Origin of the sequence: Nostoc sp. FACHB-133, assembly GCF_014698055.1 — a bacterium.
Classification (GTDB): Bacteria; Cyanobacteriota; Cyanobacteriia; order Cyanobacteriales; family Nostocaceae; genus Nostoc.
Map to the genome: position 1 here is coordinate 1 of NZ_JACJSH010000005.1, position 57,671 is coordinate 57,671.

The 57,671-nt window shown below is 41.7% G+C and carries 52 protein-coding genes and 1 tRNA gene (1 of these 53 running past the window's edge); 18 read left to right on the forward strand and 35 right to left on the reverse strand.

All coding sequences use genetic code 11. The features are described 5' to 3' along the window. Window positions 1-423 precede the first annotated feature (423 nt). Entirely contained in the window at window positions 424-2,730 is a 2,307-nt protein-coding gene (locus tag H6G86_RS05775; protein ID WP_190933527.1) for an IMS domain-containing protein, read from the reverse strand. A gap of 938 nt (window positions 2,731-3,668) precedes the next feature. On the opposite strand from H6G86_RS05775, the gene pdhA reads away from it, so the two are divergent. The 4 genes from pdhA (at window position 3,669) to H6G86_RS05795 (ending at window position 6,096) form a co-directional block, all read left to right on the forward strand. Further along, complete coding sequence (gene pdhA / locus H6G86_RS05780) at window positions 3,669-4,703, forward strand: pyruvate dehydrogenase (acetyl-transferring) E1 component subunit alpha (RefSeq protein WP_190933528.1); 1,035 nt, start codon at window positions 3,669-3,671, stop codon at window positions 4,701-4,703. 100 nt (window positions 4,704-4,803) lie between these two features. Next, entirely contained in the window at window positions 4,804-5,673 is an 870-nt protein-coding gene (locus H6G86_RS05785; protein WP_190933529.1) for an aldose epimerase family protein, read from the forward strand. 61 nt (window positions 5,674-5,734) lie between these two features. Next, window positions 5,735-5,806: transfer RNA gene (locus H6G86_RS05790), tRNA-Lys, on the forward strand. 62 nt (window positions 5,807-5,868) lie between these two features. Continuing rightward, window positions 5,869-6,096 (forward strand): hypothetical protein, encoded by a 228-nt coding sequence (locus H6G86_RS05795; RefSeq protein WP_190933530.1) that lies wholly within the window; start codon window positions 5,869-5,871, stop codon window positions 6,094-6,096. Between the two features lie 58 nt (window positions 6,097-6,154). Here H6G86_RS05795 and H6G86_RS05800 read toward each other — a convergent pair whose 3' ends face one another. After that, on the reverse strand, window positions 6,155-7,090 hold the full coding sequence (locus H6G86_RS05800; RefSeq protein WP_190933531.1) for an SDR family NAD(P)-dependent oxidoreductase: 936 nt from the start codon (window positions 7,088-7,090) through the stop codon (window positions 6,155-6,157). Between the two features lie 58 nt (window positions 7,091-7,148). Then, window positions 7,149-7,808 carry a TetR/AcrR family transcriptional regulator gene (locus H6G86_RS05805; protein ID WP_242064706.1) on the reverse strand — a complete coding sequence of 220 codons (660 nt, stop codon included), beginning with the start codon at window positions 7,806-7,808 and terminating at the stop codon, window positions 7,149-7,151. A gap of 475 nt (window positions 7,809-8,283) precedes the next feature. On the opposite strand from H6G86_RS05805, the gene fba reads away from it, so the two are divergent. After that, the gene (gene fba, locus H6G86_RS05810; protein WP_100898838.1) at window positions 8,284-9,363 is read left to right on the forward strand and encodes a class II fructose-bisphosphate aldolase; all 1,080 of its coding nucleotides are present in this window, start codon (window positions 8,284-8,286) and stop codon (window positions 9,361-9,363) included. Between the two features lie 213 nt (window positions 9,364-9,576). On the opposite strand, the gene H6G86_RS05815 is transcribed toward fba, so the two are convergent. Further along, a complete protein-coding gene (locus H6G86_RS05815; protein ID WP_190933532.1) occupies window positions 9,577-10,389 on the reverse strand; it encodes a carbon-nitrogen hydrolase family protein in 813 nt (270 codons plus the stop codon). A gap of 211 nt (window positions 10,390-10,600) precedes the next feature. On the opposite strand from H6G86_RS05815, the gene H6G86_RS05820 reads away from it, so the two are divergent. Beyond that, window positions 10,601-11,194 (forward strand): MarC family protein, encoded by a 594-nt coding sequence (locus tag H6G86_RS05820; RefSeq protein ID WP_190933533.1) that lies wholly within the window; start codon window positions 10,601-10,603, stop codon window positions 11,192-11,194. Between the two features lie 148 nt (window positions 11,195-11,342). Here H6G86_RS05820 and trxA read toward each other — a convergent pair whose 3' ends face one another. The 6 genes from trxA to H6G86_RS05850 all read right to left on the reverse strand — a co-directional run bounded on the left by trxA (window position 11,343) and on the right by H6G86_RS05850 (window position 18,825). After that, window positions 11,343-11,666, reverse strand: coding sequence for a thioredoxin (gene trxA / locus H6G86_RS05825; RefSeq protein ID WP_012411836.1), 324 nt, complete (start codon window positions 11,664-11,666; stop codon window positions 11,343-11,345). 351 nt (window positions 11,667-12,017) lie between these two features. Next, complete coding sequence (locus tag H6G86_RS05830; protein ID WP_190933534.1) at window positions 12,018-13,181, reverse strand: GuaB3 family IMP dehydrogenase-related protein; 1,164 nt, start codon at window positions 13,179-13,181, stop codon at window positions 12,018-12,020. A gap of 337 nt (window positions 13,182-13,518) precedes the next feature. Next, window positions 13,519-14,049, reverse strand: coding sequence for a YdcF family protein (locus H6G86_RS05835; RefSeq protein ID WP_012411838.1), 531 nt, complete (start codon window positions 14,047-14,049; stop codon window positions 13,519-13,521). Window positions 14,050-14,476: 427 nt separating this feature from the next. Further along, complete coding sequence (gene sbcD, locus H6G86_RS05840; RefSeq protein WP_190933535.1) at window positions 14,477-15,730, reverse strand: exonuclease subunit SbcD; 1,254 nt, start codon at window positions 15,728-15,730, stop codon at window positions 14,477-14,479. Window positions 15,731-15,804: 74 nt separating this feature from the next. Beyond that, window positions 15,805-16,530, reverse strand: a complete 726-nt coding sequence (cysH, locus tag H6G86_RS05845) for a phosphoadenosine phosphosulfate reductase (protein WP_190933536.1) — start codon at window positions 16,528-16,530, stop codon at window positions 15,805-15,807. A 705-nt stretch (window positions 16,531-17,235) separates the two neighbouring features. Beyond that, window positions 17,236-18,825 carry a DHA2 family efflux MFS transporter permease subunit gene (locus H6G86_RS05850; RefSeq protein WP_190933537.1) on the reverse strand — a complete coding sequence of 530 codons (1,590 nt, stop codon included), beginning with the start codon at window positions 18,823-18,825 and terminating at the stop codon, window positions 17,236-17,238. A 252-nt stretch (window positions 18,826-19,077) separates the two neighbouring features. Here H6G86_RS05850 and H6G86_RS05855 point away from each other — a divergent pair, with 252 nt between their 5' ends. Next, window positions 19,078-19,683: a TetR/AcrR family transcriptional regulator gene (locus H6G86_RS05855; protein WP_190933538.1), complete on the forward strand. Its 606-nt coding sequence runs from the start codon at window positions 19,078-19,080 to the stop codon at window positions 19,681-19,683. A 149-nt stretch (window positions 19,684-19,832) separates the two neighbouring features. Here the strand turns inward: H6G86_RS05855 and patD are convergent, their stop codons facing one another. Further along, a complete protein-coding gene (gene patD, locus H6G86_RS05860) occupies window positions 19,833-20,186 on the reverse strand; it encodes a heterocyst frequency control protein PatD (RefSeq protein ID WP_190933539.1) in 354 nt (117 codons plus the stop codon). 218 nt (window positions 20,187-20,404) lie between these two features. Between patD and H6G86_RS05865 the strand changes: the two genes are divergently transcribed. Next, on the forward strand, window positions 20,405-22,678 hold the full coding sequence (locus H6G86_RS05865) for a RelA/SpoT family protein (protein WP_190933540.1): 2,274 nt from the start codon (window positions 20,405-20,407) through the stop codon (window positions 22,676-22,678). Between the two features lie 138 nt (window positions 22,679-22,816). Here H6G86_RS05865 and H6G86_RS05870 read toward each other — a convergent pair whose 3' ends face one another. Beyond that, on the reverse strand, window positions 22,817-23,857 hold the full coding sequence (locus tag H6G86_RS05870) for a hemolysin family protein (RefSeq protein ID WP_190933541.1): 1,041 nt from the start codon (window positions 23,855-23,857) through the stop codon (window positions 22,817-22,819). Between the two features lie 666 nt (window positions 23,858-24,523). Here H6G86_RS05870 and H6G86_RS05875 point away from each other — a divergent pair. Continuing rightward, the gene (locus H6G86_RS05875) at window positions 24,524-25,570 is read left to right on the forward strand and encodes a D-alanine--D-alanine ligase family protein (protein WP_190933542.1); all 1,047 of its coding nucleotides are present in this window, start codon (window positions 24,524-24,526) and stop codon (window positions 25,568-25,570) included. Window positions 25,571-25,572: 2 nt separating this feature from the next. On the opposite strand, the gene H6G86_RS05880 is transcribed toward H6G86_RS05875, so the two are convergent. The 4 genes from H6G86_RS05880 to H6G86_RS05895 all read right to left on the reverse strand — a co-directional run bounded on the left by H6G86_RS05880 (window position 25,573) and on the right by H6G86_RS05895 (window position 29,328). After that, entirely contained in the window at window positions 25,573-25,716 is a 144-nt protein-coding gene (locus H6G86_RS05880) for a hypothetical protein (protein WP_190933543.1), read from the reverse strand. Between the two features lie 20 nt (window positions 25,717-25,736). Then, window positions 25,737-27,122 (reverse strand): ATP-grasp domain-containing protein, encoded by a 1,386-nt coding sequence (locus H6G86_RS05885; protein WP_190933544.1) that lies wholly within the window; start codon window positions 27,120-27,122, stop codon window positions 25,737-25,739. Between the two features lie 135 nt (window positions 27,123-27,257). After that, a complete protein-coding gene (locus H6G86_RS05890; RefSeq protein WP_190933545.1) occupies window positions 27,258-28,091 on the reverse strand; it encodes an O-methyltransferase in 834 nt (277 codons plus the stop codon). A gap of 4 nt (window positions 28,092-28,095) precedes the next feature. Next, window positions 28,096-29,328: a sedoheptulose 7-phosphate cyclase gene (locus tag H6G86_RS05895; protein WP_012411849.1), complete on the reverse strand. Its 1,233-nt coding sequence runs from the start codon at window positions 29,326-29,328 to the stop codon at window positions 28,096-28,098. Window positions 29,329-30,254: 926 nt separating this feature from the next. On the opposite strand from H6G86_RS05895, the gene H6G86_RS05900 reads away from it, so the two are divergent. From H6G86_RS05900 to H6G86_RS05915, 4 genes are all read left to right on the forward strand, one after another. Then, the gene (locus tag H6G86_RS05900) at window positions 30,255-30,971 is read left to right on the forward strand and encodes a class I SAM-dependent methyltransferase (protein WP_190933546.1); all 717 of its coding nucleotides are present in this window, start codon (window positions 30,255-30,257) and stop codon (window positions 30,969-30,971) included. 414 nt (window positions 30,972-31,385) lie between these two features. Next, entirely contained in the window at window positions 31,386-32,465 is a 1,080-nt protein-coding gene (locus H6G86_RS05905; RefSeq protein ID WP_190933547.1) for a M4 family metallopeptidase, read from the forward strand. A gap of 175 nt (window positions 32,466-32,640) precedes the next feature. Beyond that, a complete protein-coding gene (locus H6G86_RS05910) occupies window positions 32,641-32,940 on the forward strand; it encodes a protealysin inhibitor emfourin (RefSeq protein ID WP_190933548.1) in 300 nt (99 codons plus the stop codon). 84 nt (window positions 32,941-33,024) lie between these two features. Next, window positions 33,025-33,927: a DUF4437 domain-containing protein gene (locus H6G86_RS05915; protein WP_313930566.1), complete on the forward strand. Its 903-nt coding sequence runs from the start codon at window positions 33,025-33,027 to the stop codon at window positions 33,925-33,927. A 30-nt stretch (window positions 33,928-33,957) separates the two neighbouring features. Here the strand turns inward: H6G86_RS05915 and H6G86_RS05920 are convergent, their stop codons facing one another. After that, the gene (locus tag H6G86_RS05920; RefSeq protein ID WP_190933549.1) at window positions 33,958-35,442 is read right to left on the reverse strand and encodes an amidohydrolase family protein; all 1,485 of its coding nucleotides are present in this window, start codon (window positions 35,440-35,442) and stop codon (window positions 33,958-33,960) included. Between the two features lie 119 nt (window positions 35,443-35,561). Between H6G86_RS05920 and H6G86_RS05925 the strand changes: the two genes are divergently transcribed. After that, complete coding sequence (locus H6G86_RS05925; RefSeq protein WP_190933669.1) at window positions 35,562-36,356, forward strand: aspartyl/asparaginyl beta-hydroxylase domain-containing protein; 795 nt, start codon at window positions 35,562-35,564, stop codon at window positions 36,354-36,356. Between the two features lie 47 nt (window positions 36,357-36,403). On the opposite strand, the gene H6G86_RS05930 is transcribed toward H6G86_RS05925, so the two are convergent. After that, the gene (locus H6G86_RS05930) at window positions 36,404-37,147 is read right to left on the reverse strand and encodes a maleate cis-trans isomerase family protein (RefSeq protein WP_190933550.1); all 744 of its coding nucleotides are present in this window, start codon (window positions 37,145-37,147) and stop codon (window positions 36,404-36,406) included. Between the two features lie 172 nt (window positions 37,148-37,319). Next, entirely contained in the window at window positions 37,320-38,234 is a 915-nt protein-coding gene (locus H6G86_RS05935; protein ID WP_190933551.1) for a DUF4437 domain-containing protein, read from the reverse strand. Window positions 38,235-38,480: 246 nt separating this feature from the next. Between H6G86_RS05935 and H6G86_RS05940 the strand changes: the two genes are divergently transcribed. Next, on the forward strand, window positions 38,481-38,879 hold the full coding sequence (locus tag H6G86_RS05940; protein WP_190933552.1) for a nuclear transport factor 2 family protein: 399 nt from the start codon (window positions 38,481-38,483) through the stop codon (window positions 38,877-38,879). Window positions 38,880-38,908: 29 nt separating this feature from the next. Here H6G86_RS05940 and H6G86_RS05945 read toward each other — a convergent pair whose 3' ends face one another. The 6 genes from H6G86_RS05945 to H6G86_RS05970 form a co-directional block, all read right to left on the reverse strand. Beyond that, entirely contained in the window at window positions 38,909-39,385 is a 477-nt protein-coding gene (locus tag H6G86_RS05945) for a hypothetical protein (protein ID WP_190933553.1), read from the reverse strand. A gap of 134 nt (window positions 39,386-39,519) precedes the next feature. Next, complete coding sequence (locus H6G86_RS05950) at window positions 39,520-41,913, reverse strand: hybrid sensor histidine kinase/response regulator (protein WP_190933554.1); 2,394 nt, start codon at window positions 41,911-41,913, stop codon at window positions 39,520-39,522. Between the two features lie 762 nt (window positions 41,914-42,675). Continuing rightward, a complete protein-coding gene (hpsU, locus tag H6G86_RS05955; RefSeq protein WP_114083470.1) occupies window positions 42,676-43,257 on the reverse strand; it encodes a hormogonium polysaccharide biosynthesis acetyltransferase HpsU in 582 nt (193 codons plus the stop codon). Window positions 43,258-43,281: 24 nt separating this feature from the next. After that, window positions 43,282-44,238, reverse strand: a complete 957-nt coding sequence (locus H6G86_RS05960; RefSeq protein ID WP_190933555.1) for a glycosyltransferase family 2 protein — start codon at window positions 44,236-44,238, stop codon at window positions 43,282-43,284. 23 nt (window positions 44,239-44,261) lie between these two features. Next, window positions 44,262-45,194, reverse strand: coding sequence for a glycosyltransferase family 2 protein (locus tag H6G86_RS05965; RefSeq protein WP_190933556.1), 933 nt, complete (start codon window positions 45,192-45,194; stop codon window positions 44,262-44,264). A gap of 134 nt (window positions 45,195-45,328) precedes the next feature. After that, window positions 45,329-46,138, reverse strand: coding sequence for a hypothetical protein (locus H6G86_RS05970; RefSeq protein ID WP_190933557.1), 810 nt, complete (start codon window positions 46,136-46,138; stop codon window positions 45,329-45,331). Between the two features lie 380 nt (window positions 46,139-46,518). Between H6G86_RS05970 and cobU the strand changes: the two genes are divergently transcribed. Both cobU and H6G86_RS05980 read left to right on the forward strand, forming a co-directional pair. Then, window positions 46,519-47,094: a bifunctional adenosylcobinamide kinase/adenosylcobinamide-phosphate guanylyltransferase gene (gene cobU, locus H6G86_RS05975; protein WP_190933558.1), complete on the forward strand. Its 576-nt coding sequence runs from the start codon at window positions 46,519-46,521 to the stop codon at window positions 47,092-47,094. Window positions 47,095-47,139: 45 nt separating this feature from the next. Further along, the gene (locus H6G86_RS05980; protein WP_179073184.1) at window positions 47,140-47,559 is read left to right on the forward strand and encodes a hypothetical protein; all 420 of its coding nucleotides are present in this window, start codon (window positions 47,140-47,142) and stop codon (window positions 47,557-47,559) included. A gap of 620 nt (window positions 47,560-48,179) precedes the next feature. On the opposite strand, the gene H6G86_RS05985 is transcribed toward H6G86_RS05980, so the two are convergent. From H6G86_RS05985 to nuoH, 8 genes are all read right to left on the reverse strand, one after another. Beyond that, window positions 48,180-48,899, reverse strand: a complete 720-nt coding sequence (locus tag H6G86_RS05985) for a DUF4079 domain-containing protein (RefSeq protein ID WP_190933559.1) — start codon at window positions 48,897-48,899, stop codon at window positions 48,180-48,182. Between the two features lie 197 nt (window positions 48,900-49,096). Then, complete coding sequence (locus H6G86_RS05990) at window positions 49,097-50,755, reverse strand: glycosyltransferase family 39 protein (protein ID WP_190933560.1); 1,659 nt, start codon at window positions 50,753-50,755, stop codon at window positions 49,097-49,099. Window positions 50,756-50,918: 163 nt separating this feature from the next. Further along, the gene (locus tag H6G86_RS05995) at window positions 50,919-51,713 is read right to left on the reverse strand and encodes a GNAT family N-acetyltransferase (RefSeq protein ID WP_190933561.1); all 795 of its coding nucleotides are present in this window, start codon (window positions 51,711-51,713) and stop codon (window positions 50,919-50,921) included. 416 nt (window positions 51,714-52,129) lie between these two features. Then, window positions 52,130-53,050: an NAD(+) kinase gene (locus H6G86_RS06000; RefSeq protein WP_012411870.1), complete on the reverse strand. Its 921-nt coding sequence runs from the start codon at window positions 53,048-53,050 to the stop codon at window positions 52,130-52,132. Window positions 53,051-53,056: 6 nt separating this feature from the next. After that, entirely contained in the window at window positions 53,057-53,362 is a 306-nt protein-coding gene (gene nuoK / locus H6G86_RS06005; protein WP_006199065.1) for an NADH-quinone oxidoreductase subunit NuoK, read from the reverse strand. Window positions 53,363-53,421: 59 nt separating this feature from the next. After that, window positions 53,422-54,036 carry an NADH-quinone oxidoreductase subunit J gene (locus tag H6G86_RS06010; RefSeq protein WP_190933562.1) on the reverse strand — a complete coding sequence of 205 codons (615 nt, stop codon included), beginning with the start codon at window positions 54,034-54,036 and terminating at the stop codon, window positions 53,422-53,424. Window positions 54,037-54,158: 122 nt separating this feature from the next. Then, on the reverse strand, window positions 54,159-54,743 hold the full coding sequence (gene ndhI / locus H6G86_RS06015; protein ID WP_099102630.1) for an NAD(P)H-quinone oxidoreductase subunit I: 585 nt from the start codon (window positions 54,741-54,743) through the stop codon (window positions 54,159-54,161). A gap of 161 nt (window positions 54,744-54,904) precedes the next feature. Then, a complete protein-coding gene (gene nuoH, locus H6G86_RS06020; protein WP_069070629.1) occupies window positions 54,905-56,023 on the reverse strand; it encodes an NADH-quinone oxidoreductase subunit NuoH in 1,119 nt (372 codons plus the stop codon). 126 nt (window positions 56,024-56,149) lie between these two features. On the opposite strand from nuoH, the gene H6G86_RS06025 reads away from it, so the two are divergent. Further along, a complete protein-coding gene (locus H6G86_RS06025; RefSeq protein WP_190933563.1) occupies window positions 56,150-56,443 on the forward strand; it encodes a hypothetical protein in 294 nt (97 codons plus the stop codon). On the opposite strand, the gene H6G86_RS06030 is transcribed toward H6G86_RS06025, so the two are convergent. Both H6G86_RS06030 and sixA read right to left on the reverse strand, forming a co-directional pair. Continuing rightward, window positions 56,419-57,555, reverse strand: coding sequence for a citrate synthase (locus tag H6G86_RS06030; protein ID WP_190933564.1), 1,137 nt, complete (start codon window positions 57,553-57,555; stop codon window positions 56,419-56,421). The two genes, H6G86_RS06025 and H6G86_RS06030, sit on opposite strands and share 25 nt — an antisense overlap. 108 nt (window positions 57,556-57,663) lie before the next feature. Continuing rightward, window positions 57,664-57,671: the final stretch of a phosphohistidine phosphatase SixA gene (sixA, locus tag H6G86_RS06035; protein ID WP_190933565.1), read on the reverse strand. The gene runs 487 nt beyond the window's last position; 8 of the gene's 495 nt are visible here — the last part of the coding sequence; its start codon lies off the right edge, out of view — the gene reads right to left on this strand; it ends in the stop codon at window positions 57,664-57,666.

Genomic DNA, 57,671 nt, shown 5'->3' on the forward strand with positions numbered 1-57,671 from the left:
CGAGTTCTGTCAAAGAGATTGTTGTAGTGACCCATGCTACGAAGCGGTCTTTCTTGACCAAGGTTGGGACGGTCTACTACTATTTCTAAGATACAAGGTTGGGTGAAGCGGAGCGCAACCCAACATTCTGATACAAGGTTGGGTGCAGCGATCGCGTAACCCAAGATGAATAAGGTGGTAATGTTGGGTTGTGTTTCACTCCACCCAACTTACATAAATATATCTTTTAAAAAACTCTTGATTTCAACATAGATGAGGTTTAATACACTATTTTAGTCTTGCCACACCACTACAATACCTAATTTTTTTCATAAATCAAATCGGATTCCTATAGGATTATCTCAGTGATAACTATGAGAAAAATATTTCCTAATTCAATTGAATGATACAGCTTGGTACAGATAATTGGCGAAAAATTCCAACTTATCTGGTGAATTGATTCACAACAGATGTACTCTGAATACGCCATTTACCTCGTTCTCGAATCAAATCATACCGAACTCTCAATTTATCGTTAGAAGAGTTTTTAAACTGACCATTTTCATATAACTGCGTCACTTCATTGACCGTAGCTTCTACTGCGGCACGATCTGCAAATAAACCAATTTTCTCAACCGATTCTATCTTCAAACTATGGTCGAACTTGCGGTAGCGATTGTCTAACCTATTCTGTTGAGCAATCAGTCGCCATTGAGATAAAGCTGAACCAGTTAAAATTTGCTCTAAATTATTAATCTCATGATTTGACCCTAAAGCTGCGGCTTTGGTAGATAACCAAGTGTAAATAACTTTTTCTGCCTCTGCACTTGTTAAAGGGCCTTCTCCTAATTCTGGTTTTCTATTTGGATCGGGAATAGGTAGCGGTGGTTGGTTTATTTGTACAAACAACTGTAGATCAGGCAAAGAAGGTTGAGGAAAAAACAGATTTTTTAACCATCCAAAAGTTGTTGTAGCTAATACCCAAAAAACTAATATGCTCACCAAAGAAATAAACACTCTCCATACCAGCCGTGTTTTACCTTCTATGGTGTTCGCAAAAGTTCGCCGCCGTCGGGGACGACGAGAATGAGGACGATTATCTGGTATACGCTCTCGGCTAGCAGATGGAGTGGGTTTTCTCCGTCTACGCTTTTGGTTATGACCAGATGCAGCACTCTTAGCTGAACCGTTCAAATGCTGATTAGTACCTCTGCTCATTCTTTCAGCAGCAGGAACCTCTGATTTTACACTTCCCGATGAATTCCACATAGGTGGTGAGAAGTTTGGATATTCAGACGTTTCTTTTGTTGGTGTTTCTGGCAAATCCGGGTTAGGTAGTCTGCCGTGATTAAATGACGCTGAAGTCTTAGTTGAATTGTTATGAAAATGACTATTTTTTGCCTTGGTCTGGGGAAAATACTGGGGGTTAATTACAGCCCATTCATTAGTTGTTTCGGCATCAGTTGGCAGTGCTTCTAAATAAGCTTGCACCTGTTGGTTAGCAAAATAATCTTTTAAAAAAGCTTGCTGGTTTGCTAAATCTCGAAAATGGGGAAAGACTTCGTGTTGCAGCCACTGTTCTGCATATAAACACAGCCCTGGTAACAAATCTGGAGAGTCTTGAGATTTTTCCCGAATAAAAGCTAAAGCTTCGTACTCCTGACTAAGTTCTAAAACCCGAGTTGCTTCTTCAGTTTGTCCCAATAGTAAGGCACATAGCGACTGTTCTAAATGTACATCTTGGCGCTTGCCCAGACGCACGAGCATTTGCCTTGCTTGACGAATTAAAGCAGGTTGCCGTTGAGCAAATCCTCGCGCTATCAAGGCATAAACAGCTAAGTAAGTGGCAACAGCAGAAGAACGTTTGCTTTGAGCTTCAAATAACTTGTGCTGTTCTGCAACTGTTAAGTGGTTGCGTAACTGCTGGATAAATCGCAGAAAGTCATCTATGTTTAAACCCGATTCATCATTGTTCGTGCCATCAATGCCGCCACGATCTTCTAAGAGATTTTGCAATAATTCTAAGCCTTGGCTTCGTTCGGCAGTCTTTTCTTGAGGTAATGCGAGCAACTCCAAAATTCGATATGGCCGCAATTTGTAAAGATCAGCCTGAATTTCTGCCTGAATACTGGAGAACAAACCTTCCCGTACTAGCAGTTCTTGACCAGTTTCTAGGGATATGGCGGCATTTTCGTAGTGACCTTGCTGCCACTGTTCCCGACCCAATTCTAGGCAGGCAAGAGCAACAGTGAGAACGACATCTGGGTGTTCAGCACTTTCATAAATTTCTTCGTCTGCTAAGTTATTGCTCTTTCCTGCACTTGTAGCACTATTTTTATTTACTAAGTACGGACGACCTAGTTTCAGTACAAGTTCGTATTCCCCCAACTCTTGCAAAATTAATAAAGCGCCAACTAATTCGTCTTGGGTAATTTCGATACCAAGACTCTGGGTATCACTACCTCTTTTGGTGCTTTCTGTACGATTTTCTTGTGCTACTGCGGCAGCAGCAAGATTATCAGGGTCATAGGCGTGGGCAAGATAAAGCTGATCGTAGGTACTGCGTTGTTTTGGATCTGATAAAACCACGTAAGCTTCTTCTATGAGTTGTTTACGAGAAGAAATTGCTGCCTGAGAATACTCACGTCGTGGCAATTGTACAATGCGATCGCTGTATGCCTGTCGCAATTGTTCTTCACTTGCCGCTAACGGTAGTCCTAAAATTCGGTAGTAATCTAGCGGAATTCGCACAGCCTACTTCCCCTGCACCGTGATCAACATAATTCACCTAGAGCTTTCCAGGCCTGTAAAACCGTGCCATAAAAATGCCGTATAGAATTTACTCTACAAGTGTATATTGCAACAACTCGTTTTGTAACTTCCCGAAATTTTGAGTCACATTCTAGTACTAATTTTTTGCTTTCGCCTAGAAAGCCTCAATTGTTTGTCTTAATTCTTAGTATTTTTGTTTAACACGACTATTATCAGCCTTCGATACCACAAACCACAACTACCGCTTTTAATCACGGCATAAATGTTGTGGTTGCAAGAATCTATTGATAATTGATTTTTTTGGGACTTTCCCAGTATGAAGTAACAAAAATACTTATTATTGGGGATTGACCCTGATAACAGGAGAACAAAAATAATATCATAATTAACCTTTAATTACAATTACCTATTTGGGTATATGGACTTTTGCTTCATTTTTTCTAAATTGTTAATGGATATGCAGAAAGCAGTCTATCTTGATTGCTAGTCTATGAAGGGGAATATTTAGGAGTGCTGAGTTTTGAGGGCTGAGTTCTGAGTAAGATGTAGTACTTGTGAATCTTTTCCTAAGTACTCACTAGTCGTAACTGATTTGATGCCTAATCGGTCTAATTTTACTTTTTACTCAGCACGGGCTAAACCTTAGCTTTCCGCTAACGGTACTCAGCACTGTTTTGGTGAGAGAGAAAAACCCAAAGCGGTAAATATTGCCGTTAGAGTCAAATCCTCACGGGGCATCAGCTGAAAAGTTAAAAATCAAAAATTAAAAATTCAGCTATTCCCTAAGACCCTTTTTTGGTGCATAAATAAAGTTTGTTGAGTCTTACAAACGCTAGCCTGTTAAAAGCCGAGGTGTTATCAGACCAACTTATTTAAGACCGTAACTTTAAGTTGTACAACAGGGATACTCAAAAATAATGGTTCAAGAGCGTACTTTACCCACATTTAATCCTGCTACTACGCAAATTACTAAAGAAGAAGGGTTATGGTTGTATGAGGATATGGTTTTAGGGCGCTTGTTTGAAGACAAGTGCGCTGAAATGTACTACAGGGGCAAAATGTTTGGTTTTGTCCATTTGTACAACGGTCAAGAAGCTGTTTGTACAGGTGTTGTACAGTCAATGCGACCGGGTGAAGATTACGTTTGTAGTACTTACCGCGACCACGTTCATGCTCTGAGTGCGGGAGTACCAGCAAGAGAGGTAATGGCAGAATTATTTGGCAAAGCCACAGGTTGCAGCAAAGGGCGCGGTGGTTCCATGCACATGTTTTCTGCGGAACATCGTTTGCTGGGTGGCTATGCTTTTGTGGCTGAGGGAATTCCTGTAGCAGCTGGAGCGGCTTTTCAAAGCAAATACCGCCGCGAAGTACTGGGAGATAAAAATGCTGACCAAGTGACAGCTTGCTTTTTTGGTGACGGTGCAGCTAACAATGGTCAGTTTTTCGAGACGCTAAATATGGCAGCCCTCTGGAAACTGCCAATTCTTTTTGTAGTCGAAAATAATAAGTGGGCCATTGGGATGTCTCACGAGCGGGCAACTTCCCAGCCAGAGATTTATAAAAAAGCCAGTGCGTTTAACATGGTAGGCGTGGAAGTCGATGGCATGGATGTTCTAGCAGTCCGAGCCGTGGCTCAAGAAGCCGTCGCCCGTGCCCGTGCAGGTGAAGGCCCAACATTAATTGAGGCGCTTACCTACCGCTTCCGTGGTCACTCCTTGGCTGACCCAGATGAAATGCGGAGCAAAGCTGAGAAAGAATTTTGGTTTGCCCGTGACCCAATTAAGAAGCTGGCTGCTTATTTGCTGGAACAAAATCTAGCGAATGAGTCAGAAATCAAAGCTATTGATCGTAAAATTCAGGATGTAATCGACGAGGCAGTTAAATTCGCCGAAAACAGCCCCGAACCAGACCCCAGCGAGTTATATCGTTTCGTGTTTGCAGAAGACGAATAAACAGTGCTGAGTTATGAGTGCTGAGTGCTGAGTATTTTTTATTCTGCTCAGGACTCAGCACTAGGTACTCAGTACTACACCTTACTCAGGACTAAAATTTGTGTTTAGCATTGCAGTTCAACAGCAACAGTACAAGACGTACATTCTTTCTGATGAAGCCGCTAGTTCTCAATTGGAAGTCGTACCAGAACGCGGTGGTATCATCACCCGTTGGCGCATTCAAGGACAAGAAATTTTCTACTTAGACACTGAACGCTTTACTCATCCTGATTTGAGTGTCAGAGGTGGAAACCCAATTTTGTTTCCTATTTGTGGCAATCTCCCAGACAATACTTACACTCACAACGGACAAAAATATACTCTAAAACAACACGGTTTTGCCCGTGAATTGCCGTGGAAAGCAACAGAACAGGAAACTGGAGATAAAGCTAGTCTCACTGTCGTTCTTGATAGCAATGAGCAAACCAAGGCAGTTTATCCTTTTGATTTTCAGCTGGCTTTCACCTACGAACTTCAGGGTAATACCCTAGAAGTCCGCCAGCAGTATAAAAACTTGTCATCCACACCAATGCCCTTTTCGGCTGGTTTCCATCCCTACTTTTTGTGTGGTGATAAAACTCAGCTAGAGCTGGAAATTCCCTCTAAGCAGTATCAAGACAATCAAACTAAGGAATTTCACTCTTTTGACGGCAATTTTGACTTTAGCCGTGATGAAATTGATTTTGCTTTTGGACGGCTAACGAGTAAATCAGCCACTGCGATAGATCGTAGCCGGAAGTTAAAACTTACCTTGGATTATGATGATTTCTCTACCTACCTGGTATTTTGGACAGTCAAAGGCAAAGAATTCTACTGTCTAGAACCGTGGAGTGCCACCCGTAACTCTCTTAATACTGGTGATAACCTGACTGTGTTAGCACCAGGAGCTAGCCACACAGCATCTGTAAGGTTGACAGCTAATTTTTTCTAAACCCCTTTACAAATCTACAGATGTATATGCTATGATTGCAAAGTTGCGAAATGCAGCGAAAGGGTCGCTAACTCAACGGTAGAGTACTCGGCTTTTAACCGATTAGTTCCGGGTTCGAATCCCGGGCGACCCATATAAAGTTTTAAGTCATACTCGCCTCTGCTTTCATATCAAAAGCAGAGGCGATTTTTATCGATGAAGGCAGGAGGCAGGAGGAAAACTGCCCGACGCTCATGGAGCGGACTCACTCATAGCGTTGCTATACCGTACCACTTCCCTACAGGACGCTACGCGAACGTGGAAGCAAGCTGCGCGGAGCGTCTACATGAATTGCCCCTACAACGTTTAGTTTGTGTAAGTCCTATTTGTAAATCCGATCGCTCTGGAGAACAAAAATTTTCGGTTAAGCGATCGCTATCTTAGCCAAGGAAGTGCGATCGCCCATTATAAAATCTGTTAGTTAGCAGATGTATGAATTTGGTCATTTGCCCGCAATTTGGGTCTTTTTATTAAATTCAAATTTCACATTGGTGAGTTTTTCTGATACTTCCCATAGTTTTTTAGCGATCGCTTGGTCTTTAGATAATTCATTTGATTCGACTTTTATTGGATAGCCACGTATCTCCATAAACCCATTGGGGCCGAAATATTCTGCGCCTTTTAAGCCTGCTTCGGTTGCCGCCCGCAAAGTTGGTAATGCACCCATTGTGATGTCTTGAGCAAGGATGCCGTTGAGATATTTCACAACGGCACCCGCAGTTCTCTGCAATTCGGTTGCTGTCCAGCCCGGATGCGAGGCGGTTACAAGTGTGTCGATACCGTTATCTTTGAGTTTTCGGTCGAGTTCGTAGGTAAAAAAGATGTTGGCAAGTTTGCTGTCGCCGTAGGCTTTCCATTTGGCATAACTTCTCTTTTCCCAATTCAAATCATCAAAATCTATTTTGCCTATACTATGTGCGCCGCTCGAAACATTGACAATTCGTGAGCCTTCGGTGTCGATCAAACGTTCCAAAAGCTGTCCCGTCAAAGCAAAATGTCCGAGATGATTAGTGCCGAACTGCAATTCAAAACCGTCCGTCGTTTTTGAATACGGCGGAATCATCACACCCGCATTATTAATCAGTAAATCCAGACGCACATAATTTTTCTGAAAGTTTTCAGCGAAATTTTTAACTGATGCTAAATTCGCCAAATCAAGTTCCATCACCTTTACGTCGGCATCTTGATTCTGTTGAAGAATTTTTGCCAATGCCTTGTTTCCTTTGTCCAAATTGCGAACCGCAATGATTACAGACGCTTGTTTATTAGCTAAAACCCGCGCCGTTTCATAACCGATGCCACTGCTCGAACCCGTTACAATTGCTACTCTTCCTTTTTGACTCAGAATATTTTCCGCGTTCCATTTTTCATTTTTCATTGTATTTACTCCTGTTTAATTAATCGAATGTTCGTTTAATTAATTCTCAAAAAAAGAATTAATTCGTTACTGCATCCCACGCAATTTTATAGGTGGTTTCTAACATTTTTTCATCCAAAATCAAAGCACCACTAAAATGCTCTTTTATCAATCCAGTCAGAGGTGCAAAGGTAAAAGCGGTAAAAATTTCAAGGGAAATATCCTTAAAAACTTTCTCCTCTTTACCGCGATTGAACAAATCTAGCATCGGCTTGAAATAGCTTGAGCTTTCATCTTTGCAAATGCGGTCAACCATCGGAGAATTAGCAAATTGCTCCGTAAAAGCAAATCTGACCGGATTTTTAATCGCGTATTGATAATAATTATTCCAGATCATTTTAAAGGCTTTCTCCACCGATAGGTTCTGGTTAACACCTTTCAAAATTTCTGCACTCATTTCCTGTTTCACGAACAAATATATTTTATTGAGAAGATTTTCTTTGTTTTCAAAATAGACATATATTGTCGCGGGCGAAACATTCGCGGTTTTTGCAATCTTCGACATCGAAGTATCAGCAAAACCATTTGCAGTAATCAGTTCGATTGCCGCATCACAGATTGCTTGATTTTTTTTGTCGTCTTTGTGCCTCATAATTTCTATAATAAACGAACATTCGGTTATAGTCCAGTGAATAACTTTGATGATACCAATGCCTGCGGTGGTAGCAGAGCTTGTCATACCACTTCCCTACGGAACGCTACGCGCAGGGTCTCGTAGAGAAGCGCGGGCTACGCCTACACGATCTACGCTATATTTATTTAACCTGAGTGTCCAACAAAGACTCACGTTAATTTATGTAAACCATGCATAGTTTGATACCAAATGCAATAGTTAGGGAAAAACACCCTGATAGCATTTGTCAGAAGTTAGTGTGTTTAAGTTGAAGCGATCGCTTTGAGATGACCATTTGGGATACTAGGCTACCAGAGCTACTAGCTGTAGGGTAACTAAATCTACAGCGATACAGAGCAACGATGGTTCATAGTACAGGAGTATAGAACATAGTTATAGTAACGATGGCATAAACTTTTTCAACATAGATACACGACACTAGTTATAATTTCCTATAAGTTGAAAAAACTCTTAAGATTTAGCGTAATAAATACGCTTCTCTCAGACCGACTAGCTGACAACCACATTAGGAGGACTATCTATGGCGCTTGTACCACTGCGGCTGCTGTTGGATCACGCAGCTGAAAACGGTTACGGCATCCCAGCTTTCAACGTTAACAATTTGGAGCAGATTCAGGCAATCCTGAAGGCTGCTGTAGAGACAGATAGCCCCGTCATTTTACAAGCTTCACGCGGCGCTCGTAATTATGCTGGCGAAAACTTCCTCCGCCACCTGATTTTGGCAGCGGTAGAAACCTATCCTCACATTCCCATTGTCATGCACCAAGATCATGGGAATGCTCCTGCTACCTGCTACTCAGCAATTAAGAACAACTTCACCAGCGTGATGATGGATGGTTCTTTAGAAGCTGATGCTAAAACTCCTGCTAGCTTCGAGTACAACGTCAATGTTACTCGTGAAGTTGTAAATGTAGCTCATGCTTTGGGTGTCAGTGTTGAAGGTGAACTCGGTTGTTTGGGTTCTCTAGAAACTGGTGCTGGTGAAGCTGAAGATGGTCACGGGTTTGAAGGTACACTCGACCACTCACAACTGTTAACCGACCCCGATGAAGCTGTTGACTTCGTAGAAGCAACCCAAGTAGATGCTTTGGCTGTTGCCATTGGCACAAGCCACGGTGCTTACAAATTTACCCGCAAGCCGACTGGTGAAATTTTGGCCATCAGCCGCATTGAAGAAATTCACCGCCGTCTGCCTAACACCCACTTGGTAATGCACGGTTCATCCTCTGTACCTGAAGATTTACTTGCACTGATTAACCAGTATGGTGGTGCAATTCCTGAAACCTACGGTGTACCTGTAGAAGAAATCCAAAAAGGTATTAAGAGTGGTGTACGTAAAGTAAACATCGACACCGATAACCGTTTGGCTATTACTGCTGCTGTACGTGAAGCTTTGGCTAAAAAACCAGAGGAGTTTGACCCCCGTCACTTCCTCAAGCCTTCTATTACATACATGCAGAAGGTGTGTGCTGAACGCTATCAACAATTTGGCACAGCTGGCAATGCAAGCAAGATTAAGCAAATTTCTTTGGAAGATTTTGCTGCTAAGTATGCTAAAGGTGAACTCAATGTTGTTACCAAAGCTGCTGCTAAAGTTTAATTCTGACAACCAATAAATAGGTGCATAGTAGTGCTATGCTCCTAAAAAATTGAAGATTCTAATATTGACAAAAACCGGGTAATTACCCGGTTTTTTATTTTATTTGTAAGGGTTGGGAATGGGGAATGGGGAATGGGGAATCGGGAATCGGGCATTGGTCAAGAATCAATAGTTGGCTTCTCCCCCTGCTCCCCTGCTCCCCACTCCCAGTCCCTAAAATACCCGATGTTGCAAAGAAGGCATTTGACGACGGACTTGTTCTAACCTAGTTGGCTTGATTTCTGCGATCGCAATTCCCGGTTTTTCTCCAGCATCGGCTAAAATTACACCCCAAGGGTCGATAATAACGGCGTGCCCGTGGGTTAGACGGCGACCGTAGTTATTCCCCGTTTGGGCAGGAGCAATGACATAGGCGGTATTTTCGATGGCTCTGGCTTGTAGTAGTACTTGCCAGTGGTCTTTGCCAGTAAAGGCGGTAAAGGCGGCGGGAATAAAGATAACATCGGCTCCCTTATCTGCCAAATGACGATACAGTTCAGGGAACCGGACATCATAACAAATAGAAAGCCCTAAATTACCGAGTTTTTCTGAGAAATACACGGGTGGTAGTTCCGTACCAGCCACAACAGTGCTGGATTCCCGATAGGTGTTGCCGTCGGGGACATCAACATCAAATAAGTGTACTTTGTAGTAGCGGGCAAGTTCTTGACCGCTTGGATCGATAAGTAGAGTGGTGTTATAAACTTTGCCTGTATTGTCTACAGGAAGTGGAAAGCTGCCGCCCAAGATCGTAATTTGAAAGCGTTGGGCCATTTTTTTGAGAAATTTTTCACTTTCAAGAGCGATCGCATCGCCTTGCGCGAGTTTATCTTTTTCTTCGCCCATATAGGAAAAGTTTTCTGGCAAGCCAACCAATTCAGCGCCTTGACGCACGGCAAGCTCTATTAATTCTTCTGCCTGAGCCAAATTTTTGTGTAGATCGGGCACACTTGTCAATTGAATAGCGGCGGCTAAATAAGACTTCATAGATTCAACAACGAACAGTTGATTTATGGAAGATAGATTATCAAAATATATCGCTACTTCAACATATATGGAACTTAATTAGAAATACTTCAGCCAAGATTTTCTTTAACAGACTTATTTTATTGCTGATTTTAATCTTCCTCTAGGTTCTGGCAAACTGAGTAAGATTGGCATTAATTTATGATCAAACCCTGATATAAAGTTATCTGCTGTGGATATTTCTATTCTCGTTCAAACATTTATCGCTGTGTTTGTCCTAGCAGATGCTGTGGGCAATATACCAATTGTTTTAGTTTTGACCAAGGGCATGATGCCAGACCAAAGAAACAAAGTTATAGATAAAGTAATTATCGTTGCGATCGCAGTTCTTTTGCTATTTGCTTTTGCTGGGCAAATAATTTTAAATTATTTGGAAATTAGTATCGGCTCTTTGCGAGTAGCAGGAGGTGTATTGTTGCTGTTAATTGCTTTACAAATGCTGCGGGGAAAATTAGATCAGCCAATTATTGAAGAAGGACGCAATGTCGCAATTACTCCACTAGCTTTACTACTACTAGAGGAGCCAGGGACTTTGACAATGGTAATGTTGCTGATGTCGAAATCACAAAGTCCACATATTGCTGTGGCGGTGGGTATCTTCGGGGCGATGTTTATCACTTGGTTGATTTTGCGTTTAGCAAATATGATTGACCAGTGGATTGGTGCAGAAGGTGGAGTGATTGTGACTCAGCTTTTGGGTTTTCTGTTGGCGGCGCTAGCAGTGGAAATTGGTAGTACGGAAATTAGAGAATTATTTTTGAGCTAGAAAACTCTTAAAAATATTCTTAGATTGTATACAAATGTAAACAAGTTTGAAAAACGAGAAATTCCCGCCTCTCAAACTTGTTTGTAAAAATTAACCTAAAGCTAGAACAACATTGATAACTCAAAGGGATTTTGTTACCAATTGAGTTTCAAAGATACTTTTCTAAAGTGGAAGCTAATGTACTTTTAGGTACAGCACCTACCACCATATCTACTTTTTGTCCATCTTTAAAAATCATTAATGTAGGAATACTGCGGATGCCGTACTGACTAGCAACTTGAGGATTTTCATCCGTGTTGACTTTGACGACCTTGATTTGACCTTTGTACTGTTCGGAGATTTCATCGACAACAGGAGCTACCATACGGCATGGTCCGCACCAGGGTGCCCAAAAGTCAACTAAAACTGGTACATCGCTGTCGAGTACTTCTTGCTTGAAACTAGAATCGGTAACTTGTGCGGCTGTTGACATGCCTAAAACCTTCGCCAATAATATCTGAACTTGGTGAAAATTCTACCATAGCAAAAACCTCAGCTTGGGAGTCTAAGGATGTACATTTGCAAAGAAGCTCTCGAATTTATTTACAAACATAAGGAACCGCCCGAACAGTAGTCCGGGCGGAGTGTGGTGTGAGGAGTGAACGGAAACATTCGTCTCCGCTATCTCTATTGTAGGCGACATATCGAATTTTTCCAGCAATTGTTTAGGGGGCTGGAAAAATTTATTGAAGAATTTGGGAGTGGAAAGTGAGAGTAGAGAGCAAGGGAGGCAGGGGGAGCAGGGGAAGAAAATAACCCATGCCCTATGCCCCATGCCCCAATTTTATTTCCCCATACCTAATTGTTGAGCTTTTTGGTAAACTTTACCCTCGGTTAATAGGGAAGGGGCAATTACAACTTCCACTTGCTGCATTTCTTTAATATTTTTGGCTCCTAAAGTGCCCATACTCGTCTTTAAGGCACCTAAAAGATTGTGAGTGCCATCATCTAGTCCGGCTGGGCCAATGAGTATTTGCTCTAGGCTACCGGTGGTGGCAACGCGAATGCGGGTGCCACGAGGCAACACTGGGCTAGGAGTCGCCATACCCCAATGATAACCTCTTCCTGGGGCTTCTGCGGCTCTGGCAAAGGGTGAACCAATCATTACACCATCAGCACCGCAGGCGATGCATTTACAAATGTCGCCACCGGTGATTAAACCGCCATCAGCGATAATGGGAATATAGTTGCCAGTTTCGTTATAGTAATCATCTCGTGCTGCTGCACAATCTGCGATCGCAGTTGCCTGTGGCACACCCACACCCAATACCCCACGGGATGTACAAGCAGCACCGGGGCCAATTCCCACTAGTACGCCAGCCGCCCCAGCTTTCAACAAATTCAACGTCACATCGTAAGTCACACAATTCCCCAACACCACAGGGATGGGCATAGAACGGCAAAATTCTGCTAAATCAAGTGGTATTATCGACTCTGGTGACAGATGTGCAGTAGAGACTACTGTAGCTTGAACAAAAAATAAATCGGCCCCAGCTTTTGCTACCGCCTCACCGTATTTACTTGCACCGGCTGGAGTTGCGCTTACCGCCGCAATGCCACCTTGTTGTTTAATTTCCTGAATACGTTTTTCAATTAATTCCAGCTTTATTGGTTCGGCATAGAGTTCTTGCATCAGGGCAACAAATTCATCTTTCCCCACAGAGGCAATCCGATCTAATATTGGCTCTGGGTCAACGTAGCGAGTGTGAATCCCCTCTAAATTGAGGACACCTAATGCTCCCAACTGTGACAAACGTACAGCCATGCGAACATCTACTACCCCATCCATTGCACTGGCAATTATCGGAATTTCTCGCTCAATATTGCCAATACGCCACTTAGTATCTGCCAAACTAGGATCTAGTGTTCTGTTACCAGGAACTAGAGCAATTTCATCTATTCCGTAAGCTCTGCGAGCTGTCTTTCCCCGCCCAAGTTGAATTTCCACGCTTTAACTTTTATTCAAATCTGTTTAAGCTAGGGTATCAAATTGTGAGATAAGTTGGGGCGTTTTTTTCCCTGAGCTACACAGATAAATTCCATTTACGCAAGTCACCACTCAAAACTTTGATGGACGCAAAGTATTCACTAAGCAACCAAATGAGCAAAAACAGTTAATTGGTTTTTATATTGTGTTGTTTGAGGGTTAATGTTGCGCTAGTTTTGCGAGCGCTGGGGTTTCATTTGTCTATGATTACTTAGTTAGTATCACAATTATTGGCATTAATGCTCTTAATTTACCTATCTTGATTTACATCAAGCTCATATAAATTCCCACTGATGATTTACCGTTTATTTTTAGCTGCATCCACACCAGTGTAACCAGTTGCTATCCAAAGTATGGCTCTTGCTCCATCGCGGATAGATTTTTCGATAGATTCAGGGGGTTTTTCTGAAGGGACTGGCACTGGTTTTAAATAAATACCTCGACTACCCAAAATAATTTCGCCGATGACACAAGCCCGGCGCATGTGGAAGTCTGAAGTAATCAAATAAACGCTCTTAATACCACGAGCTTGCAAATCATCTACTAACGTAGTAAAATTAGTAACTGTATCTACGGCTTCATAATCCAGGTGTAGACGCTTGGGATCAACACCAGCTTTGGTAAAGACTCGTTGGGTGAATCTAGGTGGACTACCCCCAGTAATCCAAATTGGTATATTTGGATGCTGGCGAACAAATTCGGCCGTAAACTTCTCTCGCTCTAAACGTCTCGTTGAACCACCCAACACTACAACTGCTTGCGGCTGTACAAATTGGTTTTGTACTTCTTTGTATCCCCACCAGATGATTAGTGGTAAGACAAAAGCCATAAAACGAAAAGATTTACCTGTAAAGAGTAGCTTATTCAAGGCTCGATAACTTTTTTTACTGAGTCAAAAATTTCCTCTAGCTAGAAGAAAAACAATAGTTGATAGTAGAGTAGCAAACTCCTCAATAATCCGCCCAAAAATATAAATTTGGGTGACTTTCATGTTACAACGCGATTAAGCGGGTTTGAAGTTTTTCCTTTAATTGATGGATTATCCTAACCTGTATCGGAAAATTCATCAAAGGGTTCTAGCACCTTGTCGAAGAACTCCATTTAGGTTATCTCGAAAATCTCCTTCCTTTTAGAAGAGACTTTGAAATTTCCCCCTTCGCGACATGGGAAGGGAGTTAGTTTTTTCGTGGGTTTTCCAGATGACCCTAAATTTCGCGTCTCTACACGCTGTATTGAAATATGATTGGCATCTTATCCTACTCGCTAGTTGCTGCTTCTAGCCAGATTTCCACATCATCCGCTAGCAACTTCTGTGCAGCATCCAGCATTGATGTTGCTATGTCTTTGAGGTCTTCGCGGTTGTTCAAGTAAGTTTTCAAGGCTTCCATTGGGTCGATGCTGCTACTTGCACTCAATTCAGGAATGCGGGGCCTGGCTAATTGACTTACTAATTCTGCTTGAATGGTGTAGGTATGAGCCGGACTTAAAGCAGTATTTAGAGAGGAACTGTCAATTAAATCCATCTGTTCGGAGCGGAGTTTGTAAATTAGCCGCACTACAGCATCTTGAATATCATACTTAGCGATCGCTTTCATTAACACTGCTTGCGGCTCATCTGCTTTGGAGACATCCACCTCAATGGTACGAAAAGTCCGAACTGTTAAGGGACAAAATTCCCATTCAGCTCTTCCTCGCTCCAGTTCTATCATTACATAGCCTTTATCTTCTTTTTCTTCACTAAAATCTACCCGCTCAATACTTCCCGGATAAATCACCGGCGGATTGTTAGATTTATTGAGGTTCTGGTGGCGGTGGACGTGTCCCAACGCTACATAATCAAAACAAGGTCGCGTTAGCAAAGATAGGGGTAGAGTAAAGCCTTTACCCACTGCCAAAAAGCGTTCTGCCCCCAAGCTAGCATTATCAGCCATCAAGTGAGCCAAAAGGACAGTTGGGACATCGGGGTCAAGACGGCGAATTTCCCCTTCCATAACAACTCGCAGACGTTCCGTTAACAGTTCGTTGACTTCTGCTAAAGACGAACCTTCAGTCTCTTGGCGAGTCATCAGGGTAGAACGAGTCAACCAAGGGAGAGTAATTACCTGCACTTTGCCATTGCGGGTTTCGATGCAGTGAGTAGTTAATGTGTCACCCACAACAAACCCTGGCACTCCCAAAGTGCGGTAAATATTTAAACTCGCTCCTCCCTGTCCTTGGGAATGTTGGTCGTGGTTGCCTACCAACAATACTGTTGGAATATTGGCATCCATAAGACGGCGAAATTGGCTGGCAAAAGCTTGTTGTACATAAGGCGGGGGTGTCGCATCCGGGAAAGCATCACCACCAAATATCACCATATCAACAGCATCTGTCAGCGCTCGGTCAATACATATAGACAAAGTGTTGACAAAATCCTCCAATCGTGTATTTAATCCAGTGGCAGGATTAATTCGTCCGTGGGAGAAACCGCTTCCCATGTGGATGTCGGAAAGATGGAGGATTTTAATCATATTTGTTTTCGTCCTTAGTCATTTATCCTTTGTCTAATACTAATGACAAATGACAAATGACCAATGACCAATAACTAAATATGAATTCCGCATTCTGTTTTATCACTTCCCCGCCAACGTCCAGCGCGTTCGTCTTCACCTTCGCCTACTTTGGTGGTAATGGGTTGGTCGCCGATGCTGGGATAACCTTTGTCATGGAGTGGGTTGTAGATGACTCCGTGTTCAGCTACATAAACCCAACTGTCTTGACGTGTCCAGGTAGCAATGGGATTTACTTTCAACCGACCTTTACCATCAAATTCAAATATGGGCATATTCGCACGGGTTACTGCTTGGTCACGGCGGCGACCGGTAATCCAAGCGACGCTGTTGAGTTCGTCTAGACCCCGTAACAGTGGTTCAATTTTTGTAATGTGGTGGAATTTAGCAATGTCTGTATCCCAAAGTTTGTCGCCGTATTTGGCTTCAAAGGCTTCACGGGTTTCTATGTCTGGAGTTTTGAAAGTTTGCAAGTCCAGATTGTAAATTTCTTTGGCTTTGGCAACTAATTCTAGGCTTTCAGGGAAGTGGTGCAAGGTGTCGAGGAAGATTACAGGAACGGGATGCTTCAGTTCACTGTAAAGAATATGGGTAATTATCATGTCATCCACGTTAAAGGCGCTGGTTTGCACCAATCCCGTTGGGATATTCTCTATAGACCATGCCAGTATCTCTTTAGGAGTGGCAGTTTCAAATTGCTCATTTAATTTTTCTAAGTCAAAAGCGATCGCTTGGTTTCTAGATGCCGTAGAGACTGTCATGATAATCTTCTATTCAAATATTTCTACCTTGATTAAGATTTATTTTACTCCATAAAGGCGCGTATTCCGCTCGGAGTTCAGGTATTTATTCTGTTCGGAAAATACTACATTTTGGAACTGGAGAATTGGAAGTGGGTCAATACCGTTCGGTTAAGGAATTTTTTGGTTGAGGCAGGCAGGGGGAGAGAAGAATTACTGAACAATAACTCTCTTTCCTCCCCTGCTATCCGAACCCTATTGGGAAGTGGGGAGACTAGAAGACTAACCCATCATAAGTAAAAACCGATACTTAAGTTGTAAATTAATTTTTTGTTAAGAAACTTTACGGAAATTTAAGTTTTACAGCGCTTTTATAGATATTTATACTGATTTTGATATGGTTAAGGAACTATTAAAAAAGGATTTTTACTTAAATGAACGATTCAAAATTCAGCAATCCATTAGGTCAATCTATAATTATGGGCGCTTTAATGATGTTAACTAGTGTTGGTGTTATTACAATAATGAACTTTTTCTAAGATTCGGAATTTCTAATTTTAGCAATAAGACTTCATAATAGTCCTGCTCAAAACTGAGTAGGATTTTTATTTTTTATCTAGATATATCAGTGTATGTTGATTTTCTTCTGTGACTTTTGGCTCAGAAGGATTTTTAAGCCGTGTTTTTACATAGTTTTACATCAGAGAGCTTAAAATTGGTATCCGTCTAATGACCGACTGGTGCTTTTGCTCCAGCACCGCCTTTACCCAAGAATAGTAATAGGGGTAATGAGCAAAGGAACCCTATCCCTACCACTCGAAAGCAATCTGCATAAGATAAAACAGCAGCTTGAGTGTCTACTGTTTGACTTAATAAAGCTAGTGCTTGTTGCTGTGCTGTTGCCGCATCTATGCCTTGGCTTTGAAGTGCCCCATTGAGCAAATCTAAACGTTGATTGGTTTCTGGGTCATAAGGGCTAAGTTTTGCTAACAAGATAGCTCGATGAAAAGTTTGTCTTCGGTCAAGCAGAGTAGTAAGTAGGGCAATGCCGATACTGCCACCTAGTTGTCGAGTCAGGTTGTAGAAACCAGATCCAGCAGAAACATCTTGTTTCGGTAGCGGGCCTAAAACTGCCAAACTCAAAGGGAGAAACATCAACACAGTAAAAGCCCCACGCCATACCAATGGCCAAAATAAATCATCTGTGCCCGTTTGTGGGGTAATTGCTGCCAGTTGAAACATAACTCCAGATGATCCGACAGCGCCCATTGCAATTAAAAATCGGGCATCAATTTTACTGGACAGCTTGCCTAATAGAACCATAACGATCGCAGAGGCTAAAGCACCAGGCGCTAACAATAGTCCTGTCTGCGTTGCCGTAAAGTGCAGTACACTCTGAGCAAATATCGGCACTGCAAAGAGTGTGCCATAAAGCCCCATACCCACTACTGCTGAGAGAACGCTTCCCGCAGCTAAAGAACGGTGACGCAAAACTCTCAAATCAACGGCAGGATGGGCTATTTTCAACTCGTACCAAATAAATAGCCCTAATCCGATAATACTGGCGATCGCTAAGGTGGTGATAAAACCGGAGGAAAACCAGTCTTCTTTCTCTCCTTCTTCTAACAAAGTTTGCAGACAGCCGATCGCAATAATCAAAAACCCAATGCCGAACCAATCGACAGATTGGCTTTGTGTCTCGCTTTTGTCTTTGTCTTTGGGCAAAAACATGAAGGACATTGCTACTGCAACGATCCCGAAGGGAATATTAACAAAGAAAATCCACCGCCAGCCCAAACCATCTACCAGGAATCCTCCTAAAGTCGGGCCGATAGCCGGGCCAGCAATTACACCTACTCCAAAAACTGCCTGTGCCAAACCCTGTTCAGCAGGTGGAAAAGTCTCGAACAAAATTGCTTGTGCTTTAGCTAGCAACCCGCCACCACATAAACCTTGAAGAATTCGGGAAAGAACCAGCATCGGTAAATTGAATGCTAACCCGCATAAAACCGAGGCGATAGTAAAGCCAATCAACGAAAAGATAAAGTAAGTTTTGCGTCCAAAGTAATCTCCCAGCCATGCAGATAAAGGAATCAAGACGACATTTGCGATCGCATATCCAGTTACTACCCAACCTACCTCACTGACAGTTGCACCCAAACTAGCTTGCATATCCGTCAGGGCAACGTTAACGATACTAGTATCAATTACTTCTAAAATTGCACCAAGAGAAGCTGTCAAAGCGATCGCCCACTTCAATGGCCCGTGAACATAACCAAATTGATCAAAACTAGAACGTTTAATATTGGTAGCCATTGTCAGAGCGATTCCCAAAGCAAAAATTAAATATCTTATACATACGCTACGGTAGCGTATCATATAGGAATGGTCAAGGGAGACTTCAACGAAAAGCGGCAGAAATACTTATGCTAAAGATGGATAGTCACTTTTGCTATTTTCGTGCATGAAAACTGGGTAGTAGGGCTTATTCGTTTCCCAGATGGTACGTTCTATGCCCAAAGGTAGAAGCAAATTGCCAAGAAGATATTTCTTGGGGATGATATTTTTATGAGTAACCAAATCAACAGCCCTTCTGGACGACCACGCAGCATCCACGCCAACCAAGCGATTCTGCAAGCGACCTTAGACTTGCTTGCAGATGTAGGATATCAGAGCATGAGTATAGAAGCGATCGCTTCTCGTGCTGGAGTTGGTAAAACGACCATCTATCGGCGTTACACTTCCAAAGAAGAACTAGTTGCAGACGCGATAGAAAGTCTGAGAGATGATTTAGCGATCCCCGATACTGGCAGCTTTTGGGGAGATATGGATATTTTGATTGAGAATGCCGCCAAAAAGATAGATAGTCCCCTTGGTCGTCAGACACTCGCTTTAATAATTAGTACAGCGTCTAGCAATCCTCAGTTTGCAGAGGTTTACTGGACAAAATATACAAAACTCCGACGTGAAGCATTCTCTAAAGTACTTGAGCGTGCCCAATCTAGAGGTGAAATACACAAGGATGCAGACGTAGATTTAATTATCGACCTGGTGAGCGGCTCATTATATTATGCACTGATCTTTAAACCCACAACTGAGCCAGTAGAAGCATATATGCGCCGCACTATGAATCTTCTTATAAAGGGAGTAGAGGGCAGGGGGCAATGGGGATAAGGGGAAAGAATAACCTATGCCCAATGCCCTATGCCCAATGCCCTATGCCCAATTCCCAATTCCCCACCTTTAACTTGTTAGCAAAATAACTTTTCACGAACGGTCGTAAATGAGATGATGGATTAATTAGAGAAAAAGGTGAACAATTGTTATTTTTCTCCTTCCGCTTCTGGTTGCAGAATAGCATTACAGTACTGAATGAGGGTTGTCAAGCGATCGCTAATCGTCTGAAGTCTCGTCTGTGCAGTCGATGCTTGCCGCGCTCCTTGCAAAAACATCACATCTATCGCCAACAAACGCAATTGCTTGCTCATTTCCGTTTGATAAGACTGTACTCGCCAGTTTTCATCAGCCAAAGGCACAATCTGCTGTCCGAAAAATTGCTGCAACGAGGCTACACGCACTCGCAGTTCAGGCGCAGCAATTTGGGTCATTGTGGCATCGGAGCGTAATTGCTCTAGCAAGGTTACGAGTGCCAAATATTTCTCAGGGTTTAAAGACATCCAGTGCTAGTTAAGATAGTATTAGTGTCAAGTAATTTTTCTTTTACAATAAACTTTCTTAAAGGCTTATTAGCACTAAAAGCCTCAAATCAGGATTTGAGGCTTTGTTTGCCATCAATGGATTTTCAAGGTTAATGGGCGACAGCATTTTCTTAGGGTGATGCTGCGACTTTTATTTATCATTCACTTATCTACCGATCCTATCCAAACCCACTTGTATGAGCAGTCTAGCTATAAATTCATCAGTTGATCTAGCCATTCCGGAATGGTTAAAAAAATGTTTGAAGGAGTCATCGACAAGTAACGGCGAAGTAGAAGATGACCGAAGGCATAGTGATGCAGTTTTAATTGGTCGCGCATTTGAATTTGCTTACCAACTGCATCAAGGTCAATACCGCAAATCTGGAGAACCATACATTGCTCATCCCATTGCTGTAGCCGACTTGCTGCATGACTTGGGAGGTAGTGCTGCTATGATAGCAGCTGGATTTCTCCATGATGTTGTTGAAGATACAGAAGTTACAAGTCAAGAAATTGAAGAACGCTTTGGCGCAGAAGTGCGGCAATTGGTTGAAGGTGTAACAAAGCTTTCTAAGATCAATTTCACCAGCAAAACCGAAAGCCAAGCCGAAAACTTCCGGCGGATGTTTTTGGCAATGGCGCAAGATATTCGGGTCATTGTGGTGAAATTGGCAGATCGTTTGCATAATATGCGAACTTTACAATATATGTCAGAGGCCAGCCGCCGCCGCAGTGCCCAAGAAACGCGAGATATATTCGCGCCTTTAGCCAATCGCTTGGGGATTTGGCGAATAAAATGGGAACTGGAAGATTTGGCTTTTAAGTATTTGGAACCAGAAGCTTTTCGCCAAATGCAAGAGCTTGTTTCTGAAAAACGGACGGCGCGAGAAGAGAAACTGGCTAGAGCTACGAACATGTTGCAAGAGCGTTTGCAGCAAGCCGGAATCCGCTTTCAGGATATTAGCGGTCGTCCCAAGCACCTTTATAGCATTTACCAAAAAATGCACCGCCAGCAAAAGGAATTTCATGAAATTTACGATTTGGCAGCGCTGCGGATTATTGTTCAAAGCAATGAGGAATGCTATCGGGCGTTGGCGGTGGTTCATGATGCTTTTCGCCCAATTCCTGGGAGATTTAAAGATTACATTGGGCTGCCAAAGCCTAACCGTTACCAGTCGTTGCATACTGGGGTGATTGGACTAACTGGCCGTCCTTTAGAGGTGCAAATTCGGACAATCGAAATGCATCATATCGCCGAGTATGGAATTGCCGCCCATTGGAAATACAAAGAAACTGGAGGTTCTAGTATTAGCCATTTGACAGGGACAGATGACAAGTTTACTTGGCTGCGGCAACTGCTAGAATGGCAGACCGATCTCAAGGACGCACAAGAATATCTTGATAGTGTCAAGGACAATCTATTTGAAGATGATGTCTATGTCTTCACCCCTAAGGGGGATGTTGTTCCTTTAAGCCCCGGTTCTACCACTGTAGATTTTGCTTATCGCATTCATACGGAAGTTGGAAACCACTGTTCAGGGGCGCGGGTGAATGGGCGAATGGTGTCTCTGTCAACCCGACTGCAAAATGGCGATATTGTAGAGGTTCTCACTCAAAAGAACTGCCATCCGAGTTTGGATTGGTTGAACTTTGTTAGAAGTTCGGCGGCAAAATATCGGATCAAACAATGGTACAAGCGATCGCGCCGCGAAGAAAATGTTGCCCGTGGACGGGAATTGTTAGAAAAGGAACTAGGTAAAACTGGTTTTGATAGTTTGCTAAAGTCCGATGCAATGCAGATTGTCGCCGAAAAGTGTAACTACCACAGTGTGGACGATTTACTTGCCGGTTTGGGTTATGGTGAAGTGACGTTGAACTTGGTGCTAAATCGTTGGCGAGAAGTGGCAAAGGGACAACAACCAGTTTCCACAGTGTCGCCATTTATCCCCAAAGAACCACCTACTACATCAAAAGCTTTGCGAGATGCGCCTCCAACTACTTCCCGCGCCAGTGATTCGCCTATTGTTGGGGTAGAGGGATTAGTATATCATTTAGCTGGATGTTGTACCCCAATTCCTGGCGAACCTATTATTGGTGTGGTGACGCGAGGTAGGGGGATTTCAATTCATCGCCAAGGCTGTCATAATCTAGAGACTGTGGAATATGAGCGCTTAGTACCAGTTAGATGGAACCCAAGCGCCGAAAATAGTGGTCGTCCACACACGTATCCAGTAGATGTTCAAATTGAAGCCCTTGACCGTGTAGGGGTGCTAAAAGATATTTTGTCACGGTTGAGTGACCAAGGAATCAATGTCCGCCATGCTCAGGTGAAAACCTCTGTTGGTCAACCTGCATTGATGGATTTAGGAATAGATATACGCGATCGCTCTCAATTAGAGCAAGTGTTCGTCCAAATTAAGAAAATGAGCGACATTTTGAATATCCGCCGCGTTGGTCAAATTGACGAATAGATGATTGGTGGGGTGCGTTAACGGGGTTTGACGCACCAGATGGCGATCGTTTTTAGAAATCGAACCGCAGAGGCGCTGAGGACGCAGAGAAAAGAGAGGAGGAAATGAATGTACCGTGTGATTATTTAGGCGATTGCATTAATTGCTACTGGTGACAGACTGCAACATTTTTTCTCGTTTCTTGCGGGCAATTTCTTGTAAATCAACAGTTCTATCAGTCTCATCTACAATTTCACCAGTTATCACCTCAAGCACATCTTCTAAAGTGACGACACCAGCGACACTTCCATATTCGTCTACAACTACTGCAAGATGTTCACGAGCTTCTATAAAGTTTTTTAACAGTTTATCTGCTCGAATTATCTCAGGAACAAAGTTGACTTTTCGAGCTAGACTAGCGATTGTTTGATTGTTACTTCCTTCAACCATCGCTGTCAGTAAATTCTGTTTGAGAGCATATCCAATAATTTCATCCAGAGATTCATTTATTACAATAATCCGAGTATGTTGAGACGCAATAATATTTGCTTTCGCCTCAGCAAGAGTCATATTTCCATAAATATATGTCAGCATGATTCGGGGTGTCATTAAGTCAGATGCTGTCACATCATTTAATCTAAACACTCGCTGGATCATTTCTGCTTCATCGCTTTCGATAATTCCTTCTTGATGCCCAATTTTCGCCAATAGCTTGATTTCAGCCTCATTCGTGGTTGGTCGTTTTTTCCCTTTGGCAAAGGGTGCAGTAACATTTTCTAGAATCCAGACTAAGGGTGTGAAAGCAATAGCAAGTCCAGCTACAGGTAAAGCCGCAAGTATGGCGAGTTGCTCAGAATAACGCTCTCCAATTGTCTTTGGGATGATTTCACCAAAGATGATAATTAAGAATGTCAATATTCCTGAAAAAACACCAAGCCATTTGTCTCCTAAAACCTGAACAGCAATACTACCTGTAAGAATACTACCAATGATATTGAAAGTATTATTGAGGATTACAAGAGCCGCAATCGGTCGATTCATATTTTCACGAATCGCTAAAAGTCTCACTGCGGATGGACTATTGGATTGTGCTAATTGTCTGACTCTCAGGGTTGAAACAGAAAACAGGGCTGTTTCTACACTAGAACAAATTGCTGAACCTAAAAGGATAACAAACACAATGATGAGAAGCTGTAGCATATAGTTTCCCAAATATGGGAAGCGAAAGTTGAGCTTAACTGATAGCGAAATGGGTTACTATCTTGTTATCTTCTAAGTTTACCGTTTTCTTCTTTTAAGCTCATCGCGTAGAAAGGCTTAATTGCTTTATTCGTATAGCACTAGATTTTAATTTTGTAAATATTTATACCATTTATTTTTAAGGCTGCACCAAATTCCCTTGGTTTCTTTCTTTGGGTTATGAGAACGAGGAGCGAAGATGCCTTATCAGGTCTATAATTTTCCGTTATGTTGTGTTTATTGGATTCCCAAATCAGTATTGAAGAACTATTCCAACTTACTCTTCAATAATTAATTTCTGAATGCAACTCGGTTTATTTTTATCATCGATTTTGATTAAACTAACTATTAACTGAAGGTTTGGTTAATTACTCTCATAAGTCGTTTATATTTTCTTGTATAAAGACAAAACTTGTGGAAATCTACTCTGAGAAAGATCAGAAATTACCTTATTTGTACTACTATTATATATTGGAATGCAAGAGTGATGACGTTTAAATTGCTGTCATAGTGCAACTTTGAATATCTTACGGTTGAATAGGCTAATGCAATTTTTAGAAAAAGCGTTGTGTGGCAAGTTCATTAATCACTAAGCTTCAGTTATAATAGTAGATAAAAAGATGAATTATGCCAGTACTTAATATCCTTCATTTAGTTGGGTCTGCACACAATAATTTTTACTGTGATTTATCACGTCTTTACGCCCAAGACTGTTTGGCTGCAACAGCAGATCCATCGCTTTATAACTTTCAAATTGCATACATCACACCCGATCGACAGTGGCGATTTCCTGACTCCCTCAGTCGAGAAGATATTGCATTGACCAAACCAATTCCTGTGTTTGATGCCATACAATTTCTAACAGGTCAAAACATTGACATGATGTTACCACAAATGTTTTGTATTCCTGGAATGACTCAGTACCGTGCCCTATTCGATCTGCTCAAGATCCCTTATATAGGCAATACCCCAGATATTATGGCGATCGCGGCTCACAAAGCCAGAGCCAAAGCAATTGTCGAAGCAGCAGGGGTAAAAGTGCCTCGTGGAGAATTGCTTCGCCAAGGAGATGTTCCGACAATTACACCCCCAGCAGTCGTCAAACCCGTAAGTTCTGACAACTCTTTAGGAGTAGTCTTAGTTAAAGATGTGACTGAATATGATGCTGCCTTAAAGAAAGCATTTGAATATGCAGATCAGGTCATCGTAGAAGCATTCATTGAACTCGGTCGAGAAGTCAGATGCGGCATCATTGAAAAAGATGGTGAGCTAATAGGTTTACCCCTTGAAGAGTATCTGGTAGACCCACACGATAAACCCATCCGCAACTATGCTGATAAACTCCAACAAACTGACGATGGCGACTTGCATTTGACTGCTAAAGATAATATCAAGGCTTGGATTTTAGACCCTAACGATCCAATTACCGAAAAGGTTCAGCAAGTCGCTAAAAAGTGTCATCAGGCTTTGGGTTGTCGCCACTACAGTTTATTTGACTTCCGAATCGATCCAAAGGGACAACCTTGGTTCTTAGAAGCCGGATTATATTGTTCTTTTGCCCCCAAAAGTGTGATTTCTTCTATGGCGAAAGCAGCCGGAATTCCTCTAAATGATTTATTAATAACCGCTATTAATGAAACATTGGGTAGTAATAAAAAGGTGTTACAAAATTGATATTAAAAAGATAAACGGTGTAAGCCTGCACTCATAAAAGTATAAATAATTACTTCTATTTTAGAGTGCAGGAGGCGATCGCAGAAAAAATCAAGAGCATGGACAAGCTTTTCGCTATTCATGCTCAACAGGTTTACAAATGCCATTTTTGCTTCTTACGAATCACTCAGTCGCCCCCTAATTCCACGAGTTTACCGATATTAAAATCGATTTTTACCCAACCTTTGAGTCGTTGCAAATTTTGTAGCAAAAGTAAAGTAATCTGCCAATGGTGCAAAGTTAAAAATGGTATCGGATCATCCAGGCGATAAATGGCATCTGTACCTCTGACTAATCTCCCAAACCAAGTTTGCAATTGTTGCCCAGAGCGAATCCCAGTCAATCGCCAGATTTCGTGATATATCCAGTAAGTGGGCTTGCTATCTGCAAGAGGTTCCAAAGGTGCAGCTAGAGGAGTTTTACCAAGATAGGCTTCTGCAACACCTGGGTGATTGTAGAACATTGTGATCGCCGAATGGGTGCGAGGATTACATTCAATGGCATAAGCTGTACCATCTTCAGCTTGGATAAAGTCAAGAGATATTTGTCCAGTCAGCCGCAAACTTTTGACAAAATGTTGTACCCATTCTTGAATTTGGGGATTTTCGACATTTTCATAGTTAATCTGAAATGCTGAAGAATTTGAGCAGCAATGCAACCTTAATTCACCGTCTCGGACTGTGCTATGGGTGCATAATTCTTTCCCAGGAATAAATTCTTGCATAATCCAAGGTTTTTCTGGGCTGATGGGTAAACTCTTGACAAACGCTGCTGTCTCTTCTGGGGTATCACAAGGAAGTTTGGTTAAATTTAAGCGGCGAACGGAGTCGTAAGAAATACTCTTAAGAATATATTTGCGCGTTTCTTTACTAAAATCGAAGTTGATAACTTGTTCAGGATCGGTAATTTTAAAAGATTTGGGGACTGATAAACCAAGCGATCGCGCCTGATCGGTAAAAGCAAATTTATCATCCAGCATCTTGGTTATATCAGCATCGAAGTGGAAAACCTCACAATATTCTGAGAGTGCAGACTTTGCCAAAGAGTCGTAATAACTAGCTACAGGGCTGCATACGGGTACATAAACGTCAATCTTCTCTCGTTTGACAATTGCCAATAGCGCCTGAGTATAGCCTTCTGGGTCGTCTTGTGGTGCAGGAACTGTATAAAAATGACTCACAGCATTTGAGAATCTATGCCCTGATAACCAGTATTTATGACCTTCAATCAGAATAACTCTATGTCCGGCTGCATGGAAGGAACGGGCAAGTTGTAATGCTTTGGTCATCTTGCCGCCACTAACCAAAATATTCTGGGGATGGGCGGCTACGGCAGGTTTTTTTGTAAACGGCCTACACATCAGAGATATCAAGACTATCAAAGCATTAAGCGGCAAGGCTATCAGCAGTAATGTTAGAGTCCCAATAGTCTTGAATAGAGCCACTATTTTTATCCTCACACCCTTTGATGGCGTTGTGGATTGAGGAAGAGATAAAGAGATTGATTGTGCCATAAATTATTTCATTGACAGTAGAATGCGGTTCTTTTGTAGGGACGCACATCTGTGCGTCCCTAGCGGATATTGCATCCAAAGGAGAACTGCTATAACAATTGCCTTTTTGTGATGCCTTGAATTGAGAAGCGTCTGTTATACCAAGCGTCTAATCAGGGTTATGCCATCTCGTATGGGTAACAGAACTTGCTCTACACGAGGGTCTGCGGCGACAATGCGGTTGAATTGAGCGATCGCTTCGCCATTGGCTGTACGCTGTTCTGATGGCAGGTAAACTTGTCCTTGCAACAAAGTATTATCTACACAGATTAATCCGTCGGGAGCTAGTAAATGGCTATCCAAGATAATTTGGAAGTATTCTATATACTCCTTTTTATCCGCATCAATGAAGATCAGATCAAAGGATTCTTTTTTAGCCGCCAGCTTGTGCAGGGTCTCTAGTGCAGGTGCTACTTCTACAAAAATCTTGCTGCCATGGGGAGACTCTTGAAAGCAAGTTTGAGCAAACTCGGCCACGTAAGAGTCTACTTCACAAGCAATCAGTCGCCCATCATCTGGTAACGCCTCTGCCATTGCCAAAGCTGAATATCCTGTGAACATTCCCACTTCTAGGATGCTTTTAGCCTTGGTGATATGCACAAACATCTTTAGTGTTTGTCCTTCAAGATGTCCTGAGAGCATTTCTTGCTCTAATTGACGCACTGTTTCACCATCACTGAAGCGTTTACTCCAGTCTTCAATGCTTGTCTTCTGCGCTAGTGCTGTCAATGCGGTCGATTCAGGGGTAGTGCAATCATCCAGATAGGGATCTAAACCTGCTGCTAATTGCAACCCTTGGCGCAGAGAGGTCAGTATCTCTGAAGGAATATTACTTTCCTCTGCCATTCTGAGGGTTTTTTGTAGCTGTGCTACCAGAATGCTATGTGGCGTTATCGGTTTTGCGGTATCTCGTCCTAAAATACTGGTCATGTTTTCACACTCCCAATAGTTTGGATTCTTCTTGAGTTTCTATGTAAGCGTCAATGCCATCTCCGCCACGAGGGTATGTAGCACACAGACGTTTATGTTCAGCTAAAGCTGCATCTAGTTCTTCACGGGTGAAATCGTTGACAAAGAAGCACTCACCAATGGGTTTAGGCATAGCTGCGCGTTGTTTCCCGTCTCGCGTCAAGCTAATAGATTGGGTAGCATACCAGAGCAAATCGCCATCTAGTAGAGGATGATCGATTGATAAACCTATACGACTCATCAAGCTCAAAATGCGATCGCGTTCTCCTGATGTAATGTAGCCACGTCTTGCCGCAATGGTTGCAGACAAAGCCATATCTATATTGACGGCATGACCGTGAAACAACGGTATCATCGGAGCTAATTCTAGAGTCGGACTCCAAGTGTGACCATAGGCAATGACGCGATCGAGGTCTAACTCATGCAAGTTTGGAGTCTCCAACTCCAGCATAGTTTTTATTGCCTCGTAATTGAGTTTATGTGCGATCGCTTTCAGTTCCTTTGTGCCATTCACATATCCAAAGTGAGTGGAAAGCAACTCTTCGCCATACTCATACAACAATTCAAAGACTTCAGAGTTCGCCACAACAGCAATTTTGACCAACTCTGCCATCCCATTACGAACTTGAGCCGTTGGTAATGTTTGCAAGAAGGAGAAATCGAGGATAACTTTCAAAGGAGCATGATATGCACCCAAGCGATTTTTTAACTTGCGGTGGTTGACTGCAACCTTAATCGCCACACCTGCATCAATCAAACCAATCAGCGTTGTCGGAACCCGAATATAGTTACTCTTACGACGGTAAGCAGCGCACGCAAACCCAGCTACATCAGTGGTTAATCCACCACCCACTACTAACACTGGTTCCTTGCGGATTAAACCAAAGTCAGAAAAAGCATCAACAATTTTCTCAAAGGTTGCAAGGGTTTTTGTAGGCTCAGTAATCACAATGGGAACTACGGTCAGATCAATACCATAGTGTCTAAAATATGACTTGATTTGCTTGCCATATAATCTGTTGACATTGGCATCAATTACAGTCAGACAACGGCCAAACTTCTCATAGCTGTCTGCAATTTCTCTGTTACTGATATCAAATGCACCATTGACATAGACAAGACTAAACTCAATTTTTTCGTAACCTTCCACGCGAAATTCAGCTTCTGTTGCTTCAAACGATGCTTGAACATTACTCATTATTATTGACCTTGATAGAACTGAAAAATTTGTGAAAATTCAGACAATATTTGAGGTTTACCCTGATGTATGGCAATAACAAATTACGCTCATGAATGCCAAAACTTTTAGGCATTCTAAAGCCAGCTTTTACTAGAAAAGCTTATTATTATTACCGAGCGATGCCACTAAATAGCACCGTTATTGATCTAAATTCTGTAAGCTAACCTCTAATTTAAGGTTGCCCCAAGACTAATCAACTAGTCCCATTAAAAATTTATCGTCATAACGCTTGCGCTCTTTTGGGATTGTTGACCTGAATTCAGCAAGTTAAGCTTAAATTTAGATTAACTTTACTATTAACTCTGCTATATCTATCTATAGATATAGAGGTTTGACAACTGTTTTAATTCGCAAAATTTCTAAGAGAGAAAACTGTATAAATAGTTTATCTCCAGGCTTCCATTTAAGATTACAGCCCTGATTAACCTTCAGTTCGCTGTTTTTTAGCATTAGTCTCGAACCTTTTATCGCTAAACTTGCTACGCTCTGCTTTACTCAGAGTGCCAGTGGACTTCTAGTTTATTTTAGTTAACTTTCTGTTCAGTATTTAATATACCAACGTCAGTAACTTTTGAAAACCCAAAATTTTAATTAATCAGAGTTACTAATTACACATATCAGTCTAACTCAATACATGAGTCATTTTATATTTACAAATCTTAAAAAAGAGTTAAATTGGCTTTTTCGTTCAAAATTATAGGATTTCAGCTTAAATTAAGAGATGACTTTCTGTTTAATAACATAAAAAGTGATATGTGTATTCTACCAAAAGTATATAAAGTCAATATTTTTTATACTAAAAAGTTAATTCTACCGATGTAGTATATACCTCAGTAATGATGGATGATTAATATTAATGAGTGTGTATATTCGTTTTAATCCCTATGCAACAGTTATTTCCCGGAGAGGTATTCGCCAGCACTGCTGATTTTGACATTGGTATTCGCCAACTGATACCCAGATACGATGAGATGTTGGAGGTAATTAGCCGTTGTCTACCTTCCACAAGTCTGCGGATATTAGAATTAGGTTGTGGTACAGGCGAACTTAGTCTCAAAATACTCAAACGCTTTCCAAATGCCCAAGTAATTGCTCTAGATTACTCACCTCGAATGTTACAATTTGCCCAAGATAAAATCACAGCATCTGGATATCAAAAACGTTGGGTTGGTACACAAGCAGACTTTGGTGATTGGGCAAATAATCCAGAAAAATTAGATATTGGTAGCGAATTTGATGCCTGTGTCTCATCCTTGGCAATCCATCATCTCCAGGATGAGATGAAATTAAAGTTATTTAGCCGAATTGCTGCTAGCCTCACTCAAGATGGCTGTTTTTGGAATGGAGACCCAATTTTACCGGAATCATCAGCCTTAGCAGAAGTTTATCAGGCTGCACGAGAAGAATGGTCAGTTGAACAGGGAACTAATTTAACAGAGATTCGTGCAAAGCTTGGTGCGAGCAGCACTCAAGGCTACTCTAGTCAAGACCAGCTAGCTAGCTTAGATGCTCATTTACAGATGTTGAGCAAAGCTGGATTTAAAACAGTTGCAGTACCTTGGAAATATTATGGTCTGGCGGTGTTAGGTGGCGGGCTATGAAAATTTTGGGTTTTGGATACTGGATTTGGAATTTACCTGTCCCTAATCGATATTTATAGGATTAGCAGACTTATGGTAACAAAACAGTAATAAATAACATTATTTCCCTTGATTAGAACTAATATATAGACGCTTTAGGTCTGTAAAGGAGGTCTTGCTAACTCACGCAAAGATTTTGGCTGAGACTTACGGTATCTAAGCTGTCCTTGTGTTTTGATGCAATATTTCCACATCAGAAGTACCCATGAGGGTACTATCAATCCTCTACAGACCTATCCGAAAATACAGAGTAGAAAATTTTCTTCAGAAAAGAAACCAGGGACACGCAATTTGGATTCGTTTTTCTGCTCCTTTCTCCAGTGGGGTTAAAGCCACTGTTTGCCATCACTTAGTTTTAAAAGGAGAATATCTTGGATGGCTCGAAATAAAAAGAAATCAGCCGGGTTTAAGTATGAGCATCCACTTGTGTCTAGATGCCCGATTTGTTGTATTATCCCGCCCCATATACTGGAACATGTCGTTGTAAATGGCAATCCTCAACAGCGTAATTGGGCTTTTCGTACATTAAATGTTTCGGCACAATTTCGCGGACGGAGAGATGTCATAGGTACTGTCTCATTTGCACCTTCTCCGGGTGAAAAGCGCCGTACCATCTACGATGCAAAATATGGTCAGCAACTTCCTGGTACATTAGTGCGCGGTGAAGGCGATCCTCCCAGCAGTGATGTAGCAGTGAATGAAGCCTATGATGGTGCTGGTGCTACTTATGACCTGTTTTATGAGATATTCGATCGCAATTCCATTGACGATAAAGGTCTACGTTTAGACTCCACCGTGCATTACGGCGTTAAATATGACAATGCCTTTTGGAACGGCGACCAGATGGTTTATGGCGATGGCGACGGAGAACTGTTTCAACGCTTCACCAAGTCAATTGATGTAATTGGGCATGAGCTAACTCATGGTATAACCCAGTATGAAGCAGGTTTACAGTACTATGGCGAACCAGGGGCACTCAATGAATCGTTTTCTGATGTCTTCGGTTCCCTGGTGAAACAAAAGATCAAAAATCAGACAGCACAAGAGGCAGATTGGCTCATTGGCGAAGGTCTTTTAGTACCAACTGTTAAAGGCGTTGCCCTGCGATCGATGAAAGCACCGGGAACAGCTTATGACGATCCAGTATTGGGTAAAGATCCTCAACCAGCCCATGTAAAAGATAAATATACTGGTACTGATGATAACGGTGGCGTGCATATCAACTCAGGAATCCCTAACCATGCGTTTTATTTAGCAGCTGTTGAAATTGGTGGCTATGCTTGGGAAAAAGCAGGCAAAATCTGGTATCTAGCTTTACGCGATCGCTTGAAAGCCAAAGCAGATTTTAAAAAAGCTGCCAACGTCACAATTCAAATTGCTGGCGAACTCTACGGTAATGGTAGTGATGAGCAAAAAGCTGTACAGAACGCTTGGCAAAAGGTAGGAGTTATCTAGGAGTTATGAGTGTTGAGTGAGGAGTCAGGAATAAATAGTCAATACCTTCCACTCCCTCACTCAACACTCAGGACTGATAAATCTGTTGTGTATTGTTGCTAAAGTAGGGTGTGAGAACTATCGTCTCCCATTTTAAGTATTTATCCCAACTAAATAACACAACGGAGAGCAAAAAATGCGGATATCCTTTGAACGCACAGGTGGCTTTGCTGGAATCAGCAAGAAGACAACCGTTGATACAGACACTCTCTCGCCAGATAAAGCTGCGACACTTCCCAGACTGGTGGAAGTTGCAGATTTATTTAGGCTACCTGAACTAATTACCTCGCCAAATCCCCAGAGCGATCGCTTTCAGTATAAGTTAACAGTGGAAGATAACGGTAAGCAGCATACAGTGACTGTCAGTGAAGCAGCATTGCCAGGAACTTTAAGACCACTGATTGAATGGCTGCAAACAATGTCACAAAAAAGGTAATTTGCTGAATTAGCAATTAAATTTTTAGATAAAAATCCAGTCAACGCCATCTAAAAATTGAATATCTCAGGAAAATGTAAAGTCGTGGGTGAAGAGAATATAAATTTTAATTCCGCAGAAGAAAACCAAACTGATGATTTTTTGCACGTAGCCTCTGTAAAAGAGGATTGGGGTGGAGACGGCAGAGGGCGCATGAATTTATCAGGAAGGCGTACAGCAATCTCGAAAGAGTATGTACCCCGCCAGTACCAGTATTTTGATACGAATACTGTATCAGAAGAACACGCATGGCGCGTCAGCGGAATGCCAGAGGATGTAGTCGCTGGAAACCGTCGATTAATTACTTGGCATGACAGTGGTGCATCAACGTCAAGAGTTGTAATTCCACGGCAATTTAAAGCACCGTCTGGCTTCTTTACTTCTGATTTGGAGATTTTCGTGCTTAGAGGTGCAATCCAGATAGGAGAGTGGCAGTTAAGCAAGCATGGCTACTCCTTTATTCCCGCAGGAGTGAGAGTAGGCCGTTGGAAAGTGCTAGGTGATGAGGAAGCGGAAATCCTCTGGATGGAAAACGGCTCTCTCAAGTATAAATATGCGCTAAACGATCATCCAGATGCTAGACTGCGTGACTTCATCCCAGCATTGGATAGCAAATTGCTACCATGGGGCAATACAGAAACAGTTCAATTTGTACAAGCAAATAAGAAGTGGCTAAGGAAGGATAGTAACGGGGGTGGAGTCTGGCTGCTTGCTATCTTGCCACATTATGATGGCAAGTCCCCAATGATTCAATGTTATAACGAGGAAGGGTATTGCCTAGCTGGATACTGTGATATTGGAGACTACCGATTTCTAAAGGATTACTTTGGCTATATCCCCAGCTTTACTACCTCTCCTTGGCACAGAACAGATGATGGTTGCTTATTCTTTATCCGCGTTGATAGAAATCTATTACAAGTTTCAACAGTATTATCATATCCACACTAATAAACATATAGTTTGTAAACAGCAAGGTTTCTATATGGACACTATAGAAGGTCTTTTCAAATAGCGCCCAATAGGTGAACCTAGAACCTCTCCATTGTTATAAATAAGATTTCCACGTAAAAAAGTACTCTTTACCCTTCCAATTAACTCTACACCTTCAAAAGGCGTATAACCTTGTTGTGACTCCGACTCAGCAGCACGTACCACAAAGCTTTCATTGGGGTCTACCAGCACCAAATCAGCATCATAACCAATAGCAATATCGCCTTTTTCTAACAACCCAAACCGCCGCGATGGGTTCCAAGATAGCAACTTAGCCATCTGGTTGTAAGACATTCCCCGCTTGCTACCTTCACTAAATACACCAGAAAGTAAATATTCTGTACCACCAAAACCAGACTTTGCCAACCAAATATTATTCGGATCTTTAGCACTTCTTTTCTGTTCAGCAGAACAGCAAGCATGGTCGCTAACTATCCAATCTACTTGATTGTTTAATACTGCTTGCCACAAGTATTCCACATCAGCGCGAGGACGGATAGGAGGGTTAACTTTTGCCCAAATACCATTAGGAGTATCGACATCTAATAGCAAATGTCCAACAGTAACTTCTCGCCGAAAATTGATATGGGGGAAAGCAGTTTGCATAGTCAAAGCTGCTTCCATTGCTTTACGCGAACTTAGGTGCAACAAATTGATATTTGCACAGTTAGTCTCGTTTGCTAAATAAGAAGCAATACAAATTGCTAAACCTTCTGAATGAGGCGGACGCGCTGCACTATAAGCGTGTAATCCGCTCAGACTAGAATCGTTTTCAACTATTTTGGTATAGGCATTGAGAATTTCTGCAACTTCACAGTGCAAACTCAAGCTGATAGTATCTCGCGCTTCTGGATGTTTTTCCATCAAGCGAGTTAGACCGCGCATAATAAATTCAAAATGTGCGAAGTCGTATCTTTCTTCTTTGTTAATCATCAAAAAGAGGTTTTGCTGGTCTGACAAACCATGCAACCCATATCCGCCATAAAACATGAAGATTTTAAACGAAGATATACCGTATTCCTCAAACAGTAAAGGTATTTCGTCGATATGCTGGCTAGCTATAGGTGCGATGTGATAGGCGTAATCTACAAAAAAATTACCTGCGGATAAAGCCAATACCTCTGGAAAAAAATCGCGGTAGGAGCCGCCTTTGTTGAGATAATACTGCCCTGTACGGATGTAATTTAAGCTGGTAGTTACGCCTCCCATTGCGGCTGCTTTGCTTTCGGTCAGAGCATCTTTATCAAGGGGTTGATAGATACCGACGTGCATGTGGGCATCCACGACTCCAGGAAAGCCTAGCAGGTTTTTGCCATCAAATACCTGTTTGCCTGTGTCTGCGCTAATATTAGAGGCAATCTGAGCAAATTTTCCATCCTTAATGCCTAAATCAAGTAGTTCGATTGCATCCTGATGAGGACGAACTACTCGCACATTTTTGATAATTTGATCTAATAGGGGAGTTTCAGACACAGTAGACCTCACACTAAAATGAGTTTAGTCAGGAATTCCAACATTGAATCTGGACGAAGACCAAATCCTATCATTATATATAACGGTTTTTTATGAAATCATCTTCAGGAGAAAAAACAATGGAAAGCTTTAATGAATATAATATAGACCCAAATCAATTTACTTTTCTCAAAATCTTTGAAGATAACTGGCAAGTGATTAGAGAAGAATTTAAACGCTTTATTAACCAGGCATCTGATGAAGAGCTAAAGTTAACTTACGATATTCTGGGGCCTAAAAGTAAAACGATTAAAACCAAGGGTAATGCAAAATACAGCGCTTTTGGTATTTTATTTCAAGGTCTTTTTATTGAACAATATATTCAAACTTATCAAATACAATATCCTGATTATGGGCCAGATGAGGCTTCAAAAAAAGCACTTTTATTAAGAGAGAAGTATTTTCCAAATTTAGCTAATTTGATAAAAAATGTGAATTTTATTGATGATGATATCATCAGAAACGTCTATTATGGTACATTCCATCCGGGATTAGATATTAAGCTGCATGTAAACTATAACCCTCATACAAATCGTGGGTATTTGGGATTAATAGTTCCAGAGGGAGATGTGGCTATGAAAATATGCCACGAGCAACTTTATTGGCATGAAGGAAAATTCCTGGTTTTAGATCATAGCTATCCCCACTGTCCACATAATTACACTAATTATGATAGAACTGTTTTGGTTGTAGACTTTTTTAAACCGGATAAGCCTAGAGATGAAGTGATCCGATTTGAGAAAGAGCAAGTCACACAACGGATGCAAGATAATCCTTACAGTTTAGGTGTTTTTGGTAAAAGCGATAAAGCTAAAGAAGAAGATTTTATCAAATATGGTTTAGCTCATCAGTTAGAGTGGGATAAAGCTTTATAAGCTTAATTATGATCTTCAAACTGCTTAGGAAGGATAATTCGCCATTTTCAAAATTCTCTCAAGAGTCTCCCATACCCGTACACTCGATCTTGGATGTTGTTATGTCGTAAGGCATACCACCAAATTGCCGCATTAATGGCAATAACCGGCTTTCCGAGCCACCGCTCCGCTTCGTCGGCAAGCTGGAGAATACTCAAATTGGTACCCATCTGCACGATCGCATCTACGTCATCACCATCAAGTTCTTGAAGATAGTTGCGAAGATCATTTTCGGAGACTTCAGCGATCGCTATTGCAGTAGGACAACGTAGTCCTTTCAACCGGACGACCTCTACCTCAATATCACTGAAGAAGCCGCATAATCTGTCGTCAGCTACAGCCTGATAAGGGGTGATGACGGCGATCTTGTTTACTTTGAACGCTTCGAGAGCCGCCTGACACGCCGAGCCACCCGCAGCCACTCCAAGACCAGTATAATCCTCAAGCCGTTTCACAAACGCTCTGTTCCCCTTAAGTCCTTCCCAAAAAGTCTCGGCACTCATTGCCATGATCAAGTAGTCGATACCAGCTGTCATCACACGATCAACCGCGAAGAAAATTTCGTTGTCGATCTGCTCTAGAATACGCACCATCTTTTCGTCACTACTCAAGTCCTGGTCGCGAATATGAATCCGGGACATGTGGGATGTAACACCTCGTACCGCCATTGCATGAAAATCTGGTTCGACGATCGTGTTTGTGCTGGGCGCAAGCACGCCAAATTTTTTGCGCCACCCTAACGCATCTGTCATTGTTGAATACCTGTGGATATCGCTTATGTCAAGGTATACCGACTATACATGAACTTGTCCCCAATTCTGATGTAACTTCTAGCAGATCCTTTATTGTCTAAAGGTTATTTTCACTTGTGGGATAAGTATATCGCGATCGCCTAATTACTTACCCTGCTTGCTGATTGTATTTTCAGGAGTGGGATTTGTTGCGATCGAGTGCAGCCTGGAGACGTGCCTGATCTTGTTGAGTAATATCTGGGTTATGCAGTATCCAATAACAGTCTAGGCGGTCATTCGTGCGAAACAAAAGTAATGCTCCGCTTTCTGTCCAGAACGGGCCGTGTGGAATGTGTGCTGGTCGCCAGTAATAGCCATCTTTGCACATTGCCGTATAGCGTCTATTAAAAGGATCATCGCTCATAGACCAATGTCCAAGCACATCTCCACTGATGACATAAGCCTCCTCAGTAGTAGGATGACCAGCATAAAAATTGCCTTCAGTCCACATCGGTACTAAGCCTAAAATCCACGTGGCGCGTCCGGTTTTTTTATTGGTATACAGGCTTTTACGTGCTGAACCAGGAGGTAAAAAGGTTGTGCTTTCCCATTTCATCGCGTGGAGTTCTTGCAAAGGAACATACTCAGTCATCCGTTCATGGGTCTGCATATTCACATGATATACAGAAGTTTCCGGGATTTGCTCAAGGCTTGCGTAGTCTTCTGTGATATAAGTGGGGGTAGCATTTGGCATCCACAAGATGATGGTGTCTTCTTCCGTTTTCCAAGGGCCAGTAGGTATGCCATCGGGGATGAAAGAGTAACTGAGATTGCGTAGTCTAAACCCACCTTGGCAAAGTGTGCCGGTTAACACAAAAATTTCCACATCAGTAGTAAAATGACCAATCGGTGCGCTCCAACCCTTTTTCAGGACGACTCGCTGTGTAGATTCACCTGTACTTTCGTTGACGGATAGAACCTGTGCAGTACCATGTTTACCAATAAAAAAGTTTTCTACATTAAAAGGCACTTGTGGAAAGTTAAGAACTGAGTTGAGTGATTCTTCAGTTTCTACATGTTTGCGCCCTGTAGAGATGTTATTGTTCATTTTAATACCTGTGTCTGGGTGGGGAAGATTAACATTATTATCGAGTGAATATGAGATTTTATGAATATATAGCAAAGGCAGGCGATCGCATCTTTTACCTGTTATACATGAACCAACACAGTTTCAAGGCATAGAATCAATACCCGAAGCTGTAGAATATCTCTTGCGTGGTCAGAATTGTGGCAAAGTAGTTGTGAGGTTTTAAGTCACACAACATTAGTCTATATCTAGTTAGGGTGGGTGAGAATGACACAAGACTCAGAAAATACTTTAAAAGTTGCTCGAAAGGCATTTGAGCATCTTACGTATGGTATGGCAACTGGAGAGTGGGAAGCATTGTTAGATATGCTCACAGAAGATTTTACCCTTTGGTTTCCAATGGGTAAATTCCACGGTTTGAATGTCGGTAAACAGCGAGCTAGAGAATTTTTCGAGTACGTTTTTGAAGCCTTCAACCCTGGTTTGAACCTGACTGGTTTAGACCGTGTTACTAGCAATGAAACAACGGCTGTTTTTGAGTTTCGAGATGAGGGACTTTTGTTTGGACAGCTTTACAAAAATCGGGTAGCGGTTTCTTTTGATGTGCGTGGAGACAAAATTTGTGGCTATAGGGAATACTTTGGCAGCGATGGTAAATCCTATTAAATAATTCGTAATTACGAATTACGAATTATTTAGTTTCTCTCTGGGTTGAGTTTGTTGATTTCTTTGCACTTAGCTTCTGCGGCTTGATATGCTGCCAAATAGTCCTGACCACCCAACATCACATCACCATAATATTCATAAGGTGGATCGCCATAGATTGGTAATGGTTCATCTTCTGGATAATCTTCTTTCGATTCTTCAATGATGGCTTTCAATTTTTTAACCGTTAGCCTTTGTGCCGCAAAATACCAGAGTTCTTGGGGATTTTTGTTCAGGTGCGGTAATGTGGGATCGATAATGCGTACCTCAGAAGCATCGCCTAGTTCAATCCAACTGTGTTCAATCGGCCTGTATGGCTTTCCCACAAAAGTTAAAAATCCTTGGACATACCTTGCTCCCTCAGTAGATAATGCTGCTTTGTAGGCATTATCAAACGGAGTGCTAGCTCTGCTGTTTATGCGTTCAGCAGTTTTGATTGACAGCGTTTCATCCAATAGTTTGTTCATCAATAGCAAGGATTAGAGCAGCCATGAGAATATATTACCACTCATGGGCACTGGGGAATGGGGAATGGGAGATGAGGTAGAAATAACCAATGACGAATGACAAATGACAAATGACAAATGACAAATGACAAACTCTACTTTGTATTAATCACCATCTGTAAATTTCTTAACAAGTCGCTTGAGGTGTAGGGCTTGGACAAAAGGGTTTTGACACTATTACCAAGGATTTTAATCATTTCATGATTGGAAGCTAATCCACTAACACCAATAATTTTGATCTCTGGATTAATTTTTTTCAATACATTGATGGTTGTTGGCCCATCCATGTTTGGCATCATCATATCAATCAAGACTACACTAATTTCTTGTTGATATTCTGTATATAGTGCGATTGCATCAATACCATCACTAGCTACTATAACTTTATAGGAATTTTTTTCTAACCAGGTTTGAGTAACCTCTCGAATTGAATCTTCATCGTCAACAACGAGAATCAATTCTCCATGCCCCGGTGGTAATTCATCTCCAGCTAATTTACTATCTGTCTCCATTGTTTGCGTGACGGGTAAGCAAACTTGAAACTCTGTGCCTTTGCCCACGTCAGTCACTACATTCACAAAACCGAAATGGCTTTTTATAATCCCAAGCACTGTTGAAAGACCAAGCCCTGTGCCTTTTCCGACTTCTTTGGTTGTGAAAAATGGCTCAAAAATTCTATCTACTATTTCTCTCTTAATTCCTATGCCTGTATCACAGACGCTAATCATTACATAAGAACCTACCTTAGCATCAATATTCATTTTGGCGTAGTGACTATCAACCCAGAAATTCTTCGCAGAAATCTTTAGGATACCGCCATTAGGCATGGCATCATGAGCATTTATACATAGGTTCATTAGCACTTGGTGTAACTGAGTAGCATCACCAAAGATATTCCATAAGTTTTGCTCAGAAACATCAATACGGATTTCAATAGCTCTGGAAAATGTTTGCTTAATAATATTTTCAATTTCTGAAATCAAATACCGTACCTGTAAGGTTTTAAAGTTACTTACAGAGCCGCGTGAAAACCATAACACTTGTTTAACTAAATCTGCGGTGCGTTTAACATTTGTTTTCATAATTGTTAGCCATTGCTGACTTTTTTCATCTGGAAGCTGTGCCTCTAAAAGTTGCACTGCCATCAACATAGGTGTTAGTGCATTGTTAAGATCGTGGGCGATACCACTTGCTAGAGTGCCAAGGCTCTCCATTCGCTGGGCGCGGAGAAACTGCGCTTCAAGTTGTTTTTTCTCTGTAATGTCGGAGTTGACAATTAGGACGGATTTAGCTTGTCCCTCATTATCATTTACCAGTGTCCATCGGCTAGCAACGATAATCTCTTGGCCTTGTTTGGTAACTTGATATAACTCACCTTGCCACGAACCATGTTCAACTAAAGTTTTCTGGATGTTTTTGAGTTGGCCAAAACTTTGCTTTTGATACAAAAACTGATTGGCATTCTTGCTCAATGCTTCTTCTGCCATCCAACCGTACAGATGTTCAGCCCCTTTATTCCAAAATTGAATTTTGTTAACCAAATCTTGAACGATAATTGCGTCTGTGGTGATATCGAGCCAAGCTGCTTGCTCACGAATTTTTTGTTCTGCATTTTTGCGTTCATGTAGCACAGCTTGCTGTTCGGTAATATCAATTACAAAGCCCGCCATCCGAGCAACTTTGCCTGTAGAGTCTAAAAAGATATACCCGTTATTTTCAACTGTGATATAAGTGCCATCTTTGCGAGCGACGCGAAACTCAAGGTGGAATCGCTCTTTTGCGGATAAAACGCGGTTAATCTCTTCATTGAAGAATTTTCTATCATCAGGATGAACTAACTCTAACCAACGCTTCAAACCTCCTAACATCTCAGGCATAGAGTAACCTAATATTTGCTCTACATTGCCACCATATTTAATATCGTTGGTATCCAAGTACCAGTCGTAGAGAATTTGACCACTCGCTTGAATTAGTGCTTGGTAGCGATTGTTCCACTCATCTAATGCAGCTGAATGACATCGCAGTTCTTCTTCTACTCGCTGGCGCTCAAAGATTTCTATTTCTAAACGTTTATTTTGCTCTGTGAGTTTTTTTGTGAGGTTTCGTAAACGTAAATGGATATTTACCCTAGCTAAAACCTCTTTATGTTCTAGAGGTTTAGTTATGTAATCTACTGCCCCAAGATTCAAACCTTTGACTTGATCTATCTTATCGGTTATGGCAGTTAGAAATATTACTGGAATATCTTGAGTAGCTGGATTTGTTTTCAAAAGTCTACAAGTTTCAAAGCCGTCAATTCCTGGCATTAATACATCCAATAAGATTAGGTCAGGTAAGGCATTCTCTGCAATTTCAATGGCATTCATTCCATCTTCAGATACTAAAACCTTCAAGCCGTAATACTCCAAAAGCTTGAATAATATCTCTAAATTAATAGGGGCATCATCAACTATTAAAATGACATTCCTTTCATCTTTGTTAAAATTCATGCTTGCCTCCTATTAAATTTGTTTTAAATTTATCGCATTTGTTGATATTTAAAATCTTTGGCAAGTTGACGAACATGGTTGGCAAAGGGGACTTCATCACCTAATTCTTCCGGAGCATTCCAATGCAAGCAAATTGACCAAGATGATATATTGTTATTGCGATTAATTCTCTAACAAGATGCTAAATGAACCCTCCATTTTATTAGGTACTTTGCAAGAACGCCAAAGGCGATCGCAATAACAGTTTATACTTTTACACATTTGGGTGACTCTCACTTGTGGGAATGAGAAAAAATTTTGCTAATTAGGCTATCTCCTGGCTGATTTGGTGCATCATATCTTCTGCCAAATTTTTTAGATATGCACGAATTTTGGACTAGAAAGCAAAAAGATTTAATTAAAAGTAAACTATCTCCAGAAAATGCCTACTCCAGAAAATGCCTATATAAAGCAGAGCTTATAGGTCAATACAGTTCAGCTAAGTATTTCTTCTTTTTTTTTGCATCTTTTGTCTCCTTCTCTGCGAGACGCTGCGCGATGGCGGTAGCCTGCGGTAAGCCCTACGGTATGCCGGGGAACCCGTCCACCGGACTGGCTTACCGCTTTGCATCTAGGTTATAAACAATCGACTTTAGAGTTTTAGCCTTAACTGAACCTTATTGGTCTATATTTTATGCAATTGAGAACCGTTATAAATAAAATATGTAGAAAATTTAAGGTAGCCCAGCTAGCTGGGCTACTTTACTATCTTTATCTATAAAATCACGGGGTTGTAGGGGTATCCAGTTTTATGCGACTTGTCTTAGGACGACAGGGGCTTCCCCAACAAACCTGTCCAGAAGGCATATTCGTCAAAACAGTACTACGAGCGCCAATCACAGCATTAGCGCCGATTTGCACTCCCGGCCCAACGAAACAATCTGCTGCTACCCATGCACCATTGTTAATAGTGATACTCGCTGTTTTTAACCCAAAAGCAGGATCTTGGAGATCGTGACTACCAGTACACAGGTAACTTTTTTGGGAAACTACGCAGTGTTCACCGATGTGGATCTGATCGAGGCTGTAAAAAACTACGTTATCTCCAATCCAACTGTAGTTGCCAATGGTAACTTTCCAAGGATAGGTGAAGCGGGCGGTGGGTCGAATTAATACACCTTTGCCGATACGAGCGCCAAATAGTCGTAGCAAAGCACAACGCAGAATATTTAACGGTTGAGGAGTAAGGGGAAATGCGATCGCTTGTACAAGCCACCACAATAATACATACCAACTTGGCCGTCCCCGATCAAACCAAGATTGGTCATATTTGCGTAAATCTACAAAAGGTTGGTCATTTGTCATTTGTCATTTGTCATTTGTCATTAGTTATGAGTCAATAGTCAATAGCTTTACCTCTGCTCCTCTGCTCTCCTGCTCCCCTGCTTCTGCCTTTGGGGTAGTTGCAGTATTTAAATGACCACCACAATTACGTAATTCGTAAAGTTTAACGCCAATTTGATATTCATATTGACTCAGCAAGCGTGCATAAATATATCCAGCTTTGCCATCCAAAAAACCGCGTTGAATTATATAAAATAAAACAAACCGTAAAATGGGTTTAAATGGCAGGTGTACCCACACTTTTTTCAAAAAGCGCTTACGTTGCACTGCATCACCAAATAGATTCGCGCCGATGGTGCCGCTATCATCTTTACCTGTGAGAATATTAAAATAAACGCTGGCTTCCCAGTTGGAATAACGATTGTGCCGTTCTAGCCAGTGATAAAGATCGCGGAAGTCCTCGTGAAGCATATCATTTTTGAGATACCCAACTTTGCCCTGCAAAATTACATGTTCGTGAACTTCGTTGTCGCCAGTATTAGGAATATCTTCTGTATGTAGGTTTTCGTAGCGACCTTTTTTATGCTGAAATAAACGAAGATTCCAATCGGGATATTTCCCACCATAACGAATCCATTTTCCTAAGAAAAAGACACGGCGATTGAGGTAATAACCTGTATATTCCTGATTTTGAATTGCTTGGTCAATTTCTTCCCACAGTTCGGGAGTGATGCGCTCATCGCAATCTACAATTAGCACCCATTCGTTACGGAAAGGTAGATTATCTAAAGACCAATTTTTCTTTTTGGGCCAACGTCCATTGAAGTTGAATTGCACAACATTGACACCGTGGCTTTTCGCAATTTCAATGCTGTTATCTGTACTTTGAGAATCTACTACAAATATTTCATCTGCTCTGCTGAGGCTAGCAAGGCAGGCTGGTAAGTTTGCTTGTTCATTTTTTGCTGGAATTAATACAGAAACTGGTATTTTAGATGACATATCAGTATAAATTATGTTATTGGTTATTTCTTATTTGATGTGGATAAAAGACCTTGAATAGCTGCATTTAAGTAACCAATCTGACCGTAAGCATATACAAGTTTGTCAAACCGTTCTGCTGGATCAGAAAAATATTGCAATGCTTTATACAAGCCACGCACAAACCGTTCGCTACCTCGCTGCAATTGAGCGATTCCAGCTTTACCAGCGAGTTGTTCTCGATAGCATTCACTGATACCCTGCCACCAGCCTCGATTTAAAAACCAAGTGCGTTGTAGGCGTTCTGGGGCAACATTGTGAGCAACCAGCGCTTCAGGAAGATAAGCAACTTGCCAACCACGCTGTAGGGCAAATTCGGTCATTTGCAGTTCTTCATTTGATAATAGATTTTTCCCCACTCGACCGAGATGAGGATCAAAACCGCCAATTTCTTCTAGGAAACTACGGCGGATGGAATAATTTAAGCCTCTGGGTGTTAAGCCAGGTTGCTCGATGTAGATGTTACTGTCACCCAAGTCGTATGCACCCAGATTTGCAGCTAGCCCTGGAGATAGCCATCGTGGTTGTTCGATTCCTGGGGGCCATAAGAGAGTGACTTTGCCACCTGCGATCGCTAGTTTAGAATTATTGTAATAGGCAAAATATAAAACTTGTAGCCACCCAGGGCTAGCAACAGCATCGTCATCCAGATAAGCCAGAATGTTGCCACTACCTACTTTTGCGCCTGTGTTGCGGGCGACAGATAAACCGATAGTGGGTTCAAATACATACTTCAGGTGCGGATTGTGGGCCCTTTGTTCTACAACCTCACGAGTGCGATCGCTAGATCCATTATCAACTACCACAATTTCAAAGTCAGCAGCAAAATCCTGCGCTAAAAGACTATCAATTGCAGCCCCTAAATAGGTATCTCGATTGTGGGTACAGATAATGGCAGAGATTTGGGTATCTGGCATAGATTTTATTTTGGATTTGAGATTTGGGATTTTAGATAAAAATCTTAAATCCAACACATACCTGCTGAGAGTTAATCTAAACCAAAAATTACCGACCCACCAACCGAGTTTCTTCGGAAATAATCTTTAAAACTTCATGTTTGTTGAATATGACTGTGTAAAACTACAAGTGTTTGGGCCAGTTGACTCAGGCGGGTTTCTAAAGATTGCTTACGCCCCAACAGTTGACGTAACTTTTGGTAACGTGCGATCGCCATACTAACATTAGCAACCTGATCTGCTGGACATGGGCGTGACCAGACTTTACCAGCATCGTCTACACCACAGAGGCGGTAGCCAGTAATTGATGATTTATAAGATACTTTCCCACCAGTAGCGCAAATTTCTTCTACATAGTTCATCAAGCGGTCAACTTCTGCATGGCGCAGTGTTGCGGTTCCTCCCGGTTCTGGTTCGCTGGGATTGGATTCTAACCAGCCATTGACAATTGGCCCTTCTAAGTAAATATCCTGAATTTGGTTCAAAATATTTTGCAGTTCTATTTGCCAACCAGCAACAGTTTCCTGAATTTCTTGTAATAGATTCATCGCCAACGCTGGATTTGCTCCGTGGCGATGGTTACTAAAACTTGGAGTTTTCAACTTGGGTAAGCTGGGTGTTTTGCCCCCATTCTCTTGTGTTTGAAAGGTCTGCACAGAGTCATAGTGAGGAAAGAAATTCTGTTCAGGGGGATAATCACTCTCAGTATCTACACCCAATTCAACTGTTTGTTCTTCCTGAGATGATGGAGTTTGTGTACTTTCTGTGGATTCGTTGGCTCCGACACTGATTCTAAAAGAAAAAGGCCGTTTTGTCGTCGAATCAGTTGCTTCGGCGGCAGGGGCAGTGCCGCGATTCCCTAAATCGTGTAGAGTTGCTTCTATGCGTTTTAAGCCTGCGTTCATAAAGAAAGACATCCTAAATTTTGCTGTCCCCAATAGTGTTGAAGAAGAGGCAGGGGGGCAGGGAGCAGGGGGGGATAATTCAAATGGGGATTCGACCCAATAGAACTAGAACCACACTTGGTTGTTGTGGGGGAAGCTCCACAGCAGGGAGCAGGGATCATTTCCCCTTGCTCCTTTTCCCCCTGCCCCCTGCCTCTTGTTGAATCATTAAGAATGGGGTTGTTGGGATTTTCGGCTTTTGCCAGTTGTGACATTAATGATATTGGTGCTAATTTTATCCCTTAAAAGTTATTTGAAACCAAAAATCTCGCTGATAAAGTAAAAACTGTGGTGATAAATTGCAACTAGCTACTTATTGTTAAAATACTCAGAAAACAACTTTGGGTAAAATCATCTTAGTAACAGGGCCAGCACGATCTGGTAAAAGTGAATGGGCGGAAACTCTGGCTATGGAGTCAGGGAAAGCAGTTGTTTACGTAGCAACAGCGACCGATAACACAGATGACCAAGAATGGCATCAACGCATTTTAGAACACCAACAACGCCGTCCTCAAGATTGGGTAACTCTATCCGTACCTATAGAACTATCTGCTACCCTCGCCGATGCTAAACCCTATAACTGCCTTTTAGTAGATTCTTTAGGAACTTGGGTTGCTAATCTTTTAGAAGAGGACGAATCTAGCTGGGAAAATATCGTTGTAGAGTTATTAGAGACAGTGGAGCTAGTTGCTGCTGATGTGCTGTTTGTAGCAGAAGAGGTGGGTTGGGGTGTAGTACCAGCTTATCCTCTTGGGAGGATGTTCCGCGATCGCTTGGGTTCTTTAGTGCGCCAACTAGCTGCCCTTAGTGAAACTGTTTATTTAGTAACTGGTGGTCATGTTCTCAATCTCAGTGTCCTTGGTTCGCCATTGCCAGCCAGAAAGGATGCTGGAGTATTCAGAAGTCAAGATTCTTAACTATTGATTCAAATTAATCCAAAATCTAAAATCTAAAATTGTCTTATGGCAACCAAACAAGAAGTTAGAGGATACCTTGCCTACTGGTTTCAGTTGGGTAAGAAAGTGATTACGGGCAACGGGAAGGCAAGCATTTTGCCCAAATCGGTGCTAAATGGCGATCGCTATAGTGAAGAATTTGAAGAGTGCTGGCAGAAAATTATTGCGCCTGAATCAGGTGATTGTCATTTAGAGGGTACGCAAGAAACCATTGCTGAATTGTTGACACCAGCATGGGATATGGTTCCTTGTGGTCGTTGCAGTATGCCAGTAGCCGCGCGAAATGTCGGGATGCCGGCATTGTTATGTCCCTGTAATAGTTTGCCTAACTGGCCTAATACAGAACTGCCAGCACCACGAGAGCCAATTAAGACTCAAGACCAACTTAAAACAATTCGCGATCGGCTTGTAGATAATATTGCTTAAAAAAGAAGCAAGGAGGCAGGGAGTAGGAGGACAAGGGGAACAAGGGGGACAAGTCTTCTCCATCTTCCCTGTCTCTTCATTTATGCCCAATTCCCAATGTCTCATTCCCCCTGCCTCTTCGTTGAAGAAGAATCCAGAATCCAGCAATCTTTGAGTGGGGGATTCAAACCCGCCACTAATTGTAGACTGCGAAATCTTAGAGGATGTTTTAAAAGTGGTTGACTGTAATTTTAGGCACTTGTTGATCCCCTCTAACCCCCCTTTCCAAGGCTACCGTGTATACACAAGTTGAGTTGGGAATCACATGGACACAAAAGAACGGAAAATTATTTTTAAAATCCTTGATTTTCCGTTAAACCTCTATTAATAAGCTGGCACTATTGATAATTAGCTTACTCGATTCAAAACCTTGCCTACTAAGGCTTGTATCTTACCAGGCAAGGATTTTAGGACTTGTGTATACACAGTAGCTTAAAAAAGGGGGGAACCGGAATCAAAGTCCCCCTTTTTAAGGGGGATTTAGGGGGATCTAAAAGGTTTTGCTACCGACCAGAGGACTTTTAAAACATCCTCTTAGATATTGAGGAATTGGATAATTGATTTATTGGAAATCCCTTAGTTCACTTTGGTAATTGAGAATTTGGCGCTAGACAAGTTTTATTAGCAAAATCACACTGATAAATATAGGGTTCTTGCCAACTTAAAGGAATTTCTAATAAATCTCGCGTTCCTGTCATACCTTGTCCAATAAATAGCAACAAAGCAATGCAGTTTAAAATCGTATGGACAATCCGCCAACGATTGGATTTATCTTGATAAATATCTTGAACAATAGCTAACGAAAAAATCATTAGCAGTGCTGCGGTAATACCAATATAATAATGTGACCAATACCACTCATTGGTACGGCGAAATACTCCATCTTGACAGCCTAATATGACTAAACCTGCACCAGTTAAAGTAGCAAAAGCTGCCCGCCACACTCGCTGCTTTGCCCGATAAAGAAATACTAAAGAGGCGATAGTAGCAGCTAATATTAATAGGATAAAAACAACTTGAAAAGGTGCTTTATTCCATAATTGATTTTTAATAATATTTTTACCAATAGGGTAGCTTAATCCGATTAAAGTTAATCCGACAACCGCACTTGTTAGTCTTTCACCTAATTGCTTATGTTCTACACCCACTACTGGAGGAATTTTGCTCTTACTGCCGGCTAAAATTTGCAATCGGCGTTGGCGTGTTTGCCAAGCAAAATTAATCACTGTCCCAATCAGTGGAAACACGAATATGATTGCGATCGCTGGATGTAAAAGACCAAGAAAATCTGCTATTCCCATATAACACCTTTAAATTAATCATCAAATTAACCTTAAATGACAATTTAAAGCATCGTAGTACTACTTAAATTAATTTTAGATAAGAATCTGTTGAATATTTATTTTTGTTGTTTTTAGCTAATTTTAAGCAAGTAAAAGTGTAAATACTTTTTGAACAATAACTCTTTAAAAAGTAAACTTGTCTCATAACCAGATAGTCAACGATTGGATAATTTCGCCTTGCGGAAAATATCACGTTGGCGTACACTGCGAGGTTTAGCTAATTTCCAAATCGAATAATATTTGTCACTATAAACAATGTCTGTTTTCAAATTATATTTTTTTTCTATCGTTTCGCGCCAACTGTCTGAAGGATTGAATAAAAAAACATCAGCAAACTTATCAGGAATTTTAGGAATTTTTTGATTTTGAACCAACAGAAATTGTACCTTTGGCTCCAAAAGATAGCTTAGAGAAAAGACATTTCCATAATTATTACCTAAAGCATCACTAATCAAAAGTGGGCGAGTAGTCAGATTGATGATTTGGGCAACTTTGGGATTGCCATAGCTTATACCCTTATTCCACCAAGTTTCTGCTTGAAAATTAACCTTACAAGAAATTAAACCACAAATAATTACCAGTCCGACGATTGCATACCAAATATTATGGCGTGACACGCTCTCATTATATATTTGTGTACCTAGCAAGTAAGCAACAGCTACTTGAATCCCTAAATAAGATGGTATGAAATATGGTTCAGATGATTGTATACCCTCAACCATTAAATCTGGCAGTATTAGAGGCAGTGCTGGCACGACAATTAATATAATGATAAATAACCAAACTTTATAGTTAGTTGTTTGGCAAAGGAAATAAATTGAATATCCTACAAATATGAAACAAATTAATCCAATCAAATAGTTAAATTCATTATCTGAACTCAGGTTTATATCAAAAAATATTCGGCTTAATTGCATTAACAAAAATTCAAATCTAGGCATCAAAGATGATTGTGGTGTTGCCTTATCTGCTGAAATCAAAAATTGGAAAAAATCACCTATTACAACTACAAGCCAAGGCATGAATGCTAAAAAACCTATCAATGATGCTATAAGATAAGTTCTGACAGTTGAAGAGAACTGGAATCTGGCAGTAGTAATAACATAAATTCCGTGAGCAACTGCAACAAATGCACTCCAAAGAAATGTATAAAGACTGATTGCCAAAGTTACTGCATAAATACTCCAGATAGTAAATGTTTCTGGCTGTTGTCGTTGTTTTGCTAGCTGATCTTGATCTTGTGATTCCAGGCGCATTGCTCGCAGCAAAGAAGCGCTAGATAGTAATATGGTGACTAACCAGAGAATATATTCTTGTGCTTCTTGGGCGTATACTAGTTGAATTGGAGAAATTGCCATAAGTGCGATCGCTACACCAGGAACCAATAGCGGCACATTAAATAATTCTCGACATAGCCAATAAACACCAGGGAAAACCAGCAAACTGATTAAAGCAGATAAACTTCTGATTGCCGTCACCGAATTACCAAAAACTTCCAACCATAATCTGGCTATTATGTAATAAAGCGGTGGATGCAAAGAATCTTCTTTCGCCAAAGTCATGATTGTGTCATTTAAGCTTTTTTGATTTACCCCTTGAAACTGAGCAAAACTTTCTTTGCCAATGACGCTACCATTAAATAGTTTGTTTTGTGCTTCAGTTCTTGTATAACCAGAAATTCGCAATGAGGTATAGGTTTCATCATGAGAGTAAACCTTGGTATCAAGGTTAAAAAAGCGAAACAATATACCCATTGTCAATAAGAAAATAATTAAAAATCGCAACCAACTCGGAGCAAATTTGAGGTGGCGCATAAGTAGTTTTCCCAATATTTTATCTAAAATAATCCAGTCAGGCGCACTACTAGATGAAGTGTCGCAGCTACGCCCATCATCATAATTCGTAATTCGTAATTACGAGTTATATCTAAGTCTGTTCATTACACATCCCAAAGGATGTTAGGACTAAAGATAATTTTTACAATATTTGATAACGCCATCTAGCAAAGTCTTTGGTATTAGATATGGTTAAAAAATCAATAGTTTTAAAGTGTCGGTCGATAGCGGGAATACTGCATATTTTAGCTCCAATATTCAAGTATGCCTGCAAAATTTTAGGAATTTCCACATTACACGAGTCTGGACAATTTTGAGGCAGTTCTAGACAAGATTGTGAATTTGGATAAACTAAAATACTTGGATGCATCAAGCCATTGTTCTGAAAATAATTATAAGTGCAAGTAGCTTGCGAAGGAGATTGCGTTAGTAATGATGCACAGCCAAAGAAGTATTGATTTTTACTCCAGATCAGATAATTTGCTAGCCCTTTCCATAATAGTAAAAGTGCCTGACTGTTGCGATATTCTTTAGCTATACATGCACGCCCAACTTCAACTGATGCCTGAAGCACAGAATTAGGAATTGCATTAAGATTAAATATATCGGCAGCATCAAAGCCTAGTCTTTGAGAAGCCATTGTATAGGTTTGCATCCGATAAGTTCCAATGGTTTTACCCGTTTGTTTGGAAATCATGATTAAATGATGGCAAACTGCATCAAACTTATCTATATCCATCTGCGTAAAGTTAGAAGCAGAAAATCCCAAGCCTAGTTCTAGATTAAAAACTTCAAAGCGTAACCGAAAGATTGATTCTAATTCTTCTTCGGTTGAAGCCAGCCGTAGGGTATATTTTTCAGTTTGAAGTATGGGAAAATCTTCAAAAGAGGGAAGAGGATTCACTGAGTAATTGATGTTGCATCCAGAAACTTCCATCTATCTTCCTACCTAGATTTGCGAAAATATCCTACTATGATTTAGGCACTATACAAATAGTTCACATTATGCACTAATGTGTCGAAGCGTGATTGAGACAGTTTTCGATAAAATAACCTCTAGAGAGCTTTCTTGCTCTTTTGGATTAGAGGTATAGTGCTTTTATTATGGACATTAATTACTAAAAAATCTGGCAATAAGATACAAAATTTTCCTTTGATATAGGCTATAAATACAAGTCAAATAAAAGGACAAGGAGATAGGCTTTTGCCATAAGTCTCAGCAGAATGGGGAAAGCCCCTAGATGAATCTAGGGGCTTGGATGGTTTTGGTTGCGTAGGCGTAGCCCGTCGTAGACATCGCCTACCCGCCGTAGGCGATCGCAATCTGCGGTAGATGCACTCTAAAATACTTAATTAATTACGGTGATTATTGTTGTAGTGAACCCTTGTACCAGCCCAAAGCAACTTCTCCCGTAGCGTCTGATAGTAGGAATTGTTCTCGCGCAAAATAATAAATTTAGCCCGACACTCTGCCATCCGCACATCAACACGGTGTCCAGGCCAAATTGAAGTTCCCAAAACCCCATCTGTCCACAGTTTAGTACTCAAATCGTAATCCCCCAAAGGCCAAATACTCACCACAGAACCAGGGGGTAAAACGAGTGGACGACTAGAAAGGCTCATTGCACAAATGGGAGTGATGGTAAGCGCCTCCATACCATCGTGCATGATCGGCCCATTAGCAGAAACGGTGTAACCAGTAGAACCTGTGGGAGTCGAAATAATCAACCCATCCCCAACATACTGATCGACTACCTCACCATCGATTTCCATTTCTAGAATTGAGGTTATCATTCGGTCAGCAGAGGCGGGTTTGACACAAAATTCATTCAAAGCCAGGTAACGCTCACTCACTGGTTCTAAATTAGACCCGTGACCCTCATACACGGCAGCTTGTAACATCATCCGTCGTTGGATAGCATAGCGATCCTCAAACAGCCGATCCCAAACTTTCTCTGTATCCTGAAATTCTTCCACCGACTCAGTTAAAAACCCCAGATGGCCTCCCACATTCACTCCCAGAATAGGGATACCAGCTGGGGCTAAATGTCTGGCACCAGTTAAAACAGTACCATCGCCACCAAGTACCAAGGCGAGATCGATTGGTTGAGCCGCCGAAGCCAAAAAGACTGGATAAGGGTTGTCTTTTGGCCCGCTCGGCCCCATCAACACCTGGCACTCGCGGCTTTCTAGTTGTTTAGCACAGATTTCTGCCCATTGTTTACTCCGGGCATCCCGCGCTTTATAAGCAATGATTACCTGCTTGAGTTGCACGCACAGTTACCACTTCAGGAGATTGAACTGCTCCATATCGACGGTATCGCGGTTGCGATAAATGGCAAGCACGATCGCTAAACCCACCGCCGCCTCGGCCGCGGCCACGGTAATCACAAATACTGTGAAAACCTGACCCTTAATTAATGTTGAGTCGAGGAAGTTGGAAAATGCCATTAAATTCAGATTAACAGCATTGAGCAGTAATTCAATTGACATCAGCACCCGCACAGCGTTGCGGCTAGTAATTAAACCGTAGATGCCGATGCAGAATAAAGCTGCTGCTAGTAATAAAAAGTACTGGAGTTGCATGAATTTGGGTATCCCTCCTGAAAAAACTGGCTGTTTATCTGCGATTCAGGTCGCAAATATTACTCTTTTGTTTCGCTGGTTGTTGATACTAATTCTCTGGGGCGTTCTTGTAAAGTCAAAACAGTTTGCCCCACATTGGATCGTGTCAATTGATCTGGCAAATACTCACGACGTGCCAAAATAATTGCTCCTACCATCGCTATTAGCAGCAAAATGGAAGCCAGTTCAAAAGGTAGTAAAAAGTCAGTGAAAAAATGCTCTCCAATTACAACTATTGAGCTTTCACCACCCACTACAGGAGTAGTTGAGTAAGCCCAAGGAGTAGCCAGCACCATTGTACTTAAAAGACCAAACAATCCTACGCTGACTAGACCAGTAAGTAATTTACGCACCCAAGAGTTGGGAAATGCGACAAAATCTTGACGCTTGTTCACCAACATAATGGCAAACAAAATCAGCACGTTAACCGCCCCAACATAAATTAGTATTTGTGCCGATGCAACAAAATCACCATTTAGCAAGAGGTAGATTCCCGCAATACTGATGAATACACCCCCCAGCATAAAGGCAGAATAGACAATGCTAGAGAACAGCACCACACCAATGGCTGCCCCAATCATCATCACGCCCAGTATGCCAAGTGATACTAACTGTACTCCTTCTGCTAGATTCACTGTTTTTTGTCCTTAGTCATTGGTCATTGATCATTGGTCATTAGTCGGTCATTAGTCATTGGTCATTAGTCATTGGTCAAATAACAAAGGACAAATGACAATGGACAAATGACAAATTACATTTATTTTTCTGTTTGTTCTACCAGGTCTTCTGGACGCGCACCTGCACGTGGTGCATCGGCGGGTAGTCCGTGGGGTTCGAGGACACCCTTGGGTAGGTAAACTAGTTCGCGCAGTGGTGTAACCATTGGATCATCTGTTACCTTATAGGGCAGACGACCTAGCGCTACGCTGTCATAGTTCAATTCATGGCGATCGTAAGTGGCAAGCTCATACTCTTCTGTCATGGATAGACAGTTAGTAGGGCAAAATTCCACACAGTTACCGCAAAAGATACAAACTCCAAAGTCGATGCTGTAGTGGTTGAGTTTTTTCTTTTTGCTGGCTTTGTCGTATTCCCAATCGACTACAGGTAGGTTAATTGGACAAACACGAACGCAAACTTCGCAGGCGATGCACTTATCAAATTCAAAGTGAATCCTACCGCGAAACCGTTCGCCAGGAATCAGTTTCTCGTAAGGATACTGTACGGTAATTGGTCGCCGCCGCATGTGGTCGAATGTGACAGAAAGCCCCTGACCAATGTAACGTGCAGCCTGTACCGTTTCTTTGGCGTAATCACCAACTTGTTTCAGGAACTTGAGCATTTTTGGTTCACTCTCTCTTTTTAAGCTATCAGCGTTATTTATCCCTTGTCTTTTGCCCTTGGTCATTAGTCATTTATCCTTTGTCCTTGGTCATTTTTCCTTTGTTATTCACTAATGACTAATGACTAATGACTAATGACTTAATGACTAACGACTAATGACTAACCACCAAAAGCGAAGGGAAAGGCTAGTTTCAGAGCGGCGGTTAATAGAAGATTAACCAAACCAACTGGTAACAAAAACTTCCATCCTAAATCTAACAGTTGGTCAATCCGTACCCGTGGCACTGTCCAGCGCAACAGGATGGCGACAAACACTAGTAAATAGGCTTTGAAGACGGTCATCGTGATTCCCAAAGAAGCAGTTACTATCTGGAATACGGGATTTAATTCACTGACTCCCAGCCAACCAGCGATGAGGTTGAGGGGAATAGGAAAGTCCCAACCGCCCAGGTAGAGAATTGCTACTAGTAAGGAAGAAAGGATCAAGTTAACGTAGGAACCCAGGTAGAACAGACCGAATTTCATACCTGAGTATTCAGTCTGATAACCCGCAACGATTTCTTCTTCCGCTTCAGGTAAGTCAAAGGGTAATCGTTCGCATTCAGCTAGAGCGGCTATCCAAAAGATCAGAAAACCGATTGGTTGTCGCCAAATGTTCCAGCCCAAAATGCCGTAGCCAGATTGTTGATTGACAATATCAACGGTGCTGAGGCTGTTAGACATCATAGCGATCGCTAACACCGCCAGCGCTAAAGGAATTTCATAGCTAATAGATTGCGCTGCTGCCCGCAAGCCCCCTAAAAGGGAGTATTTGTTATTAGATGCATAGCCAGCCATCAGCAAGCCAATGGGTTGAATGCTTGACAAGGCAATCCACAAGAATACGCCCATGCCCACATTGCTAATAACGATATTCTGCCCAAAGGGAACGATCAGGAACGACAGAAAAACCGGAATTACAACAATAATGGGGCCGAGAGTAAACAGCCAGGGGTCAGACTTGGCTGGTACTATATCTTCTTTAAATACCAGCTTCAAACCATCAGCTACAGGTACCAGCAACCCAAAAGGCCCCTGGTATTCTGGCCCAATTCGCTGCTGTGCGGAGGCGGAAATTTTCCGTTCTAGCCAAGTAGCAACTAATACCCCCACTGTTGCCCCAATCAGCATCAGTATCATTGGCAGGGGCATCCAAATTGCTTTGGCTGTTCCTGCTGGTAAACCTAAATCCCGGAGGGATTCAATAAAAGTTCCTTGGAGGTCAATTCCTGAGTTCATGTTTCCGCTCTTTAAGACATCGAGTCATGGTGAGTTACAACTATTAGTTAAATTAATACCTGTAAATTCACCCATTTTTAATTTTTGCCCAGATGATGCTTGATTGAAGATTTGTCGCTAATTCCCATGCCTAGTATATCCTTGGATGGTTTTAGCCCTCTGAAGCGATATGAGAACTTCTACTTATGGTTGGCATTGGGATTGGCTATTCAAGGGACAAGGGGAGCAGAGGGAATGGGAGCAGGGGGCAGGGGGCAGGGGGTAGGGGAGACAAGGGGACAAGGGGACAAGGGGACAAGAGGTGAGAACTTGAAACAAGTCTTTCCCCTTGTCCCCAATTCTCCTTGTCCCCAAGTCCTCTTCCCAATGCCCAATGCCCAATGCCCAATACCCAATTACCGTTGGTCAATGGGAGTATAAGTAACTTCGTGCAAACCGTTATAAACCTGGGTAGGACGGAAAATCCGGTTTTCTGCTAGTTGTTCTTTCCAGTGGGCTAGCCAACCGGCAACGCGAGCGATCGCAAATATTGGTGTAAACAAGTCTGTGGGAATTCCCATCTTCCTATACACCAAACCGGAGTAAAAGTCAATATTAGGATAAATTCCTTTGCTACCGAGTTTTTCTCCTACCACTTGTTCCATTTCTAGGGCAATATCATAGAATTTGTCATGCCCAAACTTTTCAAACAGCTGTTCTGCTAGTCCTTGTAAAATTATGGCTCGTGGGTCTTTTACTTTATACACACGATGTCCAAAGCCCATAATCTTAGATTTAGTTTCTAGACAATGCTGTATGTAGGGACGAACATTTTCTACAGAGCCAATTTTTTCCAACATCTGAATTACTTCTTCATTGGCTCCACCATGCAGGGGCCCACCCAAAGTTCCCACAGCACTAGCAACCACAGCGTAAGGATCAGTTAAGGTAGAAGCTGTCACCCTGGCACTGAAGGTAGAAGCATTCATTGTATGCTCGACTTGAAGTATCAAGCAGATATCAAAAATCCGCGCCATTAAAGGATCGGGTTCTTTCTCATCGAGCATGTATAGAAAGTTGGACGAATAGTCTAAGTCATCACGGGGACGTACCGGGTCATTGCCTTTTCGCATCAGTTGGAACGCCGCCACCATTGTCGGAATGGTTGCTATCAGGCGCACCACGGAATCTCGAATGTAGGCAGGATTATGTAAATCCCGGAGTGAATAAAACAAACCTAAAGCAGCAGCAGAGGCTTGTAGGGCATCCATTGGGTGACCGCTTTCTGGAAAGCATTTCATCATGTCCCGAATGCGGTATTTTATCCGCCGGTGGTAACGAACTTCATGTTCAAATACTTCCAGTTCTTCCTTGCTTGGCAGTTCACCCCAGATTAAGAGATAAGCAGTTTCTAGGAATGTACTTTTTTCTGCTAGTTCTTCAATCCGGATGCCACGATATTCTAGTATTCCTTTTTGCCCATCAACATAGCTGATACTTGATTGAGCGGCGGGAATGCCTTCTAAACCAGGCTTGTATTCGCACACCATCATGGCACCACCATTTGCTTTTTGAAATATCTGATCAAGCTAACTTACCAGAAATTTATTGTCGCCATAACAGTAGCCGTTCTAACAACAATCGAAAATGTTGGAAAACTGTTATAGCA

Coding starts and splice junctions, on each gene's coding strand:
- pdhA (WP_190933528.1), top strand. CDS start 3,669: ATGGTTCAAGAGCGTACTTTACCCACATTTAATCCTGCTACTACGCAA.
- H6G86_RS05795 (WP_190933530.1), top strand. CDS start 5,869: ATGAAGGCAGGAGGCAGGAGGAAAACTGCCCGACGCTCATGGAGCGGA.
- H6G86_RS05800 (WP_190933531.1), bottom strand. CDS start 7,090: ATGAAAAATGAAAAATGGAACGCGGAAAATATTCTGAGTCAAAAAGGA.
- H6G86_RS05805 (WP_242064706.1), bottom strand. CDS start 7,808: ATGACAAGCTCTGCTACCACCGCAGGCATTGGTATCATCAAAGTTATT.
- fba (WP_100898838.1), top strand. CDS start 8,284: ATGGCGCTTGTACCACTGCGGCTGCTGTTGGATCACGCAGCTGAAAAC.
- H6G86_RS05815 (WP_190933532.1), bottom strand. CDS start 10,389: ATGAAGTCTTATTTAGCCGCCGCTATTCAATTGACAAGTGTGCCCGAT.
- trxA (WP_012411836.1), bottom strand. CDS start 11,666: ATGTCAACAGCCGCACAAGTTACCGATTCTAGTTTCAAGCAAGAAGTA.
- H6G86_RS05835 (WP_012411838.1), bottom strand. CDS start 14,049: ATGGCTTTTGTCTTACCACTAATCATCTGGTGGGGATACAAAGAAGTA.
- sbcD (WP_190933535.1), bottom strand. CDS start 15,730: ATGATTAAAATCCTCCATCTTTCCGACATCCACATGGGAAGCGGTTTC.
- cysH (WP_190933536.1), bottom strand. CDS start 16,530: ATGACAGTCTCTACGGCATCTAGAAACCAAGCGATCGCTTTTGACTTA.
- H6G86_RS05850 (WP_190933537.1), bottom strand. CDS start 18,825: ATGGCTACCAATATTAAACGTTCTAGTTTTGATCAATTTGGTTATGTT.
- H6G86_RS05855 (WP_190933538.1), top strand. CDS start 19,078: ATGAGTAACCAAATCAACAGCCCTTCTGGACGACCACGCAGCATCCAC.
- patD (WP_190933539.1), bottom strand. CDS start 20,186: ATGTCTTTAAACCCTGAGAAATATTTGGCACTCGTAACCTTGCTAGAG.
- H6G86_RS05865 (WP_190933540.1), top strand. CDS start 20,405: ATGAGCAGTCTAGCTATAAATTCATCAGTTGATCTAGCCATTCCGGAA.
- H6G86_RS05870 (WP_190933541.1), bottom strand. CDS start 23,857: ATGCTACAGCTTCTCATCATTGTGTTTGTTATCCTTTTAGGTTCAGCA.
- H6G86_RS05875 (WP_190933542.1), top strand. CDS start 24,524: ATGCCAGTACTTAATATCCTTCATTTAGTTGGGTCTGCACACAATAAT.
- H6G86_RS05880 (WP_190933543.1), bottom strand. CDS start 25,716: ATGGCATTTGTAAACCTGTTGAGCATGAATAGCGAAAAGCTTGTCCAT.
- H6G86_RS05885 (WP_190933544.1), bottom strand. CDS start 27,122: ATGGCACAATCAATCTCTTTATCTCTTCCTCAATCCACAACGCCATCA.
- H6G86_RS05890 (WP_190933545.1), bottom strand. CDS start 28,091: ATGACCAGTATTTTAGGACGAGATACCGCAAAACCGATAACGCCACAT.
- H6G86_RS05895 (WP_012411849.1), bottom strand. CDS start 29,328: ATGAGTAATGTTCAAGCATCGTTTGAAGCAACAGAAGCTGAATTTCGC.
- H6G86_RS05900 (WP_190933546.1), top strand. CDS start 30,255: ATGCAACAGTTATTTCCCGGAGAGGTATTCGCCAGCACTGCTGATTTT.
- H6G86_RS05905 (WP_190933547.1), top strand. CDS start 31,386: ATGGCTCGAAATAAAAAGAAATCAGCCGGGTTTAAGTATGAGCATCCA.
- H6G86_RS05910 (WP_190933548.1), top strand. CDS start 32,641: ATGCGGATATCCTTTGAACGCACAGGTGGCTTTGCTGGAATCAGCAAG.
- H6G86_RS05925 (WP_190933669.1), top strand. CDS start 35,562: ATGGAAAGCTTTAATGAATATAATATAGACCCAAATCAATTTACTTTT.
- H6G86_RS05930 (WP_190933550.1), bottom strand. CDS start 37,147: ATGACAGATGCGTTAGGGTGGCGCAAAAAATTTGGCGTGCTTGCGCCC.
- H6G86_RS05935 (WP_190933551.1), bottom strand. CDS start 38,234: ATGAACAATAACATCTCTACAGGGCGCAAACATGTAGAAACTGAAGAA.
- H6G86_RS05940 (WP_190933552.1), top strand. CDS start 38,481: ATGACACAAGACTCAGAAAATACTTTAAAAGTTGCTCGAAAGGCATTT.
- H6G86_RS05945 (WP_190933553.1), bottom strand. CDS start 39,385: ATGAACAAACTATTGGATGAAACGCTGTCAATCAAAACTGCTGAACGC.
- H6G86_RS05950 (WP_190933554.1), bottom strand. CDS start 41,913: ATGAATTTTAACAAAGATGAAAGGAATGTCATTTTAATAGTTGATGAT.
- hpsU (WP_114083470.1), bottom strand. CDS start 43,257: ATGACAAATGACCAACCTTTTGTAGATTTACGCAAATATGACCAATCT.
- H6G86_RS05960 (WP_190933555.1), bottom strand. CDS start 44,238: ATGTCATCTAAAATACCAGTTTCTGTATTAATTCCAGCAAAAAATGAA.
- H6G86_RS05965 (WP_190933556.1), bottom strand. CDS start 45,194: ATGCCAGATACCCAAATCTCTGCCATTATCTGTACCCACAATCGAGAT.
- H6G86_RS05970 (WP_190933557.1), bottom strand. CDS start 46,138: ATGAACGCAGGCTTAAAACGCATAGAAGCAACTCTACACGATTTAGGG.
- H6G86_RS05980 (WP_179073184.1), top strand. CDS start 47,140: ATGGCAACCAAACAAGAAGTTAGAGGATACCTTGCCTACTGGTTTCAG.
- H6G86_RS05985 (WP_190933559.1), bottom strand. CDS start 48,899: ATGGGAATAGCAGATTTTCTTGGTCTTTTACATCCAGCGATCGCAATC.
- H6G86_RS05990 (WP_190933560.1), bottom strand. CDS start 50,755: ATGCGCCACCTCAAATTTGCTCCGAGTTGGTTGCGATTTTTAATTATT.
- H6G86_RS05995 (WP_190933561.1), bottom strand. CDS start 51,713: ATGGAAGTTTCTGGATGCAACATCAATTACTCAGTGAATCCTCTTCCC.
- nuoK (WP_006199065.1), bottom strand. CDS start 53,362: ATGCAACTCCAGTACTTTTTATTACTAGCAGCAGCTTTATTCTGCATC.
- ndhI (WP_099102630.1), bottom strand. CDS start 54,743: ATGCTCAAGTTCCTGAAACAAGTTGGTGATTACGCCAAAGAAACGGTA.
- nuoH (WP_069070629.1), bottom strand. CDS start 56,023: ATGAACTCAGGAATTGACCTCCAAGGAACTTTTATTGAATCCCTCCGG.
- H6G86_RS06025 (WP_190933563.1), top strand. CDS start 56,150: ATGCCTAGTATATCCTTGGATGGTTTTAGCCCTCTGAAGCGATATGAG.
- H6G86_RS06030 (WP_190933564.1), bottom strand. CDS start 57,555: ATGATGGTGTGCGAATACAAGCCTGGTTTAGAAGGCATTCCCGCCGCT.